43 protein-coding genes and 1 pseudogene are annotated in these 57,671 nt (G+C 59.0%); 21 read left to right on the plus strand and 23 right to left on the minus strand.

Annotation, left to right across the window (positions count from 1 at the left end):
• A pseudogene (locus KP699_RS09860) lies at positions 1 to 191 on the minus strand (IS5/IS1182 family transposase); the annotation flags it as partial.
• A 388-nt stretch (positions 192 to 579) separates the two neighbouring features.
• Here KP699_RS09860 and KP699_RS09865 point away from each other — a divergent pair.
• Positions 580 to 1,578 (plus strand): glycosyltransferase family 2 protein, encoded by a 999-nt coding sequence (locus KP699_RS09865; protein ID WP_215762499.1) that lies wholly within the window; start codon positions 580 to 582, stop codon positions 1,576 to 1,578.
• Between the two features lie 414 nt (positions 1,579 to 1,992).
• Here KP699_RS09865 and KP699_RS09870 read toward each other — a convergent pair whose 3' ends face one another.
• From KP699_RS09870 to KP699_RS09880, 3 genes are all read right to left on the minus strand, one after another.
• Positions 1,993 to 4,374, minus strand: coding sequence for a TonB-dependent siderophore receptor (locus KP699_RS09870; RefSeq protein ID WP_215762470.1), 2,382 nt, complete (start codon positions 4,372 to 4,374; stop codon positions 1,993 to 1,995).
• 139 nt (positions 4,375 to 4,513) lie between these two features.
• Positions 4,514 to 6,820 carry a hypothetical protein gene (locus KP699_RS09875; protein WP_215762471.1) on the minus strand — a complete coding sequence of 769 codons (2,307 nt, stop codon included), beginning with the start codon at positions 6,818 to 6,820 and terminating at the stop codon, positions 4,514 to 4,516.
• A gap of 74 nt (positions 6,821 to 6,894) precedes the next feature.
• On the minus strand, positions 6,895 to 7,710 hold the full coding sequence (locus KP699_RS09880) for a universal stress protein (protein WP_077930361.1): 816 nt from the start codon (positions 7,708 to 7,710) through the stop codon (positions 6,895 to 6,897).
• Between the two features lie 261 nt (positions 7,711 to 7,971).
• Here KP699_RS09880 and KP699_RS09885 point away from each other — a divergent pair, with 261 nt between their 5' ends.
• Positions 7,972 to 8,757 (plus strand): alpha/beta fold hydrolase, encoded by a 786-nt coding sequence (locus tag KP699_RS09885; protein ID WP_215762472.1) that lies wholly within the window; start codon positions 7,972 to 7,974, stop codon positions 8,755 to 8,757.
• A 48-nt stretch (positions 8,758 to 8,805) separates the two neighbouring features.
• Here the strand turns inward: KP699_RS09885 and KP699_RS09890 are convergent, their stop codons facing one another.
• The 4 genes from KP699_RS09890 to KP699_RS09905 all read right to left on the minus strand — a co-directional run bounded on the left by KP699_RS09890 (position 8,806) and on the right by KP699_RS09905 (position 14,724).
• The gene (locus KP699_RS09890) at positions 8,806 to 9,060 is read right to left on the minus strand and encodes a DUF3325 family protein (protein WP_215762473.1); all 255 of its coding nucleotides are present in this window, start codon (positions 9,058 to 9,060) and stop codon (positions 8,806 to 8,808) included.
• A complete protein-coding gene (locus KP699_RS09895) occupies positions 9,047 to 10,663 on the minus strand; it encodes a PepSY-associated TM helix domain-containing protein (RefSeq protein ID WP_308164907.1) in 1,617 nt (538 codons plus the stop codon). Before KP699_RS09895 ends, KP699_RS09890 begins: the two co-directional genes overlap by 14 nt.
• Entirely contained in the window at positions 10,660 to 12,897 is a 2,238-nt protein-coding gene (locus tag KP699_RS09900; RefSeq protein WP_237591848.1) for a TonB-dependent siderophore receptor, read from the minus strand. The genes KP699_RS09895 and KP699_RS09900 overlap by 4 nt, the downstream gene beginning before the upstream one ends.
• 168 nt (positions 12,898 to 13,065) lie before the next feature.
• Positions 13,066 to 14,724, minus strand: a complete 1,659-nt coding sequence (locus KP699_RS09905; RefSeq protein WP_215762474.1) for an NAD(P)/FAD-dependent oxidoreductase — start codon at positions 14,722 to 14,724, stop codon at positions 13,066 to 13,068.
• A gap of 105 nt (positions 14,725 to 14,829) precedes the next feature.
• On the opposite strand from KP699_RS09905, the gene KP699_RS09910 reads away from it, so the two are divergent.
• The 3 genes from KP699_RS09910 to KP699_RS09920 all read left to right on the plus strand — a co-directional run bounded on the left by KP699_RS09910 (position 14,830) and on the right by KP699_RS09920 (position 18,664).
• A complete protein-coding gene (locus KP699_RS09910) occupies positions 14,830 to 16,122 on the plus strand; it encodes a cation diffusion facilitator family transporter (RefSeq protein ID WP_215762475.1) in 1,293 nt (430 codons plus the stop codon).
• A gap of 12 nt (positions 16,123 to 16,134) precedes the next feature.
• Positions 16,135 to 17,067, plus strand: a complete 933-nt coding sequence (locus KP699_RS09915; RefSeq protein ID WP_086655107.1) for a cation diffusion facilitator family transporter — start codon at positions 16,135 to 16,137, stop codon at positions 17,065 to 17,067.
• A 214-nt stretch (positions 17,068 to 17,281) separates the two neighbouring features.
• Complete coding sequence (locus tag KP699_RS09920; protein WP_077930367.1) at positions 17,282 to 18,664, plus strand: chloride channel protein; 1,383 nt, start codon at positions 17,282 to 17,284, stop codon at positions 18,662 to 18,664.
• A 197-nt stretch (positions 18,665 to 18,861) separates the two neighbouring features.
• Here the strand turns inward: KP699_RS09920 and KP699_RS09925 are convergent, their stop codons facing one another.
• From KP699_RS09925 to KP699_RS09935, 3 genes are all read right to left on the minus strand, one after another.
• Positions 18,862 to 20,472 carry a Hint domain-containing protein gene (locus tag KP699_RS09925; protein WP_215762476.1) on the minus strand — a complete coding sequence of 537 codons (1,611 nt, stop codon included), beginning with the start codon at positions 20,470 to 20,472 and terminating at the stop codon, positions 18,862 to 18,864.
• A 306-nt stretch (positions 20,473 to 20,778) separates the two neighbouring features.
• Positions 20,779 to 21,525: a phage antirepressor KilAC domain-containing protein gene (locus tag KP699_RS09930; protein WP_215762477.1), complete on the minus strand. Its 747-nt coding sequence runs from the start codon at positions 21,523 to 21,525 to the stop codon at positions 20,779 to 20,781.
• A gap of 181 nt (positions 21,526 to 21,706) precedes the next feature.
• Complete coding sequence (locus KP699_RS09935) at positions 21,707 to 21,937, minus strand: hypothetical protein (protein WP_215762478.1); 231 nt, start codon at positions 21,935 to 21,937, stop codon at positions 21,707 to 21,709.
• Positions 21,938 to 22,288: 351 nt separating this feature from the next.
• On the opposite strand from KP699_RS09935, the gene KP699_RS09940 reads away from it, so the two are divergent.
• Genes KP699_RS09940 through KP699_RS09950 form a run of 3 tightly spaced genes read left to right on the plus strand, consistent with a single transcriptional unit; the run spans position 22,289 to position 24,120 of the window.
• A complete protein-coding gene (locus KP699_RS09940) occupies positions 22,289 to 22,525 on the plus strand; it encodes a DUF4160 domain-containing protein (protein ID WP_215762479.1) in 237 nt (78 codons plus the stop codon).
• A gap of 28 nt (positions 22,526 to 22,553) precedes the next feature.
• The gene (locus KP699_RS09945) at positions 22,554 to 22,748 is read left to right on the plus strand and encodes a DUF2442 domain-containing protein (protein ID WP_012812389.1); all 195 of its coding nucleotides are present in this window, start codon (positions 22,554 to 22,556) and stop codon (positions 22,746 to 22,748) included.
• Between the two features lie 28 nt (positions 22,749 to 22,776).
• The gene (locus tag KP699_RS09950; RefSeq protein ID WP_215762480.1) at positions 22,777 to 24,120 is read left to right on the plus strand and encodes an ISL3 family transposase; all 1,344 of its coding nucleotides are present in this window, start codon (positions 22,777 to 22,779) and stop codon (positions 24,118 to 24,120) included.
• A gap of 183 nt (positions 24,121 to 24,303) precedes the next feature.
• On the opposite strand, the gene KP699_RS09955 is transcribed toward KP699_RS09950, so the two are convergent.
• Entirely contained in the window at positions 24,304 to 25,983 is a 1,680-nt protein-coding gene (locus tag KP699_RS09955; RefSeq protein WP_308164908.1) for a Hint domain-containing protein, read from the minus strand.
• 719 nt (positions 25,984 to 26,702) lie between these two features.
• Between KP699_RS09955 and KP699_RS09960 the strand changes: the two genes are divergently transcribed.
• The 3 genes from KP699_RS09960 to KP699_RS09970 all read left to right on the plus strand — a co-directional run bounded on the left by KP699_RS09960 (position 26,703) and on the right by KP699_RS09970 (position 30,166).
• Positions 26,703 to 27,695 carry a GTP-binding protein gene (locus KP699_RS09960; RefSeq protein ID WP_215762482.1) on the plus strand — a complete coding sequence of 331 codons (993 nt, stop codon included), beginning with the start codon at positions 26,703 to 26,705 and terminating at the stop codon, positions 27,693 to 27,695.
• Positions 27,692 to 28,744, plus strand: coding sequence for a WD40 repeat domain-containing protein (locus KP699_RS09965; protein ID WP_215762483.1), 1,053 nt, complete (start codon positions 27,692 to 27,694; stop codon positions 28,742 to 28,744). The genes KP699_RS09960 and KP699_RS09965 overlap by 4 nt, the downstream gene beginning before the upstream one ends.
• Positions 28,745 to 28,879: 135 nt before the next feature.
• A complete protein-coding gene (locus KP699_RS09970) occupies positions 28,880 to 30,166 on the plus strand; it encodes an NAD(P)/FAD-dependent oxidoreductase (RefSeq protein ID WP_025827562.1) in 1,287 nt (428 codons plus the stop codon).
• 330 nt (positions 30,167 to 30,496) lie between these two features.
• Here the strand turns inward: KP699_RS09970 and KP699_RS09975 are convergent, their stop codons facing one another.
• The gene (locus KP699_RS09975) at positions 30,497 to 30,679 is read right to left on the minus strand and encodes a hypothetical protein (protein WP_215762484.1); all 183 of its coding nucleotides are present in this window, start codon (positions 30,677 to 30,679) and stop codon (positions 30,497 to 30,499) included.
• A gap of 257 nt (positions 30,680 to 30,936) precedes the next feature.
• Positions 30,937 to 31,122 (minus strand): cysteine-rich CWC family protein, encoded by a 186-nt coding sequence (locus KP699_RS16760; protein ID WP_374196923.1) that lies wholly within the window; start codon positions 31,120 to 31,122, stop codon positions 30,937 to 30,939.
• On the opposite strand from KP699_RS16760, the gene KP699_RS09980 reads away from it, so the two are divergent.
• From KP699_RS09980 to KP699_RS09990, 3 genes are all read left to right on the plus strand, one after another.
• Positions 31,121 to 31,267: a hypothetical protein gene (locus KP699_RS09980; protein WP_215762485.1), complete on the plus strand. Its 147-nt coding sequence runs from the start codon at positions 31,121 to 31,123 to the stop codon at positions 31,265 to 31,267. The two genes, KP699_RS16760 and KP699_RS09980, sit on opposite strands and share 2 nt — an antisense overlap.
• Before the next feature lie 9 nt (positions 31,268 to 31,276).
• On the plus strand, positions 31,277 to 32,104 hold the full coding sequence (locus KP699_RS09985; RefSeq protein ID WP_215762486.1) for a hypothetical protein: 828 nt from the start codon (positions 31,277 to 31,279) through the stop codon (positions 32,102 to 32,104).
• Positions 32,105 to 32,405: 301 nt separating this feature from the next.
• Positions 32,406 to 34,328, plus strand: a complete 1,923-nt coding sequence (locus tag KP699_RS09990) for a CocE/NonD family hydrolase (protein WP_215762487.1) — start codon at positions 32,406 to 32,408, stop codon at positions 34,326 to 34,328.
• A gap of 113 nt (positions 34,329 to 34,441) precedes the next feature.
• Here the strand turns inward: KP699_RS09990 and KP699_RS09995 are convergent, their stop codons facing one another.
• Complete coding sequence (locus KP699_RS09995; protein ID WP_215762488.1) at positions 34,442 to 35,065, minus strand: DUF1826 domain-containing protein; 624 nt, start codon at positions 35,063 to 35,065, stop codon at positions 34,442 to 34,444.
• Positions 35,066 to 35,144: 79 nt separating this feature from the next.
• Between KP699_RS09995 and zigA the strand changes: the two genes are divergently transcribed.
• Entirely contained in the window at positions 35,145 to 36,374 is a 1,230-nt protein-coding gene (gene zigA, locus KP699_RS10000; RefSeq protein WP_215762489.1) for a zinc metallochaperone GTPase ZigA, read from the plus strand.
• Entirely contained in the window at positions 36,367 to 36,714 is a 348-nt protein-coding gene (locus KP699_RS10005; RefSeq protein WP_215762490.1) for a DUF6525 family protein, read from the plus strand. The genes zigA and KP699_RS10005 overlap by 8 nt, the downstream gene beginning before the upstream one ends.
• Here the strand turns inward: KP699_RS10005 and KP699_RS10010 are convergent.
• From KP699_RS10010 to KP699_RS10020, 3 genes are all read right to left on the minus strand, one after another.
• The gene (locus KP699_RS10010; RefSeq protein ID WP_215762491.1) at positions 36,699 to 37,838 is read right to left on the minus strand and encodes an acetoin dehydrogenase dihydrolipoyllysine-residue acetyltransferase subunit; all 1,140 of its coding nucleotides are present in this window, start codon (positions 37,836 to 37,838) and stop codon (positions 36,699 to 36,701) included. The two genes, KP699_RS10005 and KP699_RS10010, sit on opposite strands and share 16 nt — an antisense overlap.
• A gap of 3 nt (positions 37,839 to 37,841) precedes the next feature.
• The gene (locus KP699_RS10015) at positions 37,842 to 38,870 is read right to left on the minus strand and encodes an alpha-ketoacid dehydrogenase subunit beta (RefSeq protein WP_086655093.1); all 1,029 of its coding nucleotides are present in this window, start codon (positions 38,868 to 38,870) and stop codon (positions 37,842 to 37,844) included.
• Between the two features lie 63 nt (positions 38,871 to 38,933).
• Positions 38,934 to 39,899, minus strand: coding sequence for a thiamine pyrophosphate-dependent dehydrogenase E1 component subunit alpha (locus KP699_RS10020; protein WP_086655092.1), 966 nt, complete (start codon positions 39,897 to 39,899; stop codon positions 38,934 to 38,936).
• A gap of 242 nt (positions 39,900 to 40,141) precedes the next feature.
• Here KP699_RS10020 and KP699_RS10025 point away from each other — a divergent pair, with 242 nt between their 5' ends.
• A complete protein-coding gene (locus KP699_RS10025; protein ID WP_212374051.1) occupies positions 40,142 to 41,371 on the plus strand; it encodes a putative DNA modification/repair radical SAM protein in 1,230 nt (409 codons plus the stop codon).
• Positions 41,372 to 41,388: 17 nt separating this feature from the next.
• Complete coding sequence (locus KP699_RS10030; RefSeq protein ID WP_215762492.1) at positions 41,389 to 42,258, plus strand: TIGR03915 family putative DNA repair protein; 870 nt, start codon at positions 41,389 to 41,391, stop codon at positions 42,256 to 42,258.
• Here the strand turns inward: KP699_RS10030 and KP699_RS10035 are convergent.
• Entirely contained in the window at positions 42,220 to 43,608 is a 1,389-nt protein-coding gene (locus KP699_RS10035; protein ID WP_215762493.1) for an L-serine ammonia-lyase, read from the minus strand. The genes KP699_RS10030 and KP699_RS10035 overlap by 39 nt on opposite strands.
• Positions 43,609 to 43,856: 248 nt before the next feature.
• On the opposite strand from KP699_RS10035, the gene KP699_RS10040 reads away from it, so the two are divergent.
• Positions 43,857 to 45,245 carry a DUF2142 domain-containing protein gene (locus tag KP699_RS10040; RefSeq protein WP_215762494.1) on the plus strand — a complete coding sequence of 463 codons (1,389 nt, stop codon included), beginning with the start codon at positions 43,857 to 43,859 and terminating at the stop codon, positions 45,243 to 45,245.
• Positions 45,246 to 45,290: 45 nt separating this feature from the next.
• On the opposite strand, the gene proP is transcribed toward KP699_RS10040, so the two are convergent.
• From proP to KP699_RS10060, 4 genes are all read right to left on the minus strand, one after another.
• The gene (proP, locus tag KP699_RS10045; RefSeq protein ID WP_212355581.1) at positions 45,291 to 46,745 is read right to left on the minus strand and encodes a glycine betaine/L-proline transporter ProP; all 1,455 of its coding nucleotides are present in this window, start codon (positions 46,743 to 46,745) and stop codon (positions 45,291 to 45,293) included.
• A gap of 137 nt (positions 46,746 to 46,882) precedes the next feature.
• Complete coding sequence (locus KP699_RS10050) at positions 46,883 to 49,270, minus strand: TonB-dependent receptor (RefSeq protein WP_374196924.1); 2,388 nt, start codon at positions 49,268 to 49,270, stop codon at positions 46,883 to 46,885.
• Between the two features lie 304 nt (positions 49,271 to 49,574).
• The gene (locus KP699_RS10055) at positions 49,575 to 50,519 is read right to left on the minus strand and encodes a glyoxylate/hydroxypyruvate reductase A (RefSeq protein WP_215762495.1); all 945 of its coding nucleotides are present in this window, start codon (positions 50,517 to 50,519) and stop codon (positions 49,575 to 49,577) included.
• 259 nt (positions 50,520 to 50,778) lie between these two features.
• A complete protein-coding gene (locus KP699_RS10060; RefSeq protein WP_025828829.1) occupies positions 50,779 to 53,223 on the minus strand; it encodes a membrane-bound PQQ-dependent dehydrogenase, glucose/quinate/shikimate family in 2,445 nt (814 codons plus the stop codon).
• A gap of 294 nt (positions 53,224 to 53,517) precedes the next feature.
• Between KP699_RS10060 and KP699_RS10065 the strand changes: the two genes are divergently transcribed.
• Together KP699_RS10065 and KP699_RS10070 are read left to right on the plus strand one after the other, a co-directional pair.
• Entirely contained in the window at positions 53,518 to 54,456 is a 939-nt protein-coding gene (locus tag KP699_RS10065) for a transporter (protein ID WP_215762496.1), read from the plus strand.
• Positions 54,457 to 55,205: 749 nt separating this feature from the next.
• Positions 55,206 to 57,308 (plus strand): M13 family metallopeptidase, encoded by a 2,103-nt coding sequence (locus KP699_RS10070; protein ID WP_215762497.1) that lies wholly within the window; start codon positions 55,206 to 55,208, stop codon positions 57,306 to 57,308.
• The last annotated feature ends 363 nt before the right edge of the window (positions 57,309 to 57,671 follow it).

Genomic DNA, 57,671 nt, shown 5'->3' on the forward strand with positions numbered 1-57,671 from the left:
AGGGCCAGCATCAGGCGCGGATGATACTGCGCCTTGCCTCCCGTGCGCACTGGCACGCAGAACGCGCTCATCGGAACCCGCTCAACGGCTGCAACAATGAAATGCGCCATATCGTCAGCAGGAAGCCACGACTTCAGATCCGGTGGCAGAAGATACGGCTGAGACCGGTCAAACGGGATGAAGCTGCTCATCTCACAACCTTACAACATCACCCCTTCACAGGGTACCCCAATCCGACAGGCTGCTAGGGCCTACTCAATTGGCAAGATTTATCTGGAAACCAAGAAACGGCACCGCTTTCACGTGGAAAGCTTTCTGTGTCAGGAAGCACCGGACGGTGTGATCGCCACACTCGCCAAAACTGAGTAGTCCACCCGCCATAAAACACGGCGCGTCCTTACAGCACCAGCTTGTGCCAAGCATTTTCCGTGCCCCCGATGGTCGGAATCCCAGAGTATCTTCACATCGGCATCGCAGGGTATTTTGGCCTGTTCTCTCATGCTAAAGATCACATCCAACAGATTTTGACAGAGAACATTCAGGCATTTCTCTCAACAAGTGCTGTATATCGAGGATCATGTGACAACTCTTCTTCCCTCAGACCAGAGGGTCCCTAAAATTGTGGTCCTGATTCCCTGCTATAATGAGGAAATTACAATTACCTCTGTTGTGCAGGACTTTCGGGCAGCACTGCCTGAGACCCCTATTTACGTTTATGATAACAACTCGACGGATCAGACGGTCGCCCGCGCGCAGGCGGCGGGGGCTATCGTCCGGACGGAATCCCTTCAGGGCAAAGGCTACGTCATCCGGCGCATGTTCTCGGACATTGATGCCGACTTTTACATTCTGGTGGATGGGGATGCGACCTACGAGGCCGCAGCCGCGCCCGCCATGCTACGGCTGGCCATGGAAAACGGGCTGGATATGGTCAACGGCGCCCGCGTGACAGACCGGGTAGACGCCTACCGGCGCGGCCATGTTCTGGGCAACCGGGTTCTGACCGGCCTTGTCACCAGTGTTTTTGGCCGCAGGCTGTCTGACATGCTCACCGGCTACCGGGTTTTCTCGCGCCGGTTTGTCAAATCCTTCCCGGCTCTGTCCTCCGGGTTTGAAACGGAAACTGAATTCACGGTGCATGCGCTTGAGCAGGCCATGCCCATTGGCGAACTGCCAACCCGCTATGTCGAGCGGCCGCCGGGCTCTACCTCCAAGCTGAAAACCTACCGCGACGGCTTCCGTATTCTTGGCATGATCATCAATCTGGTCAAACAGGAACGCCCGCTGATGTTTTTCAGCATCATCAGCGGTCTCACCCTGCTGTGCGGGATCGGGCTTGGCGTCCCTGTCGTGCTGGACTTCTTCCGCACCGGGCTGGTGCCACGCCTGCCCACAGCGGTTCTGGCCACCGGACTGGTGACACTCTCAGCGTTTTCCATGGGCTGCGGCCTGATACTGGACAGCGTGGCGCTCGGGCGGCGTGAAGCCAAACGGCTCGCCTATCTTGCCCTGCCCGCTCCCCTCCGGCTGGAAAGCGCCCTGCCTGCCAGTTCCGCTCCTTCCGCCGCCGGGCACTGAGCATGGCCGTAAGCCCTGCGCAGAATTCAGAGTCCAGACAGGGGGTGCTCTTTACCTGTCTGGCGTTTATCGGGGTTGTGCTCAATCTCCGCGCCACCCTTCCGGGGTATCTGTATTCTGACTCCAAACTCATTCTCGAAGAAATAAAGACCCACAGATATAGTGACTGGCACTCCCCTTTTTACCGCTGGTTCCAGTCTTTACCGTGAAATGGGTTTCCCTGTTCCTCGGCCTCAGTCTGGCGCTCTATCTTGTTCTGCTGCCCGGACTGTTACGCGCCGGACGCGCTTTGGTACGCAACCAGCGCCCACAGGCTTCCTGAACAAAAAAACCTCTGTCCTGATCAGGACAGAGGCGGGAAAACCATGCTTGTACTGACCCGGAAAGCGCGTTCTGCGCCCTCCGGGTTTTTTGTTAGTATGTCATGGAGAGGTTGAAGAGGAATGCCCGGCCAATGGACGGCGTCACGCGGTTGCTGAACAGGTTGCTGTAGTTCAGGCGGTTATCCAGATTGTAGCCATTCATGGTGACTTTCCAGTGCTGACCAAACTGGTGAGACACCATTGCGTCAAACTCGACGTTTGCTGGCACGCGCGCCGTATTCGCCGGGTCCAGAAACACGCCTTCCCGCCATGTCACGCCACCGCCAAAGGTCAGGTTATAGGCTTCTTTGGGCGCGAACTCATACGTGGTCCAGACGGTTGCCTGATTACGCGGCACGTACTGCACCTGCTTGCCCACATCCGCCAGCGTGAGGGACGATGTTGTCTCGCTGTCATACCGCGCATAGGTCGCAATCATGTTCCAGCCTTTTACAATCTGGCCGGAGGCACTCAGTTCCAGCCCCTGGTTGCGCTGGTTGTCACTGGAGGCCGTGACATCGCCAGAGCTGGGGTCCGTCATGAGAGAGTTGCTTTTTTCCAGCCGGAACACCGCAGCCGTAAAGCCAATCCGGTCATGAAACGCTGAGTATTTTGCGCCAATTTCATACAGGTTGCTGCGTTCGGGTTTGAAGGCCGCATTCTTGGGCGTCAGCGGTTCAGAACTGTTGGTCACATACAGGCCAATCGGCGTGGTGGACTGCGCCCAGTTGAAATAGATCATGGAATGATCATTCGGCGTGTACATCAGGCTGACATTCGGGTTGAAAGTATCCTGCTTCTGGCCGAGATGCGTATCCGGTGTTGAGGCCACGCCGCCCGTTGCACTGTAGTGGCTGTCCCAATGGTCCCAGCGGAACCCGGCCCGTACGGAAAACCACGGAGCAAGCCACGCCTGTTCGGAAAAGAATGCGCCGACATCCGTGGCGTCACCCGTTTTCCATTCCTTTTTCCCCACGCTATTGGGCATGTTGGTCAGGTTGTTGGCATATTGCCCGGCGGCACCACGTTCCAGCCCCGGCACAAGCATGGACGGGTTCAGCAGGCTGGTACCCTGACGTGTGCCGTTATAGGCATAGTTCAGGCGACGATCGTAAATATGTTCCACATCCACGCCGCCAATCATCTGGTGCCGGATTGTCCCTGTGTTAAAATTCGCCACAGCAGAGGCGACGTTCTGCACAGACCAGTCATCCTGCTGGTAGGGGTTCGGCCCGCCAAGCCCGCCATTGCGGGAAATTGTGGCTGTTCCCGGATGGGAAGAAAACAGCGCCGCATTACAGACCGTGCCACACGCTTCCTGCGATGCGGAATAATACCGGCTGTAAAGCCCGCCGCGCGTATCGTTATAGACCGTGATGTGCGGGTTAACTTCCCACTTCAGGCGGCCTGTCAGCATATCATCGCTGGTATTGTCCTGATCAAACGTCGTGCCATACCAGTTGGTGCGGCTTACCCCATATTCCGTAGCCGGACGGGCATATTGCGCCCCCGGTTTTTTGACGGTCGGCACCCCGTAATCCGGAATACGGTTATCAGACTGATGGAAATATTCGATGGTATAATTAACTTTTTTACCAAGTCCGAAAATAATGGACGGCGCGATCCCCCAGCGATGGGAGTAGATATAGTCACGCCCGACCATATTATTTTCATTCCCCATGGCGGTCAGGCGCACGGCAATAGTGTCGGTAATCTTGTGGTTGAAATCCAGCGTGCCACGATAATAAGACCCGCTACCACCTGAAAAGCTCGCGCCAATATGGTTCTGCTCATTAGGCGTTTTGGTGGTGATGTTGATTGCACCACCCGTGGTGCCGTTCCCGAAGACCTGAGAGGACGGACCTTTGATCACGGTCACATGGTCATAATCAAAGGAGTCACGGGTATAGACACCAAAATCCCGCAGGCCGTTTTCATAAATATCATTCTGGGCAGCAAACCCGCGGATCAGGAACTGATCCCCGGACATCCCGCCTTCCCCCTCACCCACGGACGCCGTAATGCCCGGCACGTTCTTGAGCGCTTCATCCAGTGACTTCACGTTCTGCTGCTGCATCAGGATCTGCGGCACAACATCAATCGTCTGCGGCGTGTGCAGCACGTCCTGCGGCATGCGGCTGATGCCAATGGGCGTGCGCAGCGTGTTCATGGGGGAGGCCGTAACAACCCAGTGCTCGGACTCCGTGCCGTCCTTTTCTTTGACCAGATCCGGCCCGTGGCCCTTCGGGTTGCTCAGCACAGCCTGAGGCTGCCCGGCAAGCTTCTCTGATTTTTCAGGGGCATGAGGGGGGTGCGCAGGCTCTTTCCCCGTTGCATCATCCGCCGCCATGGCAGGAAGGGCCGTGCCGCACCCCAGAGCCAGACCAAAGGCCAGAGGAGCGGGGTGAATCCGCCGGAAAGTGTTTTTACGCATGGGATAATACAGCCTGTTATAATAAGAGCCTGAAGGTGTCGTGCTGTAACAGCGGATGATAATGATTCGCAAATTTAGATTATGCATAGCTGTCCCGCTTAAACCTTATCGCGGTCTTTCCCCGGCTTTCCCCTGCTCTTCAGTCGCCTGAGGCCGGGCGGGTTTTTCCCGCAAATCCCAGCCCCAGCAGCACAAGCCCCGCCACAAAACCGGCCCAGCCCCACACCATAAAGGGCGGTGTGAAGCTGAAACGGACCTCCGCCTGCCCCGCTGGCAGGAGGATACGTTCAAACAGGCCGTCCTCAAAAACGGGCACAACGGTCTGGCCGTTTACGCGCGCTGTCCAGCCCGCCATCATCAGTTCCCGCCGGATCAGAAAAGAGGGCGCGGCACAGTCTGTCCGCGCTTCTGTCTGGCTGGCCGCCTGCACATGGCACCCAGCCCCTGCCTCAAAATACGGGGCGGCATGCGGCAGACGATACACATCGGCTGTGGCATCGGTATAAAGCAGCTTCAGGCGGTTTTCCGGTGCAAGCGCCTCGCTGCCCGGCAGCGGGAACCCGTGCGGCACCAGAGCCAGCGCCACACCTAGTTTTTCAAAAACCTCCGGCCTTTTCGCAAGTGTGTCCGCCAGAAAAAACTGGCCGCCGGGGCGGTTGGGGGTAATGCCGTCAAACGTCACCGGGTCCACATCCGGGCCAAAATCACGCTGCATGCGCGCAATCCACGCGGCTGGCATCGGCACACCATTATGGTTGAGCGACGGCAGGCGGAAATAGGCTCCATAATTCGGCGCGATCACCCCCATAGTGACAAACCGCTGCAAGCCCAGTTCCCGCTGCACGGTTTGCAGCAGGGGCACATTGCGGGGCAGCGGGGCACGCAGGGAAAGCAGGGGAACACAGAACAGCACCAGAGCTTCCCCCAGCACCGCCGCACTCAGCAGCCCCATCCGCGCACGGGCAGAGGGCAGACGCGCGCCCCCCAGAAACGCTGCCACACACAAAGCCATCGCTACGCAGGCCAGCGCAACCGATGCAGCCTCATACCCCCATGTGGGCACCGGCCCGTGGCTGTAGGAACGCAGGGCGGCCCGTGTGGCCCCATTCAGCCACCAGGCAACGCCCACAGCCCCGCTCAGCACCAGTCCGGCCCACAGCACTGGCCGCCTGAAACGCGCCCTTACCTGCGCCGCAGGCAGATCTGCCGAAAGCCGGCACAGATCATTCATACCGAACACGGCCAGCATCAGCAGGGCCGCCTGTTCCGCCGGAAAGCACAGCCGGTAGAACACTGTGCGCCCCACACCGGGCAGCATATCCACCAGCCCTGTCAGGAGCGGCAGATTGGCCTGCTTGGCCATGCAGATCAGCACATAAGCCGCCAGCATCAGCCGGGCCGGGCGCTCACGTGCTCCAGCCAGCGCAACAAGGGCGAGAAACGGGATAACCAGCCCGATATAGCCGCCCATTGCCCACCATGCGCCAAACTGCTCGGCCTGCCCGTAAAAAAACGGGCCGTTGATGTAAGGGAACAGCGCCATGATCCAGCTTGCATCCGGCAGGCGAACATCCATCACCCCCGCATGCGGCCCGACCCATGCTTCCCGCAGGAAATCCGCAAAGGCAACCAGTTGCGGGGCCGCCAGTAACAGCGCCGTACTGCCGCCCGCCACAATACGCAGCGCGAAAGAAAGCCGCGCGGATGCAGGCTGCTGCACCAGCCGCAACACGGCCCAGCACAGGGCCAGTGTGCCAACCAGAAACGCCGTTTCCGGAAAGCCGGACAGCAGCAGATAGCCCAGCCCCAGCGCAAGCCAGCCCCAGCCTCCTGCCCCCACATGCGTTCTGGCCCGCTCAATCCCGAACAGGGCCAGTGGTAAAAAGGCCAGTGGCTGACTGGGTCCGTCCGAAGCCCAGCCATAGGTGCCATTAAAGGTATAAAGCAGCGCGCCTGCCAGCACCACGCGGGCATCCAGCCGCAAAGCGCGTAAAAACGCATACATCGCCAGCCCTGCCACCATTTGCAGAGCAATCTTCATCAGCAGCAGGCCGCCGGGCAGGCCCAGCAGCAGCACAAACGGCAGGAAGAACGCGGCGGGCTGATACTCACCGGCCAGCGGCATCCCCACCCCGCTATACGGGTTCCACCAGGGCAGGATGCCCTGCCGCCAGTCGGACGCCACAAGATGGCCCAGCGCCTGCACAATCACCCCGGCGCACCCGTCAATCCAGCCGGGCAGACCGGGCAACAGGCCACCTTCCAGCCAATCCCGCCGGGTGGTGGTGGCCACGGACAGCACGGACAGCGGGTCGGACGTCATCTGCCCCAGCAAAGCCGGGCCGAGCAGTTCAGGCAGGTGAATGACAACAGGCAGCAGCACCAGCAGCGCGACGTGCCAGAGCGGCCAGCGACGCGACGCCGGGCGGGAAAATGCGGTCTCCATAGACCGGCTTTAGCAAAAAGCAGGCGGCTCTTCTACAAGGAGGACGTGGGCTTTCCCCGCGCCCCGCGGCATGGTCAGTGATGCAGCAGAACCGGAAGAGCCGGGTGGTGCAGGACATACTCCGTCACGCTGCCCATAATGCGGTTATAGACCATGCCGTGCTGGAAGCCGCCCATTACCAGCAGATCCGCTTTTTCCGTATGGGCCGTGTCCAGCAATTGCTGCGCAATGGCATCCGCACCACTCCTGTGCGGCAGATGGGCTGTTTCATACGCCACACCGGGCAGCAGATCGGCGGGCATTGTCTCGCCTTCGGCCGAGACCACCATCACCGTATGCGCATGCGCCAGCAGCATACGGGCCGATGTAAAGGCTTTGCGGCAACTGGCGGACTCCCGCCAGGCCATCAGCACCGTGCGGCCGCACGGGCGGTCCCAGAAGGGCGGCACCAGCAGGAGCGGGCGGTTTGTCTCAAAAATGGAAGCGCGCAGGGCACGATGTTTCTGTTCACTGTCCCGCGCGTCAGGAAAGCTCATGATAATCAGTCCGGCATCGCGGCCATATCCGCTGATCATCCGCTCCACGGCAATTTCCGGGTCCAGCCAGTTGACCTCCACCGCGGAAAGCCGCCCCTCCGGAGAGCCATATTCCTGCTCCAGCCAGCGATGAAAAATGGCATGCAGCCCAACCGCCCATGTCCGCTGGTCCTGCCGCATGACAAAAATGCTTTCCTCCGTCAGCCCCATCGGGCCCCGACCATCATACGGGGGCTCACGCGCTGCCAGAACATCAATCCGGTCCCCGCCTGTCTGCCTGATCAGCGCCGCCGCCTGAGAAAGGAGTGCCACAGCCTGATCGGGCCGGTTGAGGATAACGAGGCAGCGTTCCATGCAAAAACCGTCCTTATTCTGCGCCGTCTCCGGGTTACAGCCATGCGGCAGAGGGGCTTGCCTCGCTGAGACGGTTCTGTTCCAACCCGCCATCCGCCCGCAGGTTCCCGCCACTGGCACCGTGCGGCACGCCCCAGCGCCGGTCTCTCAGGAAGGTGAAGAAAAAACGCCCCCGGCCCCCTCGCCTTTAGGGAGAAGATAAGCGAGAGTTTACTGAGGCCTGCTCGCCAGAGCCTTGTTTTTGAAAGGATAAAACACGCCGTGCTGCTGAACGTGATTGAACGGGGCCCCGAAGCGTCCTCCGACGCCCGGCCCCTTCCCCCGGTTGTTCTGCTGCATGGACTGTTTGGCCGGGCCCGCAATCTGGGGTTTGTGCAGCGCAGGCTGGCCGCCACCCGCCGCACACTGGCGCTGGATTTACGCAACCACGGGGACAGCCCCCACGGCCCCATGAGCTTCCAGATTATGGCCGATGATGTGCGGGAGACGCTGGAGCACCACAACGCCCTGCCCGCCCTGCTGCTGGGCCATTCCATGGGCGGMAAAACCGCCATGATGCTGGCCCTGCGCCACCCGGAATGCGTGCAGAGCCTGCTGGTGGTGGATATTGCCCCCGGTGAGGGCGGCTTTACCCGCATGGATGTGCCGACCGGGCTGGAAAAGCTGGACTTCCCCCCGCATCTGGACCGCGCCGGAGCGGATGCCCTGCTGCATCCGCTGATCCCGAATGAAGCCATCCGCCAGATGATGGTGCAGAACATGCGGCTGGGCGACGCTCCCGGCTGGAGCATCGGCCTTGCGGACATCATGACGGCGCTGCCCACCATCATGAGCTGGCCGGACCTGCCGCCCGGCACGCAGTATGACGGCCCGACGCTATTTATCCGCGGTGAGATCTCCCCCTATATCCAGCCCAAAAACTACCCCGCCATGCGCCGCCTGTTCCCGCACTACACGCTGGAAACCATCAGCGGCGCAGGCCACTGGGTCCATGTTGACGCCCCCAAACGCTTTGCCGAACTGGCTGAGGCTTTTGCGGGGAAGTAAGGTAGCATTTGAAAACTTCCCCGCCTTCCACGAGATAAGGCACCCCCCTTAAAGCACACCCCCACGCCTCTGCACCCATTGCCGTCTGACGGTATGGAGCAGAGCCGTGGCGATGACGGCAAACGCCAGTGCGCAAATCCAGAAAACAAGGGTGAAGCCGGTATTTTCGGCAGTCATAATGTCCAGACACAGGCTGGCCGCCAGCAGAACACCGCCCGCCCACCGCACCCACAGACGGTGCAGGGACAGCATAAAAACTGCGCAAAATTGCAGAAGTGTTCCATAAGAATCAGTCACCGTCATGCGCAGCCCTCATGGCCCGGAGCGCCTGCACGCAACAGCCTGCCAGACAGAGTGCCACCAGAGAAACACCCCATTGCACGCTGTTCCCCCACGGCGCGCTGCATAGCGCAACCGCCAGTGCAGAAAAACAGCAAAGACCTGTCAAAATCTGCCAGCTTTTCCGCGCGGGCATGAGCAGCGCCAGCAGCAGAAGCAGAAACCAGACGGCAAACACCACCTGTATTTCCCGCTCGGCCCGGTCTGGCAGCGTGACAGGTAACAGATGGTTCGTCAGAAAAAACGTGCTGAATGCAACGGGTGTGCCCGCCACCATGCCCGCATTCATCCGGTCCAGCGCAACCAGGCCCACCGTGTTCCCCCGGCGCAGGCGGCGCCTCAGCCAGAGCCTCAGCCCGCTCCCCGTCACAACAAGCAGCAGAATACCGGAGGCAAAATACAGCCAGCGTGTTGCCAGTGGCGCAAAATGGGCCACATGCAGACCGTACAGCACGGCAAACGCGGTAACAGCGGGCCGTTTTTCCTGCGTGTCAGACAGAAGTTTTCCGGTCTTCCCATCAAAACGCAGGACGTGCGTACCAAACGCCAGCCGGTCATTATTATCGCCGAGGATCACAATCGTCGCGGCACTGTCAGACGGATTATAAACGTACACCTGATTTATGCCTTCCGTTTTCAAACGGCGGGCCGCTTCCGCCAGAACCGAGGCAACAGGAGCCAGTGTACTTGCCGCCCCCGTAGCGGCCGGGGCGGACAGAGAGGGAGCCAGTGCACTCTCAAACGTGGCGGCATTGGGATAATGCGCCAGTGCCGCCCAGGGCATTAAAAGGCTGGCCAGTGTGACCGCCCCGGTAAAGGCAATGGCCAGATGGAATGGCAACGCCGCCACCCCCGCCAGATTATGCGCATCCAGCCAGCTCCGTTGCCCCTTGCCGGGCCGGAACGTGAAAAAATCCAGAAAAATCCGTCGGTGCGCCACAATGCCAGTCAGCAAAACAAACACCAGCGCAAGGGCTGCAATGCCAGCCGTCAGCCGCCCCCACGGATACGGCAACTGCAATTCAAAATGAAAACGGTAGAAAAAATCTCCGCCCAGCGTATCCCGGATCGCATCCGGGGCCCCTGTTACCGGGTCCAGCGCGCGCTGGAGAAACGCCCCGTTTTCATCCCACGCGGCCCAGCTAAATGGCGCCCGCGCCCGTGCGGGCGTGATGTACCAAGCGGACGCATGCGGCGCGTGCTGGCTCAGCCAGCCAATGGCGGCACGCGTTGCCGCGACCGGGTCCACCGGCTGCGCCCGTAATTCTGGCCGGGCCCATAAGCTGATTTCGGGACGAAACACGCTGAGCGTGCCGGACAGCGTAATGACGTAAATCAGCCATCCGGCAAAAATGCCCGCCATATCATGCACCTGCGTCATCGCGGCCCGGAAACCGGGGCGGACGCGGGAAAACCCGAGCATGGTCAGCAGTGGCCAGCCTGCCAGCCCGGCAAAAACCCCTGCCAGCACGGCATTGACGGGGGATGCGGGCAGCACCCCCGCCACAACAAAGCTCAGAAGTGCCGCAGCAGCATAGGCCAGCAGAATGACTGCGGCAGATTTCACCAGGAGAAGCCTATGCTGCCCTGCGCGTTCCGTCGTTCCCCATAATAGCAGAAGGCCTGACCATAAGAGGCATATGCCAGACAGTTTGAGACAAAATGTTTGTCAAACAGGTTTCGGACGCTGGCAGACGCTGTCCACCCATGCAGCGAGGGAGAGAGGTTGGACAGATCATACTTGATGGAGCCATCAAACAGCGCATAATTCGGCAGCCACACGCTGCCATATGTAGCCTCGCCCCCATAGGCTTTGGCCGTGTAGCGCATACCGCCACCAAACCCGAACCCTTTGAGGGACCCGGACGGCACGGTGTAGAACGCAAACAGGGACGCATTGCCCTTGCCAGACTGGATCAGCGGTTTTCCGGTGGAATCATCACGCACTTTCTGAACACTGACGGCAGCGGTCACCATCAGGCCTTTGTAAACATCCGCATGCGCCTCAAACTCAAATCCGTCAGAATGGACTTTCCCACTCTGCACGCTGTACGGCAGGCTACCGACAGAAACCAGAACATTGGTCTGCTCAATATGGAAACCAGCCGCCGTCAGCAGCACTGGCGTTCCGGGGATCTGATATTTCAGGCCACCTTCAAGCTGTTTGCCAAGAGAAGGGCTGGCCTGCCGCATGGTCTTCCCGCCATCATTTGACACAAGGCCAGACTGCGGCTGGAAAGATGTGGAATAACTGATATAGGGCGCAAGGCCGAAATCAAAGTGATACAGGCCAGACGCGCGCCATGTAATCTGGCTGGAGCGCTGCCGTGTATCAGACCCGCTAAACCGCTCAATCTGGCGGGACCGGTACCAGTCATTGCGCAGGCTGCCATTCAGAACCAGTCCGCCCCAGTGGATTTCATCCTGCCCGTACGCACCCACCTGATGTGAATCCGCCTTATAACGCGCAGCCGCCACCTGATCAGGGAAGGTCATGTGATAATTGGGGTGCAGCACGTTCAGGTCCGGTGCATCGCCCTGCGTGTACAGCTCACCCGCCTGCTGCCACATATAGTCATAACCAAACATCAGCACATGCCGCAGCGGGCCGGTGTTCACATGGCCTTTAAACTGGCTATCAAACGCCAGATTATGCACATGCTCGTTGGTGCCATAGGCATAGCGCGGCACGGTGTCCGGGCTGCTGTAATAGCCCGCATCATACGTGCTTCTCTGCTCTACCTTGATATCATCATAACGGCCGCGGGAGTTAAAGCTCCAGTCGTCATTAAAACGATGGCTAAAGATGTAGGTAAAAGCACCATGTTTGCGGTTGAACTTTTCAACCGCGACATCACCGTCATAAAAGTTACGGGGCAGATAGCCAAAGGATGCCGGTTTCAAGGAGCCTTCCAGCGGAACACCGCCATAAGTGCCGCTTTCCGGGTCATACTGGTAATTGCCGAGAATGGTGAGTGTCGTCGGGCCATCACCGCCAAAGCTGAAAGAGGGGCTTATGGAGAACCGGCGGCTGCCGGTTTTGGAGAGTTGCGTGTGCTGCCCATTCACGGTGCCATACACACGGTAGCGCACTGAACCGTTGTCAGACGCAAACCCGCCAACATCCGCATCCACACGGTAGAGATCAAACATACCGCCCGTCGTCGTGACATCACCGTAAGACCGTTGCGCCGTAGGCAGCTTGCTGGACAGGGCGGCCAGCCCGCCTGGGCTGGACTGCCCATACAGTGCGGATGCCGGGCCTTTCAGCAACTCCACCCGCTCCAGCCGGAACGTGTCAGTCTGCCCCACTGCATAACCCGTGGGGCTGTCCTGCATCTTCAGACCATCGAGGAACGTGGGAACACTGAAGCCACGGAGCAGAAACTGGTCATACCGCGTGCCAATCCCGCCGCGCAGATCCGGCGTGATGCCTGCCGCATAACGCACCGCCTGATTGAGGCTCAGCACGCCCCGCACATTCATCTCATTCCGGGTGATAACGGAGACAGACTGCGCCGTTTCAATCAGCGGCGTATCGCTTTTGGTCGCGGAGGATGCCGTTGTGGCAAGCCTGCGCCCCTGCACGTTAATGGCTTCCGCCGCCGCGGCGCGATCTGCGGTTTTTGCTCCCGTTTTCCCGCCAGCTTTCCGGGCAGAGGTTTGAGGAGACTGCTGGGCAGGCCGTTTAATAACAGAGGATTTTCTGGAAGGATCCTTTGCCTCAGGTTCAGCAGCAAGAAGAGGCTGGGTGGCGCAGGTCACCCCCAGCACGACAAAAAGGCAGGCAGTACGAGACACGGCTTTCTTTCTCCCACGAAGTCCCTGCCGCTTACATGAAGATGCGAATTATTTGCAATTACTATTTAGCAATAGTCTAAAAAATGCTTCATCTCTGCGTATTCGCACTGGCCGGGAACACGCTTGCGTAAACCCCGGCCAGATACGTGCGGCCCCCGCGCTGTCCTTTTAAAGCCCCAGCCCGTCAACCGTTTTTCCGGCAAGATCCAGCGCTACGGCTTCCGCAATCCGGATACCGTCAATCCCTGCGGACAGAATACCGCCAGCATAGCCAGCGCCTTCCCCTGCCGGATACAGGCCGGGCGTGCTGAGAGACTGACCATCCGCCCCACGGGGAATCCGCAACGGGGAGGAGGTGCGCGTTTCTACCCCGGTCATTACCGCATCTTCCATCGCAAAGCCTTTCAGCTTGCGGTCAAACAACGGCAGGGCTTCACGCAGGGCCGCCACGGCAAAGTCCGGCAGGCAGGTGGACAGGTCCGCGGGCGTCACGCCCGGTTTGTAGGACGGCACGACCGCCCCCAGCGTGGTGGATGGGCGACCGGCCAGAAAATCCCCCACCCGCTGCGCCGGAGCCTTGTAGGAACGGCCCCCGGCTTCAAACGCCTTGCGCTCCCAGTGGCGCTGGAAGGCCATACCTGCCAGCGGATCATCCGGGTAATCCTCGCCGGGGCGCAGGTCGACCACCATGCCGGAATTGGCGTTGCGTTCCGCGCGGGAATACTGGCTCATGCCGTTCGTCACCACCTGTCCTTCTTCGGACGTCGCGGCCACCACGGTTCCACCGGGGCACATGCAGAAGGAATAGACGCCGCGCCCGTTGCTGGCATGGTGCACCAGCCGGTATTCCGCAGCGCCCAGCAGCGGGTTTCCGGCACTCGGGCCAAACTGGGCCGTATCAATCACGGATTGCGGGTGTTCAATGCGGACCCCAATTGAGAACGGCTTGGCCTGCATCTGCACACCTGCCTGCTGCAACATGGCAAACGTGTCCCGCGCACTGTGGCCCACGGCCATTACCACATGGTCTGTAGCAATCACCTCACCCTCAGCCGTGCGCACCCCTTTCACGCGCTGCGTGCCCTCTTCCAGCACCAGCCCGTCCACCCGGGTGCCAAAACGATACTCGCCCCCGGCGGCCTCAATTTCCGCGCGGATATGTTCCACCATGGAGACAAGCCGGAAGGTGCCGATATGCGGATGCGCCAGATACAGAATTTCTTCCGGCGCCCCGGCCTTTACAAATTCTTCCAGCACCCGGCGGCCCAGAAAACGCGGGTCCCGCACCTGACTATACAGCTTGCCGTCCGAGAACGTCCCGGCCCCGCCCTCACCAAACTGCACGTTGCTCTCAGGCGTCAGCACTCCTTTGCGCCACAGCGCGAACGTATCCACCGTGCGCTCACGCACCACCTTGCCGCGTTCCAGAACAATCGGGCGCAAACCCATCTGCGCCAGCGTGAGCGCCGCCATAAAACCACATGGCCCGGCCCCGATCACAACAGGGCGCAGATACCCCGGCTTACCGGCCAGCGCCGCGCCATCCGCCACCGGCGGGGTCCAGCGCATGTCAGGTGCGATGGTAACATGCGGGTCTTTTGGGTGCGCCGCCCGGTAGCGCGCCAGCACGGCGGCTTCCTCCTTCACAGCGCAATCCACCGTGTAGACCAGAATAATCGCACTGCGCCGCCGCGCATCATGCCCACGCCGGAACACGGTAAAATGCTCCAGCGCATCCGGCGCGATATCAAGGCGCGCCCGGATGGCCTCTTTCAGAGCCTCGGGGGGATGGTCCAGCGGAAGCCGCAGTTCGGTCAGTCTGAGCATGGCGCGACCTTTATCACATGTGTATAGACAATTCAGGGGCTTTCCCTATGCCGGACAGCGTCCGGACGCAACGGGCACGCCCCCGCCAACCCGCAAGGACATGCCATGTCTCAGCCACCGCCCGCGTCCTCCGGCCCGCATACGGACCAGTCCTTCTGCACAGCGCAGGACCATCCGCCTGCGCCAGATTCCGCACACGGTCTGCCCTGTGGCCCCGCTGCCTGTGGCTCCTCCGCGCACGATCAGCCAGCCACCCCGACAGGCGGAGAAAACCCCGGCGCGGCCGCCACCTGCGGACATAACCATGACGACCATGATCATGATGCCCACGGCGCTGCGGACCCTGCACATGATGGCGGCCTGCACGGGCACGGGCACGGGCATGAGCATGACGATGATCACACCCATGATCATCACGGGCATAATCACGATGGACATGATCATGGCGGCCACACGCATGACGGGCACGATCATCACCACGGGTTCGGGCATCATCATGTACATACGCCCGCCTCATTCGGCGTGGCGTTTGCCATCGGGATTGTGCTGAACACCGTCTATCTGGGGGCGGAGGCGCTATGGGGTGTCATGTCCCACTCGCTGGCCCTGCTGGCGGATGCTGGCCATAACCTGTCGGACGTTCTGGCGCTGGCGGCAGCATGGCTGGCGCAGCATCTGTCCGCAAAATCGCCCTCCGCGCGCTTTACCTACGGGCTGCGGCGTTCCTCCATTCTGGCGGCCCTCGCCAATGCGGTCATTCTCATGCTGGTGACGGGCGGCGTGGCGTGGGAATCCATCCAGCGCCTGTTCCACCCGGCCCCGGTGGCTGGCTGGACCATGATGAGTGTCGCCGCCATCGGGATTCTGGTGAATGGCGGTATAGCCCTGCTGTTTGCCTCCGGGCAGAAGCACGACATTAATATTCGCGGGGCGTTCCTGCACATGGCCTCGGACGCGCTGACCTCTCTGGCCGTGGTGATTGCGGGCGGGCTGGTCCTGCTGACCGGCCTGACATGGATTGATCCTGCCATCAGCCTCGCCATTTCCGTCGTGGTGGTGCTGGCCACATGGTCCCTGCTGCGCGATTCACTGGATATGGCGCTGGATGGCGTGCCCCGCTCCGTGGACCGGGACAGCGTGGAGGACTTCCTGCGCGCCCAGCCCGGTGTTGCGGACCTGCATGACCTGCACATCTGGCCCATGAGCACGACGGAAACCGCCCTCACGGTGCATCTGGTCCGCGCGGCCAGCCTGCCTGCCGGGCAGACGGAAACGCTGCTGCTGCAAAGCACCGTTGCCACCCTGCGCACCCGCTTTGGCATTGTGCACCCCACGGTGCAGATTGAAAGCGCGGACTATCACCCGCCCTGCCACCTGACAGACCCGCATACAGTCTGATATCAGTCCCCCATGCAGCTCCCCCTCCCCCAAAGCAATAAAAGCATTGCCCTGTGCAGTCTGGCCGTCAGTGTGGTGGCGCTGGGGTTGAAATACGCGGCCTATGCCCTCAGTGGCAGCGTGGCGCTCTATTCAGATGCGGTGGAAACCATCATCAATGTGGTGTCCGCCATCGGCGGATTGTGGGCACTCAGTGTCGCTGCGCGCCCGGCAGACCACAACCACACCTACGGGCATTACAAGGCGGAATATCTCTCCGCTGTGGCGGAAGGCTCACTGGTGCTGGTCACCGCGTTTGTGATCGGGCGGGAAGCGGTGGAAGGCCTGCTGCACCCGCACCCGGTCAGCGCCTCGTATCTCGGCATCCTGCTCAATGCGGCGGCGACAGTCGTTAATCTGATCTGGGGGCTGACACTGGTGCATGCCGGGCGCGCCCGCCGCTCTCCCGCTCTGCAGGCCGGGGGCCAGCATGTGCTGTCCGATGTGTGGACCGGCGTAGGGCTGGTGGCCGGGCTGCTGCTGATCCCGCTGACGGGCTGGATGTGGCTGGACGCAGCCCTCGCGGGCCTGATTGCGCTCAACGTCCTGCGCGTGGGCTGGGAGATGATGCGGGAGTCCATCGCGGGCCTGATGGATGAAGCCCCGGCCCCGGAAACACTGGATGATATCCGCGATATTATCGCCACCAACGGGCGCGGCGCGATTGAAGCGCATGATATCCGCACCCGCATTGTCGGGGCTGTTACGTTTCTGGAATTCCATCTGGTTGTGCCCGGCAGCATGACGGTGGAAGAAGCCCACGAGATCTGTGACCGGATTGAAGCAGGTCTGCGCAGCAAAATGGGCGATACGCTGGTGCATATTCATGTCGAGCCGGACAACATGGCCAAGCATGAAGGCATTGTGTTCTGGCCGCGCCCTGCGACCGAGTCTGCATCACGCTAAATCAGCCGCTTTTCTGCCGTGCGGTGTTTATGGTTTTCAGTCTTACGACAGGGTTTTTACGCAGTATTCCCGCCCAGTCTCCCGCCTGACGCATATGACTCTGCCCCGACATGCGTTTTATTAATACAGTGCGTGTATAAAACCAGACAACGCTTTCCTCACATCCAAGGCGTGTTAGAAGACCCCTACCCTTCTCAGCCGATCAGGATTGTCCATGTCTGCCAGCGTGCCCGTCACGTCCGCCCAGCTCCGCCATTTACGGGAACAGGCAAAAGCCGGCACGGTAAACTGGCGGCGCAAGCTGATCTACTGGTCCGGCGCGGTGATGGTCGGCGTAGTGGCGGTTGCATTTGCGTTTCTGGCCGATAAGGCGGCGGGGCTGCGCAGCCAGATCATCGCGTTCAGCCCCTGGCTGATGCTGGTTGTCACCCCCGGCGGGCTGGCTCTGTCCACATGGCTGACGCGTACATGGTTCCGGGGGGCACAGGGCAGCGGTATTCCGCAGGCCATTGCCTGCATGCACCTGAATGACTTCCGCATTGTAGACAAAGTGCTGGCGCTGAAAATTGCGCTGGCCAAAATCTTCCTCACCTGTCTGGGCCTGCTCTCGGGCGGTTCCATCGGGCGTGAGGGGCCGACGGTGCAGGTCGGCGCTTCCATCATGCACACGGTCGGGCGGTTTATGGGCGTGCATGACCCCATCAAGCAACGCGCTCTGATCAAAGCAGGCGGGGCCGCCGGTGTGGCCGCGGCATTCAACACGCCTCTGGCAGGCATTGTGTTTGGCATTGAAGAGCTGGCCCATTCCTATGAGCAGCGCACCAGCGGCACCATGCTGACCTGTGTGGTGATTGCCGGTGTAACTGCCATCGCCATGGTGGGGAACTATACCTATTTCGGCCATACCAGTTCCGTGGTGCCGGTTGGAGCAAGCTGGCTGGCGGTGCTGACCTGCGGCATTCTGGGCGGGCTGAGTGGTGGCTCCTTTTCCGCCCTGCTGATCCGCATCTCACGCGGTATTCCGGGCCGGATGGGCAAGTTCATCGCCCAGCATCCCATTCTGTTCTCGGCCCTGTGCGGGCTGGTTCTGGCCATTATCGGCCTGCTTTCCGGCGGCATGAGCTACGGCACGGGCTATGTGCAGGCGCGCGATATCATCATGGGGTCCGGGGATTATCCGGCCTCCTATTTCGTACTGAAATTTCTGGCCACCATCGTTTCCTACTGCTCCGGGATTCCGGGCGGGCTGTTTGCGCCTTCCCTGTCCGTGGGGGCTGGCATGGGCGGCTGGGTGGCACAGTATCTGCCCCATACCTCGCCCGGCGCGGTCGTTCTGCTGGGCACGGTGGCGTATTTTGCCGCCGTGACACAGGCACCGCTGACAGCCACCGTCATTGTCATGGAAATGTGTGATAACCAGCAGATCACCCTTGCTCTGCTGGCCAGCGCTTTTCTGGCATTTGGTGTCTCACGCGCCCTGTGCAGCCATGCGCTCTATGGCGCGCTGGCCGTCCGCTTCCTGCGCTCCGCAGACCCGCGCCCCAACAGTTCCACACCGCCCAACCCGGCAACGGACACGATGGGCCGCAACCAGTAAATAAGCGCGGCATACAGAGAGAGCCCGCATCCTCCCGCACACGAAAAAGCCTACCTTTCCATAAGAAAAGGCAGGCTCTCTGAGTTTATTTCATGAGCACGACAGAATGGAGCGTTTCCTTCTGTCTCTCAGGAAGGCCTCGTCTGCCATCAGCGGCCCGCCTTTTTGAGCATCGGACCGCTGAGAGCAAGACGTGTTCAGGATACAGCGCGATCCTGCGCCGCAGCCTGCTGGACGCGATACGGGCCACCGGCCAGCACCTCAACCATCAGCATCCCGAATGCCCTAGGCTTCCGCGCGCCCAGAGACAGCAGGGCGTTGCCGTTGGTCCAGCGTGCGCTCTGCCCGGCTTCCGCGACATGCCAGCCTGCGTTGATCAGTGTCCCCGCTGCCGGTTCCAGAATACGGGCATCTGCACGGTTGCCGTCCTGCAGCATCATGCGCCCGACCAACACACCCAGCATACGGCGATCATCCACAAACGGGCCAATGGTATCCACCGGGCGGCTGGCGTGGGACACCAGACGGACAGTCTGCACATGCGGCGGCACGATAAAGATGGCCTGCCCGTTATGCGTGCGGGCTTTGTTAATGATGGCACCGCTTTCCGTCACCAGATGCAGGTCAGGGTCTGTTGTCAGAACGGCCTCTTCCACAGGGGTCGTCACGTCGGACTGAGCAGCCCGCAGCTTTTCTGCCCGCAGGGCCAGAGACTGGTGCAGCGGCTCAACAGCCTCACGCGCCGTCATCAGCGGAGCGGCGGCATCATCAGCCCAGTTGCGTGCCAGACCGGGGATCCGCACAACCGTGCCAGCCTGACGGAAGGCCCGGCGGTTGCCCGTATCCAGATAGCTTTCCGTCAGCGCACCGTCAGCCATGATGACCGCATGCTGCTCGGTTTCCACATGGTAGTAGGTATAAGCGCGGATCGTCTGGTCATAGGCAATGGTTTCCCCATTCACCAGCATACGCACCGGCACAAACTGCCCGTCCAGATACAGGCAATGTTCCGGAGTAATCAGCAGATCCTTGCTGGGTACGCCGTCTGCCAGAGCCCCCTGACGCACACGGACCGGCCAGCCAGCTTCATCCAGCGGCAGACCGGGGCGCACGTCCGCCTTGCGAGAGCCAACCCAGATAACCTGCTGCGCAACAGGCTCGCCGTTTTTAAACGTCAGCAGGCTATCGCCCACCTGCACGTCTTCAACCGCAATGTCGCCCGTGGGCGTGCTGAGCACTGTTCCGGCCAGAAAGCAGACAGACCCGACAGCTTCAATGCTCAGGGATTTGCCATCGCTGGACACAGTGAGAGGACCAGCAGCACTGGTGGAGTAATTGCCGATTGCAAAATTATCCCCGTCCACGCTCACGGTCGCAATTGTCGCCTTGTTTGCGTCATAGACGGTGATGGTCTGGGACCCAAAGGCGTTGCTAATAGAATAACTTGCTGGCGTGGAAGACAGGTTTTCGAAAGAAATATAATCCTTGGCCGCATCAAACCCCTTGATCGTCGTTGAGGAAAGATCCAGCAGAGTGCCGCCAGCATTGGCAATAAAAGTCCCACCGCCCTTACCAAAGCTGATGATCGAACCGTTCAGAAGAGAGATAATACCAGCGCCGTTGCTGAAGGTGCCGCCATTGGTCAGATTAACTGTTGACCCCGAAAGCGCCCCTGCCACAAGGTTGTTTCCCATGGTGGCTGTGCCGCCATCCACATTCACCGTGACACCACTGAGAAGGGAAACACCTGTCGTGATGGTCGCTGTACCGCCGACGTAAATTGTTGAACCACTGAGCGCGGAAAGCACTGTAGTAACTGAGCCAGATACTCCTGGCGGAACGACATAATCGCCTCCACCGATACCAAACAATGAAATGATCGCGAGTTTACCACCATTTTTTGTAAGGACGTTCCCGCTGCTCAAGGTTCCCAGATCCGTGATTGTTCCGCCCGGATCCTTGATCGTTACGGTGTAAGAAGAAGGGTTACCAAACAAGTCAGTATCCGCAACATTAACAGAGTAAACAACTCCTGAAGAATTTGGGTTATCATTCATATGAGGTTGATGGAGCCTAAGTGGGGCTCCATCCTGTGAAGTGCATATGGGGTTGATTTAAGCCGCCGGTCTCATCCTCCCCGGCATAAGCTTCGCCAGCTTGGCGAGCCCTTTCGGCGTCACGCGAACCTGTTCAGAGACCTTCTCCGAACCATCAGGGCGCAGAACTGTTGTGATCTTATGTTCCAGATCGCCGTTTGTAGTGTGCGACTGATAGCCGAGCCAGTTCGGTGAGCCGGGGCGCTTGTAGATCCATCCATTGTGCGACAGCCAGTCGAACAGGTCTTTCGGACGAACCTGCAACGCTTTGGCGGCCTCGGTGATGCTGAGGCTGCCGTCTGCACCTGCAATCCGATCATGAGCCTCAGCCTTGGGCTGAACGACCGCAAGCTGTGCTTTCTGCCGTTCGACTGTGGCTTGCAGGATCGTCATGGCACGTAGCGCCAGTTCCTCCGGCGTCTCCTCCGGGGCCGCGACCATGTATCCGCCAGTCTTGCGGATCGACGGGATGACCTCGCTGGTGATCCACTTCTTGAACCGCTTAGCGGCAGGCTTACGACTGGTCAGCACGAGCGACCACAGGCCGGACTCGTTGATGACGCATGTGTCCTGCGCTCGACCGATGGCATCCATAATCCGGATGTCATCTTTTTCATCGGCATCAAGGCGCGAATTTGCGTTCCCGACGTTGGCAATACCCAGAACTGAGCACACATCAGATAGTACCCACCAAGGTTCACCGCCCCGCTCGTTAACGCGGACTTCTGTTCCTTCGAAGCTGAAGGGGATCAGGTTCTCCGTCATGCTGCGTCTCCTGTAATCACGCGAAGGGACGCGCGAACGGCCTGCTTCCGATTGCGACGCTCAAGGCGAGCGCACAGATCCTGAAGCATATCCAAGGTAGATTCATCTTTGCGGATTGTCGGTTTCTGAGGAGCCGAAAAGACAAGTTTGAGATGAGGGCGGCGTGATGTTTTTGACGTGCTCACAGCATGCCTCCCATCTCGCTACCGCAGTAAAATGAAGAGTTGTTGGCGGCAAATGTATACTGGCCGTGGAAGTAAGGTTCTTCTTCCCCTGCGCCTCCGCAATCCTCTTCCGACTCAAGGTCTTCGAACGCCGCGTCACGGTCATCCAGCGCTGAAATGAGAGAATCAATCATTCCTTCGATTTCTGCGCGGCTAAGTGTGCTATAATCGACGATAGCCAATTGCATAGGGGTATCTTCCCTTGCTTGAGGTTAGGCCGGGTTGGGTGTTGGTAGCACCCTCCCGTCCGCATCTGGTGTTGTGATGCAAATGCACCAAAGCACCATATGAATCACGACGCAAGCATTTTTTGCATCTTTTCATCAATGGTGCATTTCTGCTATAATCACCACATGACAGATCAACCCGACCCCGTCGTTCGAAAGACCGTCTCGTTGCCAACCAGCATTTGGAAACGCATTGAAGACTTCCAATTTGACCATCGCGTAAAGCGAGATAGTCAGGCTATTCGACAGCTAGTTGAACTCGGCCTAGATGCCGCCAAAGGGAGCAGCCCAGCAGATCAGGATAAACCCTGAATGCCGACAGTTCTTCGGATTGGTGGCTACAGGTTCTTTTTCTACAGCATGGAAGGCAACGAACCGCCGCACATCCATGTTGAAGCGGGAGAAAACGTCGCCAAATACTGGCTTGATCCGGTTGCTTTGGCGATGAATGATGGGTTCAGATCACACGAACTGACCAAGTTGCGGATGCTGGTTATCGAACACAAGAACACGTTTAGGGAGGCATGGGATGCCCATTTTGGCAGCTAGATTTGATCCGACCGCGACTGACGTTCGGATGGACACTGACCTTCTTCATGTCGTGATGGCGGATGGCCGCGAGCTTTCCGTGCCTCTTGAGTGGTTCCCGCGCCTGCGCGACGCCTCACCGGAACAGCGTTCCCACTGGCGCTTCATCGGGCGCGGCAAGGGCATTCACTGGCCTGATGTGGACGAGGATATCTCGGTCGCGAGCCTGCTGCGTCTGTCCTGACGTATTACTGCGGAGTGTAAATCTACGAATGAATGATGCTGAGGGCTTCGACGCCCTCGGCCTGCAAAATCTTGTCGCCGTGTCGGAAACCATATCGGAAGACGGGGTTGCGCTGGTTGAGGTCAAATCCCGTGAAGAGATTAAGCCGATCTGCTGTCTGGCTCAGAAGCTGGTCAAGAATGGTCGAAAGGCCATGCAGTTCAGGGATTACCCACGTAACAGATACGAGACAATCCTCAGTATCAAGCGCCAGCGCTGGAAGTGCCATTCCTGCGGAGCGGTGGTTTATGAAGAACTGCCTGACATAGATACTCGGCGCGAAATGACCAAGCGTATGGCGCTTGGCGTGGCTTTTGATGCCACTCAGCTTACTTTCGTTGATGCCTCCAGAATAAACGGTCTGCCCGTTAGTACCGTGCGCAGGGTGTTTCTTGATCATGCAGAAGAGCAATTGGCCGACTACAGAGTAGTATTGCCACGAGTTCTGGGGATCGACGAAAAGGTCATCTTGGGCAAACCCCGGCTGGTAATCGGCGATGTTGAGCGGAAACTTATGCTCGATATGATGGGATCACGCCGAAATGTTGATCTTGATAGCTATTTCACCAAGATGGTGGGCTGTAAAAACGTCGCGGTCGTCTGTCAGGATATGTGGAAAGGCTACGAGAGGGCTACTCGCAAGCATTTCCCGAATGCCACCACGGTCATCGACAAATTCCATGTGGTTCGAATGGCCGATCACGGGCTTGGCATGACGCGCAAGCGGATATCACAAAGCCTTCCTGACAAGGATCGAGTTTACCTGAAGCGCCGTATCGGAGTTTTGAAAGCACGCTGGCATTCCACAACCGAACGAGCCCGAACAGAATTGGAAGCGCTATTTTCGCGCTGGCCAGAGCTACAAGACGCTTACGACCTGAAAGAAGCGTTCTACGGGATCTATAACGCTCCTGACCGCGAAACCGCTGAGGATATGACCGATGCCTGCTTAAGTGCTGCCAATCAGCATTTCAGTTTTGATTTTAAAGAAATCATTTCCGCGTATAAAGGCTGGCGACCTCATATTCTGAACTACTTCGAGCATCCTTACACCAATGCTTATACAGAGCGCCTGAATGGTCTGATCGGCGAGATCAACATGAAGGGAAAGGGGTATGATCTCGAAACACTGCGTGCCAAGGCTTTGCTGAAATATAGCACGAAGAGCCTGCGTCGAGACCCAACCTTTATCGGTCCATTGAAGCAGGTACGACAAGGTGCTGGTGTCGGAGATGGCCGTGTAATGGCATGGAGAGGTTTCCCGATATCAACCTGGGAGCTCCTGATTCAGCAGGAAGGCGAGGATTTCATATCAACCCTATTTGAACGATAACCAGAATTTGTATAGTCGGTCATATCTTAATCTTTCATTAAGGAATAACTTCTTTAACCCGACTCTGTTATTTAAAATAAAACCATTAAATACTTATTAAAATCCCCGGAAAATTTACGCATGAAAAAAGGCCCGGCATAAATGCCGAGCCTCTCCTGCTCTTCTTAAAAAACTGAGGAAAAATCAGATCCCTGAAACGCGGGATGCCTCTTCAGTTTCCTGCTCAACGTAAGGACCACCTGCCAAAATTTGCAGGCTCAGCATCCCAAAACTCTCCGGCGCGCGCGCTGGCAGCGGGAGCAGGGCGTCGCCCATAGTCCAACGGCCTGCCCCACTCTCCAGTTCAGCCCAGCCAGTCAGAGACGCTTCAGTCTTATGGACCGTCACCGGCACTACAGCTCCGCCAAGCTGGAACGCAGCCTCACCCACGCAGACACCAAGGGAACGACGGTCATCCACAAAAGGCCCGTGCACATCACACGGGCGGCTGGTGCGGGAGAGCAGCCGCACCGCCTGCACAGACCCCGGCACCATAAACAGGGCCTGCCCGCGTACTGTACGCATGCAGCGCAGCAGACGCCCGTCTTCAGTTACCAGATGCAGGCCGGATTTCGTCGTCAGTGCAGGAGCCGGAGCAGCTTCCGGCACCCCCATGGCTTCGGCACGGGCCAGAAGCTCCCGGAAAACCGGTTCCACTCCATGCCGTTCCACCATCAGCGGGGCGGCGGCATCTTCAGCCCAGCTCCGCGCCTGAGAAACACTGATCCGCGAGACCGTTCCATACGGGCGGAAGCTGCCACGGTTACCCGTATCCAGATAGCTTTCCGTCTGCACATTATTGGCCGTGATCACGGAATGCTGCGCGGTCTCGATATGATAATAGGTATATGTGGTAACGCTACGGTCAAACAGGATCGTGCGGCCATTCACCAGCATGCGGGCCGGAATAAAATGCCCTTCAAAATACAGGCAATGTTCCGGCGTGACCAGCAGATCACGGTCCGGCGCACCAGAACTGATCGCGTTTTTCATAACGCGCACGGGATAACCGGCCTCATCATCGGGCAGACCAGCGCGCACGTGCGCCAGCGCCTTGCCCGTCCAGACAATTGGACGTTCAACAGGCTGGCCGTTTTCAAAAACCAGAACCGTCTCGCCAATTGTTAACGATTCAACCGCCCGTTCACCCTGCGGAGTACGGATCATGGACCCGGCGAGGAAGCAGGCACCAATATAGGTATTGCCATTGCTATATGTGATTTCAAGCGGATTAACGCTCTGATCATGACTGCCGATACTCGTATAAACGCCGTCAGGCAGGGTTACGCCGCTTGCCGTGTTAACAGCATAGCTCGCAACAACATCCGTCCCGTTTGCTCCATACAGAGTAATGATTTTTCCTGAGCCGTCTGTCGAAATCTGATAGCTGCCAATCGGCTGAACGGTGTTCTGCAACTCGATTGTATCAACAGACGGATCATAATTATTAAACGTCACCCCCTGCACACCTGTCGTGGCAAGAAGGTTGAGCACCTGATTATCCGCATTCAGGATTAGTGTACCGCCACCGTCCTGAAAATTAACGGTCGAGCCACTCAGAATATTGATCAGCCCGACGGAGCCGGAATAAGTCCCGCCATAACCAATATTGATTGTCGACCCAGAAAGGAGACCTGCCACAAGGTTTCCTGAGAACGTCGCTGTGCCGCCGTAAATATTAAGCGTATTTCCGGAAAGCGCATTAACAGCAATGTTAATATCTGTATTGCCACCAATGTAGTACGTATTGCCGCTTGCCGCATTGGCAACAATATAAATGCTACCCGTACTGCCGGGGATAGTAACGTAGGTTGCTCCAACCACGTTTAGCAAGGTTGTAACACTTTGATTGCCAGTTACAACATCACCCGTAGGAAGAATATTAATACCTAAGACAGTTAATCCTGTACTTATCTTATCAATTTCTTTTATTTTATTTCCACTTTTGTCATTTATTACAACATCATAACTAGCGACTGTTGCAATGCCTGGAAGTCCAAGCGTCGAGGATGTTGCCGTATAGGTGAGGCCAGACTGCGTCGTCCCACTATAGTTAGCCATAGTTGACCTCCGGTTTTTTCAGACACAACAAAATACCTTATTCAACAATCGAATAAGGCTTTGTTTTCACATCAAAATCTCCGAATAAATCAGGACTATTTTGATGCTTTTTATGTAACATCATTCTTTCCTGATTAACCTTATGAATTTTTCTCCATATTTTTCATGTTTTTCTGAAAATCTAATTTTTTATTCTATATCAAAGAGATATAGAATAAATATCTAATACTTGTTTATGTAGTAAGCATATATCCGAATCTAAAAATAGAGTCTTTTTAGAGTCGCTTTTGATTTTGAAAATTGAGTTCACAAAAATGATTCTTTTCCCCGATAATATTATGGCAGAAAAAAAGCATTTTATATTGCTTTTTTAATACTCATTTCTTTCTCTGCTTTACATCCTCTCCGCCGTCTCTGGCCCTCCGCGCTCCGGCCCCCTATATGAAGAGGCACGAATGTAATCTTAACGGAGGCCTTGCTTCATGTCCGATGCGTCCCCCACGTCCGATCCTGCGGATACACTGGTTCCCGTCACGGTTCTGACGGGCTTTCTGGGTGCGGGCAAAACCACGCTGCTCAACCATATTCTGACGGCGGAACATGGCCGCAAATATGCTGTCGTCATTAACGAGTTCGGTGAACTTGGCGTGGATAATGACCTCGTGGTCGATGCCGATGAAGAAGTGTTCGAAATGAACAACGGCTGCATCTGCTGCACCGTGCGCGGTGATCTGATCCGTATTCTGGGCAGCCTGATGAAGCGCCGGAACAAGTTTGACGGCATTATTATTGAGACCACAGGTCTGGCTGACCCTGCTCCGGTTGCTCAGACCTTTTTTGCGGATGCGGACGTACGGGCCAAAACCCGGCTGGATGCCGTCATCACCGTGGTGGATGCGCTGAACTTCCTGCAAACGCTGAAGGAAAGCCCGGAAGCCCACCAGCAGATCGCCTTTGCGGATGTGATCATCCTCAACAAAACCGATCTGGTGGACGAGGCTCAGCTTAAAGCGGTGGAAGACGCCATCCGCAAGCTGAACGCCTTTGCGCCTATCCATAAAGCGCAGAAAGGCAACGTGAAGCTGACGGATGTGATGGATGTTGGCGGGTTTGACCTCCAGCGTACCCTCTCCGCCGTGCCGGACTTTCTGGAAAACACCCACCATCATCACGAGGAAGATGTGAACAGCATTTCCCTCACCCTCAAAACCCCGCTGGATGCAGGCCGCTTCCAGATGTGGATCAGCGCTCTGTTGCAGGAAAAAGGCACCGATATCCTGCGCACCAAAGGCATTCTGAATTTTGAAGGCCAGCCGGACCGCTTTGCGTTTCAGGCCGTGCATATGATGGCAGACGGCAATTCCATCGGCCCGTGGAAAGAGGGCGAGGCCAAGGAATCCCGCCTTGTCTTTATTGGTCGTAACCTCAACCGGCCCCAGCTTCGGCGCGGGTTTGAAAGCTGCGCTGTTTCATGAGCACCTCCAGCACCCTGCGCGGCCTGATTGAAAAGCGCGGCGCATCCCGCACTGTGGATGGCCATATCACCGCCTGCACGGCCTCACGCGATAACATGCGCTTTGCCTTCACCACAGCGGAAGGCGATGTGATTGTCGCCCACCGGGCTGACCTGCGGGAACCGGCAAGCTGGGCAACTTATGCCGTGCATGATGGCGCGGCCCTCGCCCTTGCCCCGGATACAGACCCTTCCGGCTTCCTGACCGGCGGGGATGATGGCCGCCTGTGCCGTCTGGACATGCACGGGGAAGTGGAAGAACTCGGCAAGACCCGCCGCTGGGTTGAGCATATCGCCACGCATGTCGACGCCAAGACAGCCTACATTGCCAGCGCGGCAGGCAAGCAGGTTGAGCTGCGGGACGGCCGGGGCGAAGCTGTGCTGAAAACGCTGGAGCATCCCTCCTCCGTGACCGGCATTGTGTTTGACGCCAAGGGCAAGCGGGTAGCGGCATCGCACTACAACGGTGCTTCCGTGTGGTACACGCAGCCCAAAAGTGAGAGCGTGCGCCCGCTTGAATGGAAAGGCAGCCATACCGGCATTGCAATCCATCCGGCTGGCGAGGCCCTGATCACCTCCATGCAGGATAATGACCTGCATGGCTGGCGGCTGTCGGACGGGCACAATATCCGCATGAGCGGCTACCCCACCAAAGTGAAGTCCATGTCCTTCTCCCGCACTGGAAAGTGGCTGGCCACCAGCGGTGCGGATGTTGTGGTGCTCTGGCCGTTTTTTGGAGGCGGCCCGATGGGCAAACCGCCGACGGAACTGCCCGGCATGGGCGGCGCGCTCTGCACGCGCGTGGCCTATAACCCGGAGCAGGAAATTCTGGCGGCTGGCTTTGCGGACGGGTCTGTTATTATGATCGAACCGGAATCGCAACGGGTTCTTCCGGTCTGTCTGAACGGCACCAGCGCCATCAGCGCGCTGGCCTATAGTCCGGACGGATGCCTGCTGGGATTTGGGACAGAAGACGGGCTGATTGGCCTTGTGGATCTTTCCGCAGGCTGAGCAGGCCAGCCCGCCTGCATAAAGACATTTGCGTGACCTCAAGAGCCGGTGTGTTGCGCAGATCTGTTCCGCCGCTGATACTGGCCTCTGAGAGTGGCTTGTGGCACGGGCGGAACACGAAAGGATAATGACGTTATGAGTGATCGGTTTCGTCTGGTTATTGTGGGGGGCGGCATTGCCGGCCTGGCACTCGCCACACGGTTGGGACACAGCATGGGCCGCGCAGGCAAGCTGGATATCACCCTGGTGGATAAAGGGTTCAGCCATGTCTGGAAGCCTATGCTCCACTGCTTTGCCGCCGGGACTGCCCGTAACGAGAATGACCGCATTACCTTTGTCTCTCATGCAGCCGGGCACGGCTTCCGCTTCTGCTATGGCGAAATTTCCAGTCTGGACCGCACGGCCCGCCGCATTACCCTCGCCCCGCTCACCGAGCAGGATGATGAGGAAATTATTCTGGAAGAGCGGCATCTGGATTATGACGCATTGATTTTCGCCATTGGCAGCCGCGCGAATGATTTCGGCACACCGGGCGTTAAAGAGCACTGCATTTTTCTGGATAATGTGGTGGAGGCAAACAATTTTAATGAACGCTTCCGCCATGCCATTCTACAGGCCTACGGGCGCGGCACGCCGCTGGATATTGCCATTGTCGGCGGGGGTGCCACGGGCGTACAGCTTGCTGCGGAACTGCACAAGGCGCTGGATATCGGCTCGCTCTACAACTTTACGCCCACAACGCCGGACATGCGCATCACCTTGCTGGAAGCCGGGCCTCGCATCCTGCCGTCCTTCCCCGAAAAAGTTTCCGAGGAAGCCCGGCAGCAGCTTGAATCCCTGAAAATTTCCGTCCGCACCGGAGCGATGGTCAGCGGGGTGGATGAAAAAGGCTTTATCCTGAAAGACGGCTCCCGCGTGGATGCGCAGTTCCGCGTCTGGGCGGCCGGGGTCAAAGCCCCGGATGTCACGCAGGAAATGGACGGTCTGGAATGCGCCCGTGGTGGCCAGCTTGTGGTGAAACCCAATCTGCAAACCACACTGGACGAGCGGATTTTTGCGGTTGGTGACTGTTCTTTCATCACAGAAAGCCCCCTCCCGCCCACAGCACAGGTTGCCCGGCAGGAAGCCCACCATCTGGCAAAATATCTGCCGCAATGGATTGTCAGCCAGACGCCGGTGCCGCCCTTCAAGTTCAACAACAAGGGCGCGATTGTGGCTCTGGGCAATTACAACGGCTGGGGCGCCTTCGCGGATGGCAAGACCTTTGGTGGCGGCGCGCTCAACGGGCTGAGCGCCCGGCTGGGCCACACGGCACTGTACCGCCAGCATCAGTTTGAACTGTACGGCGTTCCGCGCGGGGCCATTGCCTGCCTGACAGACTGGCTGGACCGCTTTGTCCGCCCGTCTGTCCGCATGGACTAAAAACTAAAACGCAGGGACTTCTCCCCAAAACGCACAAACGCCCCCGGCGGCTCTGCTCCGCCGGGGGCGTTTGTATCTGGTCAGGCTTCCTTCTGGCGCAAACCCCGTTACAGGCAGTCTGTTGCCAGATGATCCCGGTGTGGTGCCTCAGCGGGCCACCCTGTTGCGCGGCCAGTAAGCCCGGACCTGCGTTGCGCAGCGCCCGGACTTCGCCGCCCCTCTCCTTCCGGCCAGTCGCACCGTCAGGAACTCCAGAAAACCTTGCTCAGACCTCTGGCCCGGCGTCCTGCATCTCCGCAGCAAACCCGGCGCACAGACTCCCCAGCCCGGTTACAGATAACGGGCGCTGCCGTTATTGAGCTGATTGATAAAGGAATCACAGGTCATTTCCACGACCTCTCCGCCGAGGTTTTTCAGGCGCACCTTACAGTCCCCGTCATTCATGGTGCCCAGCATCTCATAGCGGGTGCCTGCAATCTCGACTGTCTTGTTTGTGCTGGCCGTGGTGGTCATCCGAACATCCTTCCATTCCATGCAGCAGGCCCTCAGGCTTCGCCCGTTTTAGGCTCCTGTGCTTACCGGAAGCAGTTTCCGCAGCTTTGCTTCAGTCGCCTTTGATCTGCATCAAAATGCCGCCGCTTTATACTGCGCAACGGCAATGCGCTCACCTCATGCAACCCCGTTCTGCATTTTGTAAAACTGTTTTATAAAATCATCTTTTATTGAAATTATGTTTTTCTGTTTTTCAATAAATAGGATCCCATCACCCGTCATGCCGGCTCTGGAGAGACGTGTTCCCCGGCACGAGACCGCCGGATCAGCTGTTTTAGACAGGCCGGGCACATACACCCCGGAGCCTCCCCGGCAGGGAGCGGGATGGCGTGAGGCACCTGCATACACCAGCACTGGCTGTCCGCCGTGCACGGAAAGTCTGTTCCACAGATTTCACAAATCATGTTTACCCTCCAGCCGTTCCTGCCGTATCGTCTCTCAACGACGCCCCGCCACGCACACCACGCCTCCTCCCCCACCACCCAGCAGACGTTTGACACGCCTGCACCGCTTTCCCCCACCTCTTACAGCAGCCACCTCTTACAGTAGAAAGACCGGATGATGATGCGAAGAGCCACTGCCTTTCTGGCGCTCAGCCTCTTTACCTTTGCCAGCACCCCCGCAGGTGCCACCTCCGGTACGCCTGCCTCTCCGCCCAACCCTCCGGCAGACCAGCCCCCGGCTGCGGCCACATCACACCCGGAAGCTGAAAACTACCGGTTACTCGGCACCCTCGGCTCCTATCGCATTGGGGCGACCCTTTCTGTTATGCCAGATCAGAAACTGACTTCTGCAAGCTATTTCTATACAAAAAATCTGGTGGATATTCCCCTCACTGGCCAGATTACCGGTGAGCAGATTACGCTGGATGAACCGGGCGGTGGCCATTTCTCGCTGCATTTTACAACCACCGATAAGACAGCCACAAAGCCTCTCTCCCTGCAATCTGCCACGGAACTGGCCGGAACCTGGCAGAAAGGCACACAGACCTATCCCGTTCTCCTGAATCTGGTGACAACAGACTCTCTTACCCCGGACACACTGTATGAGTCTGTCACAGACGCTCCGCCTGCGGTTTTTGAAGCAATGGTCAGGCACTTCCTGCAAAGCGCCCTCAGCGGGAATAAAGCGGAAACTGCAAAACTGGTGTCATGGCCATTAAGGATCAATGCTCAGCACATGCAAATTCTCAAGACACCGGAAGCTCTTTTTGCGGCATGGCCCCGCATTTTCACGCCCTGTGTCCGGCTCAGCCTCCAGCGCGCCGTCCCGCACGACATGTTTGTGCACAATGGGGAGGCTATGGTCGACGACGGCACGGTCTGGTTTGACGCACACGGCGCCTCTGCCATTAACGTGCCTGACTGTAAATCCTCAGCCCCATAAACCAACCCGCCTACCCCACAACGGCGACCCCCAAACCGCACAGTCAGCCCAGGCGCGGGGGGCTGACCAGAGGCGGCCATACGTCCATGCATACGACCTACCTTCCTACCTTCCTGCCTTCCTTCTCGCCTTAAACCTTAACCTGAAGTTATCACATCTGCTCCGTATGGCCTGTTGACGCATCTGGTCCCGAAACGAAATATACCCTGTACTGGTACACAGCACCTCTGCCGCCACGCCGGGAGACAACATTACCTGCCTGACAGAACACAGGCCTATCCGTATTATGGTCAGGGAACCTATGGTCAAAACTCTTCTGATGCTGCTCTGCGTGACAGCCCTTTCAACCCCCGCTCTCGCACAGAACGCCGCCACAGGTGCCGCCATTGCCCCGGACATGCCTGAAAACTTCACGGTCAATACAGACAGATTTGACTTCATCCGCCGCGATGTGATGATCCCCATGCGGGATGGCGTGAAGCTCCATACCGTGATCCTTATCCCCAAAGCCGCGCAGAACGCCCCCATTCTGCTCACGCGCACACCGTATAATGCCACGCGCATGACCTCCAAGGCGGACAGCGGCACCCTCCGCTCCATCCTTCAGGGGTATGACAACATGCCCGATGTGATTGTGGATGGCGGCTATATCCGCGTTGTGCAGGATGTACGGGGCAAATACGGGTCCGAAGGGGACTACGTAATGAACCGCCCGCTGCGCGGCCCCCTGAACCCGACCAAAGTGGACCACAGCACAGACACATGGGACACCATTGAATGGCTGGTGCACAACATCCCGCAAAGCAACGGCAAGGTTGGGATTCTTGGAGTGTCTTACGATGGATACACAGCCCTGACGGCCCTGCTCAACCCGCACCCTGCCCTGAAAGTCTCCGTCCCCATGAACCCGATGGTGGATGGCTGGATGGGGGATGACTGGTTCCATAACGGTGCCTTCCGTGAGGAAATGCTCTCCTATATTTACAATCAGGACGCCACCCGGAAAAAATCCGTTATCTGGTGGAGCAACCAGTATGACAATTATGATCTTTTCCTGAACTCCGTCTCCGCCGGGCAACTGGGCAAGGAGCGCGGCATGGAGCAGATTGGCTTCTTCCGGCAAATTCTGGCCCACCCTGCCTATGATAACTGGTGGCAGCAGCAGGCGCTGGACCGCCTGCTCCCCACGCAGCGCCTCAGCGTTCCAACCCTGCTTGTTCATAGCCTGTGGGATCAGGAAGATAATTATGGAGATATCGCGCTCTATTACGCGCTGAAGCACAAACAGGCGGACCAGCCGAACCTCTGGCTGGCCATGGGGCCGTGGAACCACGGCGGCGAGATCAAGGACGCCAGCACCCTTGGCCCTATCAGGCTCCATTCCGATACCGGCCTGTATTTCCGCCGGACAATCCTTGAGCCGTTTCTGGCGCATTATCTGAAAGATGATGCGATCCCGCTGCCCGGCCGGGTTTCAGCCTATCGCAGCGGGTCAGACACGTGGGAAACACGGAGCGCTCTGCCCGAGCAGGACTGCACACAAGACTGCGCAACCCTGCATCTGACGGCACAGCATCAACTCTCCCTGAACGCGTCTGCCAGCACGGCAGGATCTGTCAGCTATCTGGCGGACCCGGCGCATCCCGTGCCCTATGTTCAGCGCCCGGTTATTACCCGTGACGCCCCCGGCTCCGTGTGGGATGACTGGCTTTCCACAGACCAGCGTAACGCCGCATCCCGCCCGGACGTGGCCACCTTTACCTCGCCCGTGCTGACAAAACCCATCGCTCTGGACGGCCAGCCTCTGGTGCATCTGACAGCCACCACCACCGGTACGGATGGTGATTTTGTGGTGAAGCTGATTGACGTTTACCCGGATGAAGTGCCGGAACAGCGTGAACTCGGCGGCTATCAGCTTATGGTCAGCAGTGACATTCTGCGGGGCCGCTACCGGAACAGCTTTGAACACCCGGAGGCCATTCCGGCAGGCAAGCCCCAGCTTTACCAGTTCCGGCTGCCGGTCATGAACCACACCTTCCGCCCCGGCCACCGCATTATGGTGCAGGTGCAGTCAAGCTGGTTCCCGCTCTATGACCGGAACCCGCAAACATATGTCAGTTCCATTTTCACGGCACCGCCAGAGGCCTACAAACCCGCGACGATCACCCTTGATACCGCCGCAAGCTGGCTCACAGTGCATCAGGCCTCTCCGGTCACGCCTTAAGGCCCACGCTTTTGCGTCAGAGGGGGGAAGGCGTCTTTTCTTCCCGCTTCATGCGCCGCGCTTTTCTTCTGTAGCAGGATTTGTATAAAATAAGTCCTGCTGCTTAGATTTTGCTAATCCCGGACAATCCGCCGCTGATCCTCGGACATACCGCACGCCTGCGGGGCATCCAGCGTCAGCAACAGGCGCGTAGTGGGCACGGCCAGCGTGGAAAGGGGTGGAGACCGGTGCTGCACCGCCCCCTCCGGCTGCCAGCCGGGATAGCAGCCGCCTTTGAGCAATGCCACAGCTCCGGCGTCAGCCTGATGCACCGTCGCATTTTCTCCCGCCTCGGCCCGCCGCCACTGCACACCCGGCCCCACATAAGTACACAGCAGCCGCAACACAACATGATCCACATGGAAGCGGCGGCAACTGTCATGAGTAATCCGCTCCAGCCGGAAGCGAACGGCGTCCATCCCGGTTGTCGCGCAATAATGCCGGGCCAGCCGCAGCGCATCTTCCAGCAGCACGCGTGTTTCGGGCGTAAAGGCGGACGCCAGTTCTTCTTCCAGTTGTCCGGGGGAGCCTGCCGTCAGAATCAGGGAGGGACCATCATGCAGAAACGCCTGCGCGGCCTGCTCCAGATCACGCGGCAGAGTGCGGTCTGCCAGCGCAATATGGCAATCTGGCTGCGCAAGAGCCTGAAAAGCGGCATCTGCTGTGGGGTAATGGAAGGGGGCGAGCATGGTCAGCATGGGGTTTCGCTTTAAGTATATGTTATGATATAACGTATCATACAGACACCCGGAACCGCAATCCGAAGGAAGACGCATCATGACCACCCTGCTGCCCGTTACCGTCCTCTCCGGCTTTCTGGGAGCCGGGAAAACCACACTCCTCAACCATATTCTCAACAATCGTGAAGGCCGCCGCGTCGCGGTGATTGTGAATGATATGAGCGACGTGAATATTGACGCCGATCTGGTGCGGGGAGGATCGGACCTCTCCCGCACGGATGAAAAACTGGTGGAAATGAGCAACGGCTGCATCTGCTGCACCCTGCGCGATGATCTGCTGACAGAAGTGCGCCGTCTGGCGGATGAAGGTCGGTTTGATTACCTGCTGATTGAATCGACCGGGATTGCGGAACCTCTGCCCGTAGCGGCCACCTTCTCCTTCCGGGATGAAGAAGGCCAGAGCCTGCTGGATATCGCCCGGCTGGATACCATGGTGACGGTGGTGGATGCCGTAAACCTGCTCAGGGATTACGCCTCCACCGATTTTCTGAAAGACCGGGGAGAAACCGCAGGCGAGGACGATGACCGCGCTCTGGTGGACCTGCTGGTAGAGCAGATTGAGTTTGCCGATGTTGTTGTTCTGAACAAGACATCCACCGCCACACCGGAACAGCGTGACGCCGCAAAACAGATTATCCGCGCGCTCAACCCCGATGCGGATCTGATTGAAACCGATATGGGCAAGGTGCCGCTGGACCGTGTTCTGAACACCCACCGTTTTGACCACGCCAAAGCAGAACAGCACCCGCTGTGGTATAAAGAACTTTATGGGGCCGCCGAGCATGTACCCGAAACGGAAGAATACGGTATCCATACCTTTGTCTACCGTGCCCGCCGTCCGTTTATTCCTGAAAAATTCAAGGCTTTTATTGACGCCTCATGGCCCGGTGTGGTGCGCGCCAAAGGGCATTTCTGGCTTGCCACCCGGCCGGAATGGGTAGGGGAACTCGGGCAGGCGGGTGCGCTGGTCCGCACACAGGCGATGGGCCTATGGTGGTGCGTGATCCCTCCCGAGCACTGGCCGGAGGATGAAGACTGGAAAGACATGCTGGTGAACAGGTGGGACCCTGTTTACGGAGACCGCAGGCAGGAAATCGTTTTTATCGGCACAGCGGATATGGACGAACCCGCCCTCCGCGCCGCGCTGGACGCCTGCCTTGCCCCGCAGGACAAGGAGCGTTTCCGGCCCGCAGCCTATGCTGGCCTCGCTGACCCATTCCCCGTCTGGCGGCATCGCCAGCAAGAGGAGGAAGACGCCTATGCCTGAGGCTGATTTTTCCAATGAACGCACCCTGCGCGACGCGATGTGGCGGCGCTACACCGGGGATGACTGGCAGGCGTTTGACCAGCTCCCGCCGCTGGTGCGGCAGCGGGTGGCGGAGCATGCGTATGATGCATGGTCCGTCAACGTGCTGATGCTGTGGAAGCATTACAAACGCACCTACGGCAACACGCTGCGCGGCCAGCGTGCGTTAATCCGCTATCTGGATTATTGTGAACGGCTGGAGCGGGAAGCCTTCGCCTCCCACTATTCAGACCAGTACGGCACCATGCTCCCGCATGATGCCGCCCATGTCAGTATTTTAAGAGGTCAAGCCGCAACCTGAGATTTTTCTAAAAACGCCTCAACAAGCCGGTTCAGTTCCGCCGTTTTTTCAAGCTGCGGCATATGCCCAACCTGTGGCAGGAGGTGCTTTACAACAAAATCAGGTGTATTTTTTGCGCCGGCTGCGGGCAGGATTTCATCCTCTTCGCCCCAGAAGAGCGTGACCGGAATACGGGCCGCATCAAGCACCGGCCGCAGATCAAACGACTGCTGGCCGTTGCCAAAGCAGGCGGCCTCAATCGCCCGCAGGGCGTCACGCGCGCCGTCCAGACGCCGGACCTTCAGCACGTTATCCGCCATTTTCCGGCCCACGAGGGATTTGTCATACACAAGAGCCTGCAAGGCATTTTGCATATCCCGCGTACGGTCGGCCTCCACCATATCGTGCAGACCCTGCGCATTCACCTCGCGCCCCAGTCCGGCAGGGGCAATCAGTGTCAGAGAGGCCACCGTATCCGGATAATCCCGCAGCAGCGCCAGAGCAATTCCGCCACCCAGTGAATGGCCCATGATATGCGCACGCGGGACATTCAGCGCCTTCAGCAATTCAGAGACAGCTTCAGCCAGAATGGTAACGGATCCATCCCCCACATCCTTGGAGGATGCGCCGTGCCCCGGCAGGTCAAACGTAATAACCCGATGATGCCGGGCCAGAACATCCTGATTCAGCATCCAGTTGGTCAGATCACCGCCAAAACCGTGGATCAGCAGGAGCGGCACACCGTCACGCCGCCCGGCATCCCGCACGTTCAGGGTGTACTCCCCCGCCGTGACCAGACGCGGTTCCGCACTTGCAGCGTCCGCATCCTCACCGCCCTCTTCTTCCGTATCGGCTTTGAAGCTGGCAATGAACGCCTCAATCTCGGCGTCGGACGCCTCTGCGTCCGCCACAACACCCAGCAGCGCACCAACCGGCAGGGTTTCCCCCGCCTGCGCCACCTGCCTGCGCAGGACACCGGAGGCCGGACTTTCATACCCGCTGGTGATCTTGCTGGTTTCAATATCCGCCACTTCATCCCCTTCCCGCACCGTATCACCGACGGAAACGGTCCAGGAGGCGAGCTTACCCTCGGTCATGGCCAGACCGAATTTGGGCATGGTCAGGGCTGTCAGTGCATGTGTCATTGTTCAGGCAACCTCAGGCGTTTTCTGCATCATGATGGATTTGACCGCAGCCTCGATCTTGTCCGCGTTCGGCATGTAGAGTTTTTCCAGCGGGGTGGAAAACGGCACGGGCGTATGCGGCGGCACAACGCGGCGGATCGGGGCCTTCAGCGCGCCGAACGCCTGCTCGGCCACAAGGGCGGAAATATCACACGCCATGTTACAGCGCGGGCTGGATTCATCCACAATCACAAGGCGGCCCGTATCTTCCACACATTCCAGAATGGTCTGCTCATCCAGCGGGAAGGTGGTGCGCGGGTCCAGCACGGTACAGGAAATACCCTGTTTTGCCAGCCGGTCCGCAGCCTCGTTCGCCATGCCCACCATGCGGCCAATAGCTACAATGGTCACATCATTCCCCTCGCGCGTCAGGTTCGCTTCCCCAAACGGGATGGTGTAGGCCTCGTCCGGAACCTCTTCCTCATCGTCATACATGACTTTGTTTTCAAGGAAGATCACAGGATCATCATCACGGATGGCCTCAATCAGCAGACCCTTCGCCTCGTATGGGGAAGACGGCACAACCACCTTCAGCCCCGGAATATGCGTAAAGAGCGGATAAAGCGCCTGACTATGCTGGGCCGCCGCATTAAAGCCTGCGCCATACATCGCGCGGATCACCAGTGGGGTGCGGGCCTTGCCGCCAAACATATAGCGGAATTTTGCGGCCTGATTCATGATCTGATCAAGACAGCAGCCAACAAAATCCACAAACATCAGTTCCGCCACCGGGCGCAGACCCGTGGCCGCCGCACCGGCCGCGGCCCCAATATAGGAGGCTTCAGAAATTGGGGTGTCCAGCACACGGCTTTCCCCAAATTCGGTCAGCAGGCCCTTGGTCACACCAAGCACCCCGCCCCATGCGTCCTTCACGCCGGAAGAACCACCCTGCCCACCGGCAACGTCCTCCCCCATCAGCACAACAGTGGGGTCGCGGCGCATTTCCTGACGCAGCGCTTCATTAATCGCCTGACGAAAGCTTTTCTTGCTCATAGGTCTCTTCCCTTCCGGGCTGGTTGCTCACACGGCAGTGCGTGTGGCGTCATCTGAAATGCGTCAGATCTTGACGTAGACATCGGCCATGAGGTCCGCCTCTTCCGGCCAGGGAGCCTGCTTGGCGGCCTGAACGGCGCTTTCCACCTCATCCGCCACGGCGGCGTCAATCTCATCCAGCGCGCTCAGCTCAAGCAGTTTGTCCTGCTCAACGCGTTTGCGGAAACTCTCAAGGCAGTCACGGTTTTTCTTGGCATCGGCCACTTCGTTCGAGGCGCGATAGCTCATGGAATCGCCTTCAAAATGCCCGTACCAGCGTTCCAGATGCACATGGAGCATCACCGGCCCCTTGCCGGAGCGGGCGTGGTCAATGGCATCGCGCGCGGCATCATGCACCGCAAAGAAGTCCGAGCCATTACATTCCATATACGGCATGCCAAACCCGGCAGCGCGGTCCTTCTGGTTGCCCGCACAGGCGTAGGACGCGCCGGTGGCCTCGCCATAGCCGTTATCTTCCACCACAAACACCGCAGGCAGTTGCCAGACCGTCGCCAGATTGAGGCTTTCCAGCGTCGTGCCTTCATTCGAGGCGCCATCCCCGTAAAAGGCTACGGCCACGCCGTTATCTTTTAAAACCTTGTGGGAAAGAGCCGCCCCGCAGATCAGCGGCGGGCCACCGCCCACAATGCCGTTGGCCCCCAGCATGCCCTTGGAAAGATCGGCAATATGCATGGAGCCGCCCTTCCCCCGGCACACGCCGGATTTGCGGCCATAAATTTCAGCCATCATGCCGCCCACATCAACACCTTTGGCAATACAATGCCCGTGGCCGCGATGGGTGCTGGCAATGGTATCCTGCTCCGTCAGGTTTGCGCACACTCCCACGGCGGAGGCTTCCTCGCCGCAATAGAGATGCACAAAACCCGGTATTTCTCCGGTAGCAAATTCACGATGCAGGCGTTCTTCAAACACCCGGATAGTGCGCATGGCGCGGTAGGACCGAAGCAGGGTCTCTGTGGAAATCTGCATGGACCAGATCCTTTATTTTTTCTTGGTTGTCACTGACCGAGGAAAGTCTGTTCCCAACGCCTCCATACCCCCACCGTTGCGGACATGCTTCTCAAAATCATTCATCGCACGCATATGTGAATTTCTGTTTCAGGTTAAAACAAGAGCCGTTTCCGCAGCTTTCCGCCGCGCAGGCGGGGAAAGTCGGGCAGAACAGGAGAGATCTCTTGCAATGCGCCAGACAAGAACATATCATGAACATTATGAAGCAAAGCTTGTCCGACCGTCTGGCGCTGCTCTCCGATGCCGCCAAATATGATGCGTCCTGCTCCTCCAGCGGCGCGGGCAAGCGCGACTCCGCCGCCAGCAAAGGGCTCGGGTCCGTCAGCAACGGTATCTGCCATGCCTTTACCCCGGATGGCCGCTGTATTTCCCTGCTGAAAATCCTGCTGACCAATTTCTGTATTTATGACTGCGCGTACTGCATCAACCGTTCGTCCTCCAACGTGCCGCGCGCGCGTTTTACGCCGGATGAAGTGATCTGGCTGACGCTGGAGTTCTATCGCCGGAACTATATCGAGGGCCTGTTCCTCTCCTCCGGCATCATCCGCTCATCCGATGACACCATGAGCCAGATGGTGCGCGTCGCGCGGGAGTTGCGGCAGACGCACAAATTCCGGGGCTATATTCACCTCAAGACCATTCCCAACGCCTCCCCCGCCCTGCTGGCGGAAGCCGGGCTGTATGCGGACAGGCTTTCCATCAACGTGGAAATGCCGACGGAACGCGGGCTGGCGGACTACGCCCCGCAAAAACATGCCTCGGAAATCCGCCAGTCCATGGGGGAGATGCGCACGCATATTGATGCAGCAAAAGACCGCACCCTCACCGGCCGGAAAGCCCCGCGTTTTGCCCCCGGCGGCCAGAGCACACAGATGATTGTCGGGGCTGATCAGGCCACCGACCGCGATATCCTGTCCAGCAGTTCCTCGCTTTACACAGGCTATAAGCTGCGGCGCGTCTATTACTCCGCCTTCAGCCCCATTCCCGATGCCTCCGCCATTCTGCCCATCCGGCCGCCACCGCTGCTGCGGGAGCACCGGCTGTATCAGGCGGACTGGCTTTTCCGTTTCTATGGCTTTCAGTTTTCTGAAATTACCGCCGCCCGCACGGATGGCATGCTGGACCTTGAACTGGACCCCAAACTGGCCTGGGCTCTGGCAAACCGCGCTTTGTTCCCCATAGACCTCAACCGCGCCCCCAAGGAAATGCTGTTACGGGTGCCGGGGCTTGGGGTGCGCTCCGTGCAGGCCATTGTTGCCGCACGCCGCCACAGGCACCTGCGGCTGGAAGACCTTGCAAAGCTGAAAGTCTCCATCCGCAAGATCAAACCGTTTCTCTACACCACCGGCTGGTCCCCCGGCAGGCTGGCGGACCAGCAGAATCTCCGCCAGCTTTTTGTGCCGCAACCCCAGCAACTTGCCCTTTTCTGAACACGTGGTTTCTGCTCATGGCCTACGGTTTTATTCTGGATGATCACACATCCTTTTCCGCATGGCGGCCTCTGGCTCGCCAGTGCTTTCTGGCAGACCGCGCGCCGGAAGAAATTGAATGGCGCTGCGCCTCGGCCGAAACGACGCTGTTTGATACGCCTTTAGTCGCCCCAACCCCAAAAGCGGGCGCACAGCCTCCGGTTTTGCGGAGCAACTGCCTCGCCCTGCTGCGCTCCATTCTGCGCCATGCGGACCAGACACGCTTTGCTCTGGCCTATCGCATCCTCTGGCGCGCGCAGACAGAACCGGCTCTGGCCAGCATCGCGACAGACCCGGACATTGCCCGCGCCCTGTACATGCACAAACAGGTGCGGGAAGATACGCATAAAATGACCGCCTACGTCCGCTTCCGTGAACATGGCGCGGCACAGGCAGGCCGCCGCTCCTTTTATGCGTGGTTTGAACCGGACCATTACGTTCTGCCCAGTGTGGCACCGTTTTTTTCAAAACGGTTTGTGGATATGGACTGGGTGATCCTCACGCCCAAAGGCTCACTGGCATGGAATGGGGAGACCTGCGCCTTCAGCCCCACGCCCTGCGCCAAACCCAGACTGTCGGATGATATCGACCAGCTCTGGCAGACCTATTACGTTTCCACCTTCAACCCGGCGCGTATCAAGACCAAAGCCATGCTGTCTGAAATGCCGCGTAAATACTGGAAAAACCTGCCAGAAACCCAGCTTATTCCGCAAATGCTGGCCAACGCCCCGGCCCGCGTTGCGGCCATGGCCGCACAGCAACCCCGCCCGGCCCCGGCCTTCCACCACCGCCTGCAGGAGCGCCGGGCATCAGCATTCCGGGAAGTTCATCGCAAGCCCTCCGAGTGAGGTTTCCTTGTAACGGTGGTTCATATCCCGTCCGGTCTCGGCCATGGTCTGCACCACCTGATCGAGCGAGACGCGATGTTCTCCATCCCCGCACAGCGCGAGAGACGCCGCGTTAATCGCCTTGATGGCCCCAAACGCATTGCGCTCAATGCACGGGATCTGCACCAGCCCGCCCACCGGGTCACACGTCATGCCCAGATGATGTTCCATGGCAATTTCCGCTGCATTTTCCACTTGTGCAGGGGTAGCACCCAGCACAGCAGCCAGCCCCGCCGCCGCCATGGAGGACGCAACCCCGACCTCGCCCTGACACCCGACTTCCGCGCCGGAAATAGAGGCATTCAGTTTGAACAGGCTGCCCATGGCGGAGGCTGTCAGCAGGAAATCCCGCATCCCCTCCACCGTGGCCCCCGGGCAGTAATCCCGATAATAGCGCAGCACCGCTGGCACCACGCCCGCCGCGCCATTGGTCGGGGCGGTAACAACGCGCCCTCCGGCAGCATTTTCCTCATTCACAGCAATGGCAAACAGGCTCACCCAGTCCATAATTTCATGCGGCAGGTTGCTGTTGCGCCGGTCCTTATCCTTCAGCCGTTCATATAACGCATGCGCCCGCCGCTGCACCCGCAGCTTGCCGGGCAGGATACCGGCCTGCGCCACGCCGCGTTCAATGCAGTGCATCATGACAGAGGCAATATGGTCCAGATGCGCCACAACCTCGGCCGCGGGACGCAGGGCGCTTTCATTCTCCAGCACAATCTGCGCAATGCTCAGGCCGGTTTTTTGCGTGAGCGCCAGCAGGTCCGCACCAGAACGAACATCATGCGGTACATCCGGCAGAGCATAGGAACTACTGTCCGCAGCCTCTTCTGACACAATAAACCCGCCCCCTACGGAGCAGAAGCGCGCGGTGCGCAGCAGGGTGCCGGTCTGATCAAACGCCTCAAACTGGAGCGTGTTGGGGTGTTTGGGGGGGTGGGTTTCCTTATCCAGAACAATATCCGTCTCCGGCGCAAACCGCACCGGCGGCAGGCCGCCCCGCGCCGGAAGGCACCCCTGCGCCCGCACATGCGCAACCATAGCGTCCGTCTGGTCCGGCCTGACGGTTTCCGGATGTTCCCCGCACAGGCCGAGAATAACCGCCTTGTCCGTCGCGTGGCCGCTGGCCGTCCATGCCAGAGAGCCATAAAGCGTGACGCGGATGTGCGCGACCGGGGATGCGCCGCCCGGCTGGCCCGCATCCGGCTCCGCACAGGCCTCCATAAATCTGAGCGCTGCCCGCATTGGCCCCACTGTATGGGAAGAAGACGGCCCGATACCAACTTTGAAAATATCAAAAAGACTGATCATACCGCGCGTTGCTCTTCCCCATGCCAGACGCCGCCTGTGCCGCGTCCTGCTACCATACGCAAGCGGCTGCTTTTTTACACCTCCGCGTGAAGAGCCCCGTTGATTTTCCGGGGCGGGCTCAGGGCACATGTTTCCTGCTATTCTGATTTTGTTATTTTTCTTATTGTAGCCCCTCTTATTTTCATCATTCCGGAAAATATGCCCATGCTGCCTCTGCGTTCCTTCTCCCATTGCCCGGTTCTTCAGGCGTGAGGCAGCTTCTGGTCTCCCTCCTGCGCGCCCCTTTCAGCGCGGCAAGACTGTATCTGTTTTTCGCCAGCCTGATGGTCGTGATCAGCGTTTTCTTCACGCCCGAAGGCATGACGCCCGATGAAGGACCGCATTTTTTCCGCGCCATACAGGTCTCGCAAGGCGAGCTGACGGGGATGCGGAAAGGAAACCAGAGCGGCGGGATGATCCCCAGTTCCGTGCTGCCCGCCCTGATCTCCACAGTCGATCTGATCGGCCACCCGGAACGGCATTTTTCCATCACGTCGTTTGATCAGGCGTCCCGCATCCCGTGGAGCCAGACCTACGACTTTATCGATTTCAGTAACGTCGCCATTTATGCGCCGGGGGGCTATCTGCCGGAAGCCCTCGCTATCCGCATCTCCCGCCTCACCGGCCTGTCCGTGCTCCAGACGTTTTATGTCGCCCGGCTGACAAACGGATTTGTCACCATCCTGCTCTGCACGGCCGCCATTGCCCTCAGCCGCCGCGGAACAGCATGGCTGCTTGTGCTTGCCAGCCTGCCCATGACGCTCAATCTGGCGGGCTCCTGCTCGCATGATGGTATTCTGATCGGCCTGGCCGCTCTGGCCGCCGCCATTCTGACGCGCCATACCGCCGCATCGCGCTGGAGCACAGGCAACTGGCTTGGCCTCAGTGTCCTGTTCGCCCTGCTTGCCATGGCCAAGCCGCCCCTGCTGCTTGCGGCCCTTCTGCCCGCGGCGTTTGCCCGCCGCAATGCCCTGCGCCCGCTCCTGCCGTTTACCCTCAGTCTGCTGGCAACGGCGGTGTGGTATATATGCGGAATTGCCCCCTTCAAGGTGCAGTTTCTGGCCCAGACGGGGGTGTCCGATAGCGGGCAGATCCGCTGGATGCTGCTCCACCCCCTCAAAACACTCGCCGTCACCTTCCATACGCTGGCGCTCTATGCACCGGCTTTTGCCTGCCAGATGATCGGCCGTCTGGGCTGGCTGGATACCCCGCTCAGCAAACAGTTTTATGTGCTGACCGCGCTTGTTCTGGTACTGGCGTTTCTCTCTGGCGCCCTCTGGAAAGGGGCCGCCGCTGCCCGGCAGGAGACGCGCAGCGTGCTGGCAACACTGGCCATTATGGCCGCCAGCAGTCTGGGCATCATGCTCTCGCTTTACGTGATCTGGTCCCCCGTGGGGAGTGACGTCATTTCCGGTATTCAGGGGCGGTATTTTCTGCCGCTGCTCCCCTTCTGTGCGCTCCTGCTGCCCGCCATGCCGCAGGCGGGCAGGCTGGCGCCGGGCCTTGCGCGCCACCAGATTTCCGTAGCTCTGCTGGCTGTATTTCTCAGCATTGATGCCGTCACGCTCGGCCAAGCCCTTCTCGCCCGGTTCTGGTAGCACCCGTTCCGGGAGAGCCAGTTCCGGAAAAACAAATCCCGTGCCTCAGGGCACAGGGGGCGGTACCGGGTCCACTGTCAGGCGCTGTTTGCTGTTGAGCAGACGCTCTGCTTCATCCTCACTCGCCACCGCAGGCGGAGACCCACGCAGCGGCAGGCGGGCCGTCTCACGCACCGTCAGCATGGTAAGCGCGCCTATCAGCGCCGCCGCCATCAGATACCACGCGGGCATATCCAGCATGTTGGTCTTTTTCACCAGCCAGGCCGTAATCAGCGGCGTCGTGCCCCCAAACAGGGAGACCGAGACGTTGAACGCAACGGACAGCGCCGTATAGCGCACCGGCGTATAAAACAGCGCAGGCAGGGTGGAGGGCATGGAACTGGTAAAACAGACCAGCGCCAGACCGAGCAGCATCAGACCCCCGAAAATCCCGAAATCATTCCCGCTGCGGATAAGATGCAGGCTGGGGATAGCCAGTAAAAACAGAGCCACACACGCGCTGATCACCATCGGGCGGCGGCCCAGCCTGTCACTAAAGTACCCGCCCAGAATATTCAGTGGCATCATCAGCACCATGACCAGAATAATCAGCAGCAGGCCTTTGCTTTCCGGGTAATTCAGCGTGACCGTCATGTAGCTGGGGATGTAGGTCAGCAGCATATAGTCCGTCACGTTAAAGACCAGCACCAGCCCGATACATTTCAGCAATTGCCGCCAGTGCACCGTCAGCAGGGCACGCCAGCCCGGCTTATCCTGCTCACGCTTTTCAGCCTGTTCCGCATAGGCCTGAAAAGCCGGTGTTTCCTCCAGTCTGGTCCGCATATACAGGCCAATCAGCCCCAGCGGCCCGGCCACCAGAAACGGAATACGCCAGCCCCAGCCCAGCATGGCGGCATCACTCAGCAGAAACTGGAGCGCGATCACCGCACCAGCCCCGGCAATATAGCCTGCCAGTGTGCCAAATTCGAGCCAGCTCCCCATCAGCCCGCGGTTCCGGTCTGTTGAGTATTCGGCAATAAAGGTCGCCGCGCCGCCATATTCCCCGCCGGTGGAAAACCCCTGCACCAGACGCGCCAGAAGCAGCAGAATGGGGGACCAGACGCCAATCTGCCCGTAAGAGGGAATAAGCCCGATGCAGAACGTGCCCAGCGCCATCATGATCATGGTAATGGCCAGCAGCTTCTGCCGCCCATACCGGTCCCCCAGCGGGCCAAACACCGCGCCGCCAACCGGGCGCACCAGAAAGGCCACGGTAAATGTCGCAAAGGTGGAAATAAGCTGCACCGCCGGATCGGCCGAGGGGAAAAACACTTTCCCCAGCGTGACGGCAATATAACCGTACACACCAAAATCAAACCATTCCATGGCGTTGCCCAGAGCCGCAGCGCCTACGGCCCGCCTGAGCATATCGGTATCCACAACCGTAATATCGTCAGGTGTCAGATTTTTCCGGCGTTTGAACCAGCCGAAATGCGCGTGAGAGTCGTGCTGATCGCTCATGAAAAACAAACCTCTCCGCCTGTTTTCAGGTCTTTTTTACGAGGGGATTTTGGAGTGTGTCCGTCACTATCGTCCTGTGTCATGGCTGCATAAATACACAGCCATGCCCGGAATGTCGAAAAAACAGGACGAGAGCGTTAATAAGCGCAGGAAATCCGGCCGCCGATAAAGCGTGGCTCTCCGGGGATGTAAAAATAGGTTGTTGTGGCCTGCCCGCCGCTTTCCGCAAACCGGCGGTTCAGGATATTGCGGGCATACACCGTCGCCTCCCACCGCCCGGAAGCGGAGCGGAAGGACACATGCGCCCCCAGCAGGAAATAGGGCGGCAGACGATAAAAGCCGGTGCCGCCGGGCGTTATAGCCTGACTGCCGCGATACTGCCAGTCCGGCCCGAATTCCAGCGTATAGGCCCGCGCCAGCGGCTGCCGCCATTCGGCTGATCCATTGAGCGTCAGTTTGGGCTGGCCGTTATCCACGCCGCCAAAATTATCGTTAATGGCTTTCCACACGCCATGCTGCGCATAATAGGCGTTGGTTTTAGCGCGGTTCACGGTCGGGAAATCCTGAAAATTCCCGCGCTGCCAGCCAAGATTTTGCGTCAGATGCAGATGGCTGAACGGGTGCGCCTCAATGGTGCCCTCAAACCCCCAGCTTTCAGATTTCGGGGCATTGGTAATCTCGCTCAGCGGCCCGTAATTGGGGATCAGCACCGTGCCCAGAATCTGCTGGTTGTGAAAATCATTGTAAAACGCTGCACCGTTAATACGCAGCCGGTCCGGAATGGGGTCGGCTTTAAATCCGGCCTCATATGTCAGCACCGTTTCCGGTTTGAAGGGGTCAAGCTGCGCCTGAATCTGGGTGTTGTTGGCGGTAAACCCACCGGGTTTGAACCCCTTGCTCATTTTATAATAAACAAGCGCGTGCCGGAGCATCTGCCAGGACACGCCAACCTGCCCGGCAAACTGGTCGGACGTCGTGCTCTCACCATGAAAGTTCTGCGTCGCCCCGCCAAAAATCTGAGACCGCAGGCCGGTAATCGAGCGTTCATCCCGCTCATGCAGCAGGCCGCCCCAGATCATCACACCATGCGGCAGCCGGTAGCTCAGATGCCCAAATTCCGAAAGACTTTCCTGATTCAGGCCAAACGTGGTGGACATCATATAGCCACGCGCGGGCCTGTAGTCCGTGTAGTCAAAAAAGAACCGCTGATCCATGCGCGTGCGCTGATAATGCGCACCCACCACCCATTGCAGCTTATCCTGCGTATTGGAGGAATGGAGCCGCAGTTCCTGCGTAAAGGTGTTAGCGTCAATCGTGCGGTACGTATCCGCCTGAGAGAGCACCGTGCCGTCCTGATCGGTGTATTCGCCCTGCCGTTCCGTCTCAAACGCGCTGATGGCGCTTAGCGTCAGCGGGCCGAAATCATGGTCGATATGCAGATCGGCACCCCAGAACTGATTATGTTCACTGGGTTTAATTCCGGCTTTACGGCCAATCAGTTTTGCAAATTGCGGGCGGGAGGACCATTCCGCCTGCTGCCATGAGGCCATGTCCGGCAGGGCCTGCGTGCCAATCAGCCGGTGCACCGGCACGGCGGTGACCACCTCACTGTTATCCTGCGTAAAATGGCCACCCAGAAGAATGGTGGTGTGTGCGTCCGGCTTCCAGCGCAGTTTGCCGCGCAGCGCCCAGAGGTCCGCATCGCCCAGATGGTCGCCGTTCAGCGGGTTGGTCTGCCAGCCGCCGCCATGCTGGGTCTGCCCGGCCAGACGGAAGCTCAGCCCCCGCGCCAGCGGGCCGGAGACATAGGCCTCGCTCCGGCTGCGGGCGTAGGAGGCGATGTCCTGCGTGGCGCCAAAATGCCATGTGTCCGTCGGGTCATTGGTGTGCAGATGCACTTCCCCGCCCGTGTCCGACTGCCCGTGTTCCGTGCCCACCGGGCCGGGGGTGACGCTTGCTCCTGCAAGGTCAAACATCATCCCGCTGGTCATGGACGAATACGGAAAGGCGACATCATCTACATAGGTGAGCACCGGGGCCATGTTGTTCTGCGTGAAGTCATTAAACCCCACCCCGCGCAGATAGAAATTGGTGGAGGCCGTGCCGTTAATGCTCTGAATGGTCAGGTTGGGGGCAACACGCTCCAGCCCGCGCAGCGTCACCACGCCACGTTCGGTCAGCCGTTCCGCCGTAATGCGCGTTGTGGCATCCGGGATGTGCTGTGCTTCCTGATACGCAAAATCATGCCGCCGCGCACTGACATCCACAGCCGTTGTCTGCCGCGCCACCACCGGGCCGGGTTTGGCCCGTGCGGACCGCCGGGCAGCCGGACCAGACGCACCCTGCCCTGCCCGCCCCCGCGCGCCGCTGTGCGCCGGGTTATGTCCGCCGCCCTGCGTCCGCCCGGACTGCCCTGAAGCGGCAGTCGGGGCGGCCACAACAGGGGTCACGCCCGGCACCGCGCCGGAAACGTCCTGCGGCTCAGCCTGTGCCGCAGCACACCAGACAGGCACCATTCCCACCATGCTCAGCGCCGTGCCGAGCCTGCTCAACCGTCTGGTTGCGCCTGCTCTCCGTAGGGAGACAATTTTTTGAGCATGGTAGAAAATAAGACCGCTCCTTCATGATCCTGAACACGCGCAGACTGAGTGGAGCCAGCCCCTCTGCCCATCAGGCCGCCAGATACTGCAAAGCGGGCGGCCAGCCTCAGCCACCCCGAAAAACAGCCTTCCTATGAAGGCAGCTCCCCCGCTCTTGCAAGTCTGGAATGGCGTATGGGCCATCTTTTCGCGCAACAGTTACATAAAGGCGTCACATCCGGACGCGGGTTTAATACCCCCGTGCCGGGTCATACCGCAGCGGCACATCCTGCCCCTGCTCCAGCGCCCGAATAACCTGAGCCACATACTCCGCGCGCGAGGCGCGTGAGGCTTCCGCGGCAATATGCGGGGTCACGAGCACACGCGGATGCGCCCATAAAGGCGAGGACGCAGGCAGCGGTTCCTGCTCAAACACATCCAGCACGGCGGTGTGCAGGGTCTTGTCATTCAGGGCGCGCAGCAGGTCCGCCTCCACTACCAGTGGCCCGCGCCCGACGTTAATCAGCCCGGCCGGTTTACGGAGCTGCGCCAGCACATCATACGTCACAATCCCTTTTGTTTCCGGCGTTTCAGGCAGCAGGCAGACCAGCGTGTCGCACCCCTGCAAAAAGCGGTTCAGGCCTTTGGTGCCCGCGTAGCAGGTCACACCCTCCAGCGTTCTGGCATGACGCGCCCAGCCAGAGACCTGAAAACCCGCCCGCACCAGCCGCGTTGCCACCGGCGCACCAAGGCTGCCCAGCCCCATCACCCCGACTTTCATGTCGCCCGACGTCCGGGCGGCACCGGTCTGCCGCGTCCAGACCTTTTCCTGCTGCCCCGTGCGCCAGAGGGGGGCATCTCGCAAAATGGAAAATACCGCCCAAAGCACGTAATCTTCCATCTGCTGTGCGGGCAGTTCACCCCCCATGCGGATCAGGGGCACTGTTTTCGGCCAGTTCGGGTCACAGGTAATATGGTCCACGCCGACGGCGGCACTCAGAATAGCTTTCAGATTGACCATTTTTGCCAGCCGCCCCGGCTCCGGCTTCCATACCAGTGCGTAATCCACATGGGCCGGGTCCACCGCAGGATCATTCCAGTCCCGCACAGCCAGCGAGGGCATGAGGCGGGCAAACAGGGCTTTCCATTCCGGCAGGGCGGCAGCGCCCCCGCTTTTAATGACAAGACAGACCATGCCCGACACTCCCCTTTTCCATAAAACTGAGACCACACCACCGCAATGACCCAAACCAACCTGACCGCGCGCAGCAGGTTGCATTCTCACCCGTCATGTGATCACAAAACTCACCCGCCACACCAGTCACAACGCATTGCGCCCATAAAAAAAACCGGCCCCGCCCTGATCAAACGGGCGGAACCGGCTTTTTAAAACCTCTGATGGCTCAGGCTGGCTTTTTACAGACCAGCCGGAACCGCACTGTTATTTGGCAGTATTATTTGGCAGCATCATCCAGTGCATAAGCGCGGATATAGTCGCCAGAGCGGGTGCCAAGGCCACCATGCCCGCCAGCCGCAATCAGCACATACTGTTTGCCGTTGACAGAGTAGGACATGGGCGTTGCCTGACCACCAGCGGGCAGACGGTCACGCCAGATCACCTTACCTGTAGCAAGATCAATCCCGCGCAGATAATCATCCGCCGTGGCACCGATAAAGACCATACCGCCCTTGGTCACAATGCTGCCGCCAATGTTATACATGCCCGTGGGCAGCGGCAGGTTGTTGTGCGTGCGGAAAGGCCCGGTGTCCCGCGTGGTGCCAATCGGGTGCTGCCAGATGATTTTCTTCGTCACCAGATCAATCGCCGTCATGGTGCCCCACACAGGTCCTTTGCAGGGGATCTGAAGCGGGTTCAGCCACGGGTTGGTGTAGGCCACATACGGGGTGCCATAATCCGGTGAGATCGCCAGAGCGTTGCCTTTCGGCGTGGGCTCATTGCCTTCACCATTCCATTTGGGCAGAGCACCGCTTTCTTCCAGAGATTTCCGGTGGTCCAGCTTGATACGGAACGGCAGATAGCTGGCGTTGGCAAGCAGAACCTTGCGCACAGGGTCAACCGTCGCACCCTGCCAGTCTACAATACCGTAGAAAGCCGGATAAACAATGGTGGTTTTTCCAACATGCGGCGGCGTGAACTGCCCCTCATACGCGGAGGATTTAAACTGGATACGGCAGATAAGCTGGTCCAGCAATGTTGCCCCCCACATGTCCGTCTCTTTCAGATCCGGCGGGGTGAGAGACGGCATGGCAACCGGGTACGGCTGGGTGGGAGACACATGGTCATCCGGCGCAACACCAGCGGTCGGAACCGGCTTTTCTTCAACCGGATAGCCCGGAACAGGCTGGCCGGTCCGGCGGTCGAGCACAAAGAATTCGCCGCGCTTGGTGCTCTGCACCAGTGCGGGAATGGTCTCGCCATTCGGGCCGGGCAGATCAACCAGAGACGGACCAGCCGGAATATCCATGTCCCACAGGTCATGGTGTACGGTCTGGAAAGTCCATTTCCGCTCGCCGGTTTCAATATCCAGAGCAATTGTGGCGCTGGACGTTGCTTCATCAAACGGACGGCGTGAGCCACCCCAGTTGTCGGGCGGGGAGTTGCCGGTCGGGATATAGAGCAGGCCGAGTTCCGGGTCTGCCGTGTAAACGCCCCATGCGTTGGGGGTATCACGCGTCAGTTCATCATTCGGGCCGGGCTTCCAGTTTTCCGGCGTATGGCCAGCATCCCATGCCCATGCGAGTTCACCCGTCAGGGGGTCAAACGCGCGCACCGCGCCAGAGGGTTCAAAGTTGGCCTGGTTATCCATCACCCAGCCACCCAGCACCACGCGGTCCTTCACCACCAGCGGCGGAGAGGTGACGAAGTGGAAGCCAAGCGGCACATTGCCCAGATAGGTGCGCAGGGAAATGGACCCGTGATCCCCAAAGTCATCACACGGCTTGCCGGTTTCGGCATTGACCGCCACCAGACGCACGTCCGCCGTCGGGGAGAAAATCCGCTTCGGGCAGGATGTCTGCGTGCCTTCGGGCGCCTTGTAGAAGGACACACCACGGCAGGCCAGATACACGTTGGCCGCAACATCCTTTTTGTCGGGATGCGGGTCATACGTCCATTTGATCTTACCCGTTGCGGCGTCCATCGCCACAATCCAGCTATGGGGGGTGCACATATACAGGGTATCGTCCACCTTGATGGGCGTCACCTCAAGGTTGAACTCATGCCCCTGATCAGGCCCGGCCACAGCGGCCTCACCCACACGGGCGGTATCACCCGTCTGGGTCTGCCATGCCAGTTTCAAGTGAGACACATTCTGCGGGGTGATCTGCCCCAGCGGAGAATACCGGTCCCCGTGTGCGGTGCGGCCATAATAATGCCAGTCTGCATCGGCAATATTGTTATCCGTCTCGGCGGCCGGGTCTGATGCCGCCATCCGCTCGGGGGCCAGCGTGCCGTTGATGGAGTAGGACGTAAAGCAGCTTGCCAGCAGCACCACGCCCGTTACGGCAACGCTGCCCAGCAGAGCGGCTTTATCGGCCAGCCAGCCGCGGCCCGTGGCCCATACGGCCGGTACGAGCAGCCACACGCCAAACACCAGAAAGGTGATCAGGCGGACTTCAAGCCCCCAGATATCCAGACCCGTTTCGGCCAGCGCCCACACAAGGGTCACCAGCATCAGGGCGGAATAGACAAGGGGGGCCGCTTTCGGGCGCGCAACGCCCAGAACGCCCGTGATAATCAGGACAAGACCGGCCAGAACGTAGAACAGCGAGCCACCAAGGACTGCAAGCTGCCCACCGGCAATGGCGAGGTACAGCCCCACCAGCCCCAGCGCTACACCGGTTATAAGCCCTAATGACCTGGATAAGGTCGGCTTCATGTTAACCTCACAATTTTCAGAAATGAACGTCAGACTCTTGGAAAAACTTCTGTGATATGCGTGCCCTCTTCCCTCTCTTTTTTGCGTTCTGATATCCCTTGCTACTGATCATTCATTCAGACAAGTCTTAAATAACATTCATGTGACTAATGAAAGAATCACAGGTTTGTGACACGCTCTCTCTTCAAAAAAACTTCATGAGTGGGGCTGTCATTCCACCGCGCTGGCCCAAGGCACAGGCCGCGCTGTGTAAGACCTGTTTGAAACCATGACCAGATAAAAAGTGCCGCCTGCATGATCAGCTCCCCTCTGCCCCACCTGTTCAGGTCAGAAATCTTTCGTAAAAACCTTTCCTCCACAAGTCTTTTCCATATTCGCCCTGCCGTATTTTTTCTGGGTCTGGCTAGTCTTTCCGCACGGCCCCATGCGCAGGCGGCGGATATCCCTCTGGCCATTATCGGCCCGCATGAATACGATCTTCCTGTTGATTTCAAGCCTTTTAACGTGCTGGTCCAGTATGGGGACGGCAATGCCGCCGGGCTGAGCTATAACAGTCAGGGCGCGCGCAAGCCGGTGGGTGGCAGCCACACATGGGCGGGCATGACAAAATACGTGCATTTCAGGAGTTTTGACGCAATCCCGCATGTGGGCTTTGCGTTTGAGGTCATTCAAACCGAATCCTACACGCTGGCCAACGGGACCAATTATGGCGGCCTTGGCGGCACCATCAGCGGTCCGGCTGTGTGGTTCAAACCCAATAAAAACAGCACCTTCGGTATTCAGACCTTTTTACAAACCCCAAGCGGCACGCGGGACTCACTGGCCACACATTACTGGTCCAACCTGTCCAGCTTCATGTTTGACTATGAATGGAAACATTTCAGCTTTGATGGAGACCTCGGCGCGATTGTCAACATGACAAAACATGTTGACGGGCAGCATAGTTATAAGCCCGGCACCACCTTCCACAGTAACCTGCGCTTTAGCTGGAAAGCTCACCGCGTCGTGGAACCGTTTCTGGCGTTTGACTGGCAGAATACCGCCGCCACGCGGGACAGAACCGTGCAGAACTGGATTGATAATTCCAGCAGTCGGGAGGTCGCAATGGGCGTCGGGGCCATGTTTACCCTCACCCGATCCATCAGCCTGACCACACGCTATTCCCACAGTGTGGAAGGCCGGAACACACCGGAAACAAACGCCTATTATATGAAATTTGTTTATCTGTGGTGAAACTATCAGAGTTCTGCTCCAGCGCACGCAGCCGGCGGTTCACACAGACCATCGTTTTTCACCAAGATTTTTTTTCAGAGAAAGCAGTCTGAATTCTTAAAAAATTCAACACTATTGAACTCAAAACAGTTTGTTAATCCGGGAAACTTTCACGAATCGTACCCGACCTGATTCTCAGGCACTCCGGCCCTTCGTCTTCCGCGCCCCGGACCGGCGGGACAGATTTTCCTCACGCCTCCTTTTTCGCTCTCGACATCCAACGTCCCCGTGCCACTTCGCTCAGTCCTGTCCTAATTCAGCAGTTCTGCACGTTGAACCAGTTCCTTTGAGGCCAGTTTTTTCGGACACGTTCATTCGGGCCAGTCCTTCCGGCCCGCTCCTTAACGTCGGGTTTGCTATCATCCGCCCCCCCCGGTGCTGTACCCCTGTCCCGTGCGCTTGTCCCGCGCCACTGTCTCATCCCCTTGCCTCACACCCATTGTTCTCACGCCCCCCACGCGGCCCGGCGGCAATTGCTCTCACACCCACCGTTCTCATGCTCCCGGCCCCACATCCTCACCTCCCCGCCCGCACGGCCCGGAGGCAAGCGTGGTCAGGCTGGCGCAACCCCCGGAAAGCCCATGATTTCAGAGGGTAGGCATTTCCGGCATGGCATGCTTTTATCCTCACACCGGAACAGTCTGTTCCACAAATATAACGGGGGGAGGGTTCAGGCCCGCACCGCCCGTACTGGATAATAGGAAGACCTCATGACCGTTCGCCGTCATGCCAAACTGTCACGCCGGGTGGCTCTGCTGCTGTCCGCAGGCCTCGGCCTGAGCAGCGTTGCAGGCATTGCCCGCGCAGAAACCGCCCCGCAGGCAGCTGCCCCCGCCACCGTTCCGCAGGCCTCCTTCGGCACCTGGGGTGTGGACCTCGCCGGGCGGGACACCGCAGAAAAGCCGGGCAACAACTTCTTCAAATACGCCAACGGCACCTATCTGGACCACCTGACCATCCCGTCAGACATGACCAGCTATGGCCCGTTCAATGCGCTGGCTGAACTCTCCCGCACGCGGGTGCAGACCATCCTGAATGATCTCTCCGCTCACCCGGTCAAGCACCCCAAGAGCATTGAGGAAAAGCTGGGCACCTTCTACGCCTCTTTCATGGATGAAAAATCCATCGAAAAGCAGGGCATCAAGCCCATGAAGGATGATCTGGAAAGCATCCAGAAAATGCTGGACGCCAAGGCGTTTGCAACGCTTTCCGGCACGGCGTCCGCCAACTTCATGACGTCCCCCTTCTCTCTGGGCATCAACCCGGACGCAAAGGACCCGACGCACTACGCGCTGGGTGTGGATCAGGCTGGTCTGGGCCTGCCGGACCGTGATTATTACCTGAAGCCGGAATTCGCCGCCAAGCGCGCCGCCTATCAGACCTACATCACGCAGGCGCTGACGCTGATCAAATGGCCGGAACCGGCCAATGCCGCCGCCGCCATTGTGGCGTTTGAAACAAAGCTGGCGGAAGTCCACTGGGCCCGCGCGGACCTGCGTGACCCGCAGAAAACCTACAACCCCATGACGGTGGACGCCCTGAGCAAAGCCGCTCCGGGTTTTGACTGGGTTGCCTGGCTGACGGCCGCTGGCCTGCCGACAGAAGGGCTTGCAAACCGCACCGTGATTGTGGGGGAACCCACCGCCATTACGGGTGAGGCCGCCATTCTGGCCAAAGCCGATATCGGCCTGCTTCAGGCATGGCAGGCGTTCCATACGGTTGAAAACGCAACACCCTACCTGCCGGATGCCTTTGTGCAGGCCCGCTTTACCTTCAGCAAGGCCCTGTCCGGCCAGCCCGCGCTGCCCGTGCGCTGGAAGCGCGGCGTGCAGGCCACCAGTGCCGCCATGGGCATGGCTCTGGGCAAGGTCTATGTGGAACGCTACTTCCCCGCGGAAAACCGCACCGCCATGCAGAAGCTGACGGGCGACCTGAAAGACGCCTTCCGTATCCGCCTCCAGCACAACACATGGATGAGCAAGGAAACGCGGGAAGCCGCCCTGCGCAAACTTGAAAACTTTGAAGTGCAGGTGGGCTACCCGAACGAATGGCGGGATTATTCCAGCCTGAACGTGAAAAAGGGTGACGTGTACGGCAATGCCAAAAACGGCGTGGCGTTTGAGTGGGATTACTGGCTGGCCCGTCTGGACAAGCCGGTGGACCGGAACGAATGGGACATGACGCCCCAGACGGTCAACGCTTACAACAACCCGCTGTTTGATCAGGTCGTGTTCCCCGCCGCCATCCTTCAGCCGCCGTTCTTCAACCCGCAGGCCGATGCCGCCGTCAATTACGGGGCCATTGGCGGGGTGATTGGTCATGAAATGACCCACTCCTTCGATGATGAAGGCCGTCAGTTTGACGAACATGGCCGCCTGCGTGACTGGTGGACCAAGGCCGACGCCGCCCGCTTCCAGAAGCTGGCTGACCGCCTTGGCGCACAGTATGATGCGTTTGAGGTACTGCCGGGCGTACACGTGAACGGCAAGCTGACCATGGGTGAGAACATTGCGGACCTTGGTGGCCTGACACTGGCTCTGGATGCGTATCATGCCTCCCTCAACGGCCAGCCTGCGCCGGTGATTGATGGCCTGACGGGTGACCAGCGCGTGTTCCTCGGCTGGGCCCAGGTCTGGCGTGAGAAGCTGCGGGACGATACGGTCAAAAACCTGATCGTGACTGACCCGCACTCCCCGCCGCAGGCGCGTGTGAACATCCCGATGCATAACATCGATGCCTGGTACAAGGCATGGGATGTCAAACCGGGTCAGGCTCTGTATCTGACACCGAAGCAGCGCGTAAAAATCTGGTAATAAACCCGTTTTTAAACACGCCTGAACAGAGGGCGGCTCCTTATGGGGGCCGCCCTTTTTTTGCCTGCCCTCCCGGCATCCGGGCGGCCTATCCCCATGCCACCCGCACCCCGAACATAGCCGCGCAACGTGCCGCCAGCACACGGATTTTCCGCACCCTGCCCCCACCGACAGGGTCTATTTCTGGCCGCCCGGATCTGGTCGGCCCGAACACCTCCTGCCGCGCAACCAGCCACTCCGGCAACGCCCCATACCCGCCGCATGGACCGACCGAAACCGGCCCCGGACCGGCCCCTGCCTTGTTTCCCGCCCCCCCGTCCGCTAACCATAAGGCAAGAACGGTCGCGCAACAGAGCTGCTGGA

The sequence above is a fragment of the Acetobacter sp. P1H12_c genome (assembly GCF_018811975.1).
In the GTDB taxonomy this organism is placed as follows: Bacteria; Pseudomonadota; Alphaproteobacteria; order Acetobacterales; family Acetobacteraceae; genus Acetobacter; species Acetobacter persici.

Coding starts and splice junctions, on each gene's coding strand:
- KP699_RS10055 (WP_215762495.1), bottom strand. CDS start 50,519: ATGGTCTGTCTTGTCATTAAAAGCGGGGGCGCTGCCGCCCTGCCGGAA.
- KP699_RS16760 (WP_374196923.1), bottom strand. CDS start 31,122: ATGATTTGTGAAATCTGTGGAACAGACTTTCCGTGCACGGCGGACAGC.
- KP699_RS09905 (WP_215762474.1), bottom strand. CDS start 14,724: ATGCTCAGACTGACCGAACTGCGGCTTCCGCTGGACCATCCCCCCGAG.
- KP699_RS10060 (WP_025828829.1), bottom strand. CDS start 53,223: ATGAAGCCGACCTTATCCAGGTCATTAGGGCTTATAACCGGTGTAGCG.
- KP699_RS09975 (WP_215762484.1), bottom strand. CDS start 30,679: ATGACCACCACGGCCAGCACAAACAAGACAGTCGAGATTGCAGGCACC.
- KP699_RS09970 (WP_025827562.1), top strand. CDS start 28,880: ATGAGTGATCGGTTTCGTCTGGTTATTGTGGGGGGCGGCATTGCCGGC.
- KP699_RS09950 (WP_215762480.1), top strand. CDS start 22,777: ATGAATGATGCTGAGGGCTTCGACGCCCTCGGCCTGCAAAATCTTGTC.
- KP699_RS09915 (WP_086655107.1), top strand. CDS start 16,135: ATGCAGCTCCCCCTCCCCCAAAGCAATAAAAGCATTGCCCTGTGCAGT.
- KP699_RS10015 (WP_086655093.1), bottom strand. CDS start 38,870: ATGAGCAAGAAAAGCTTTCGTCAGGCGATTAATGAAGCGCTGCGTCAG.
- KP699_RS09935 (WP_215762478.1), bottom strand. CDS start 21,937: ATGCAATTGGCTATCGTCGATTATAGCACACTTAGCCGCGCAGAAATC.
- KP699_RS10025 (WP_212374051.1), top strand. CDS start 40,142: ATGAAGCAAAGCTTGTCCGACCGTCTGGCGCTGCTCTCCGATGCCGCC.
- KP699_RS09875 (WP_215762471.1), bottom strand. CDS start 6,820: ATGGAGACCGCATTTTCCCGCCCGGCGTCGCGTCGCTGGCCGCTCTGG.
- KP699_RS09965 (WP_215762483.1), top strand. CDS start 27,692: ATGAGCACCTCCAGCACCCTGCGCGGCCTGATTGAAAAGCGCGGCGCA.
- KP699_RS09880 (WP_077930361.1), bottom strand. CDS start 7,710: ATGGAACGCTGCCTCGTTATCCTCAACCGGCCCGATCAGGCTGTGGCA.
- KP699_RS10050 (WP_374196924.1), bottom strand. CDS start 49,270: ATGGTGGGAATGGTGCCTGTCTGGTGTGCTGCGGCACAGGCTGAGCCG.
- KP699_RS09945 (WP_012812389.1), top strand. CDS start 22,554: ATGGACACTGACCTTCTTCATGTCGTGATGGCGGATGGCCGCGAGCTT.
- proP (WP_212355581.1), bottom strand. CDS start 46,745: ATGAGCGATCAGCACGACTCTCACGCGCATTTCGGCTGGTTCAAACGC.
- KP699_RS10030 (WP_215762492.1), top strand. CDS start 41,389: ATGGCCTACGGTTTTATTCTGGATGATCACACATCCTTTTCCGCATGG.
- KP699_RS10005 (WP_215762490.1), top strand. CDS start 36,367: ATGCCTGAGGCTGATTTTTCCAATGAACGCACCCTGCGCGACGCGATG.
- KP699_RS09990 (WP_215762487.1), top strand. CDS start 32,406: ATGGTCAAAACTCTTCTGATGCTGCTCTGCGTGACAGCCCTTTCAACC.
- KP699_RS09940 (WP_215762479.1), top strand. CDS start 22,289: ATGCCGACAGTTCTTCGGATTGGTGGCTACAGGTTCTTTTTCTACAGC.
- KP699_RS10020 (WP_086655092.1), bottom strand. CDS start 39,899: ATGCAGATTTCCACAGAGACCCTGCTTCGGTCCTACCGCGCCATGCGC.
- zigA (WP_215762489.1), top strand. CDS start 35,145: ATGACCACCCTGCTGCCCGTTACCGTCCTCTCCGGCTTTCTGGGAGCC.
- KP699_RS10035 (WP_215762493.1), bottom strand. CDS start 43,608: ATGATCAGTCTTTTTGATATTTTCAAAGTTGGTATCGGGCCGTCTTCT.
- KP699_RS09985 (WP_215762486.1), top strand. CDS start 31,277: ATGATGATGCGAAGAGCCACTGCCTTTCTGGCGCTCAGCCTCTTTACC.
- KP699_RS09920 (WP_077930367.1), top strand. CDS start 17,282: ATGTCTGCCAGCGTGCCCGTCACGTCCGCCCAGCTCCGCCATTTACGG.
- KP699_RS10065 (WP_215762496.1), top strand. CDS start 53,518: ATGATCAGCTCCCCTCTGCCCCACCTGTTCAGGTCAGAAATCTTTCGT.
- KP699_RS09980 (WP_215762485.1), top strand. CDS start 31,121: ATGTTTACCCTCCAGCCGTTCCTGCCGTATCGTCTCTCAACGACGCCC.
- KP699_RS09910 (WP_215762475.1), top strand. CDS start 14,830: ATGTCTCAGCCACCGCCCGCGTCCTCCGGCCCGCATACGGACCAGTCC.
- KP699_RS09870 (WP_215762470.1), bottom strand. CDS start 4,374: ATGCGTAAAAACACTTTCCGGCGGATTCACCCCGCTCCTCTGGCCTTT.
- KP699_RS09930 (WP_215762477.1), bottom strand. CDS start 21,525: ATGACGGAGAACCTGATCCCCTTCAGCTTCGAAGGAACAGAAGTCCGC.
- KP699_RS09995 (WP_215762488.1), bottom strand. CDS start 35,065: ATGCTGACCATGCTCGCCCCCTTCCATTACCCCACAGCAGATGCCGCT.
- KP699_RS10010 (WP_215762491.1), bottom strand. CDS start 37,838: ATGACACATGCACTGACAGCCCTGACCATGCCCAAATTCGGTCTGGCC.
- KP699_RS09890 (WP_215762473.1), bottom strand. CDS start 9,060: ATGACGGTGACTGATTCTTATGGAACACTTCTGCAATTTTGCGCAGTT.
- KP699_RS09960 (WP_215762482.1), top strand. CDS start 26,703: ATGTCCGATGCGTCCCCCACGTCCGATCCTGCGGATACACTGGTTCCC.
- KP699_RS10070 (WP_215762497.1), top strand. CDS start 55,206: ATGACCGTTCGCCGTCATGCCAAACTGTCACGCCGGGTGGCTCTGCTG.